Source organism: Azospirillum sp. A29 (genome assembly GCF_042604625.1).
Classification (GTDB): Bacteria; Pseudomonadota; Alphaproteobacteria; order Azospirillales; family Azospirillaceae; genus Azospirillum; species Azospirillum palustre.
The window spans coordinates 453336-506859 of record NZ_CP170466.1 but is presented as its reverse complement, the minus strand read 5'-3'; the positions used below and the strand labels follow the sequence as shown (position 1 = coordinate 506859).

The following is a 53524-nucleotide window of genomic DNA, read 5'->3' as shown; positions in this document are numbered from 1 at the left end:
CCATCACGGCTCTGCAACGCGCCTTCTTGCTGCGCAACTGCGCCGACACGGTGTTCGCCGCCCGCACCCGGCCCTGCCTGCAATTCCAGATCAAGCGTTGCACGGCGCCCTGCGTCGGCCGGGTCAGCCCGGTGGAGTATCAAGCGCAGGTCGATCAGGCGCGCGCCTTCCTGTCGGGCAAGAGCCGCGACATTCAGACGGAGTTCGCCGACCTGATGATGGCCGCCTCGGACGCGATGGATTTCGAGACGGCGGCGCGCTACCGCGACCGCATCCACGCCCTGACGGCGATCCAGGCCCACCAGGACATCAATGTCGAGGGGGTGGTGGAGGATGCCGACGTCATCGCCGCCTATGCCGAGGGCGGGGTGACCTGCATCCAGGTCTTCTTCTTCCGTGGCGGCCGCAACTACGGCAACCGCGCCTACTTCCCCAGCCACGACAAGGCGGCGGAAACCGACGAGGTTCTCGCCGCCTTCATCGCCCAGTTCTACGAGAACAAGGCGGCGCCGCCGTTGGTTCTGGTCAGCCACGCCCTGCCGGAGCTGGAACTGCTGAGCGAGGCACTGGCGGTCCGTGCCGGGCACAAGGTGGAGTTGGCGGAGCCCAAGCGCGGCGAGAAGCGCCGGATCGTCGAGCATGCGCTGACCAACGCGCGCGAGGCGCATGGGCGCCGGCTGGCCGAAAGCTCCAGCCAGGCGCGGTTGCTCGAAGGGGTGGCCGCCGCCTTCGGGATGGATTCGGCGCCGGAGCGGGTGGAGGTCTACGACAACTCCCACATTCAGGGGGCGCACGCCATCGGCGGGATGATCGTCGCCGGTCCGGAGGGCTTCATCAAGAACGCCTACCGCAAGTTCAACATCCGCACGGAGGGTGCGGCCGGCGACGACTTCGCCATGATGCGCGAGGTGCTGACCCGCCGGTTCGGCCGGGCGGTGAAGGAGGATCCGGAACGCAGCCTGGGAAGCTGGCCCGATCTGGTGCTGATCGACGGCGGCCTGGGACAGCTGAATGTCGCGCTGGAGGTGTTCGCGGAACTGGGCATCGATGACGTGACGCTGGTCGGCATCGCCAAGGGGCCGGACCGCGATGCGGGACGCGAGCATTTCTTCATGGAGAACCGCCCGCCCTTCCAGATGGAGCCGCGCGACCCGGTGCTGTATTTCCTGCAACGGCTGCGCGACGAGGCCCACCGCTTCGCCATCGGCACCCACCGGGCCAAGCGGACCAAGGCCATCGGCAAATCGCCCATCGACGAGATCGCCGGCATCGGTCCCGCCCGCAAAAAGGCCCTGCTGCATCATTTCGGCAGCGGCGGTGCCGTGGCGCGCGCCGGGCTTGCCGATCTGGAGGCGGTGGAAGGGATCAATCGGACCGTTGCGAAAAAGATATACGATCACTTCCATCCCGATGGTTAGAATGCAGGCACACGAATTCAGCCGGCTCTCTCACGGGCGCCGTGCGGCGACATCCTCCAGCGGTTCGAGTTCTCCGTCATGCTGACCAGCCTGCCCAACCTGCTGACCCTGTCGCGCATCGCGGTGATCCCGGTGGTGGTCGGGCTGTTCTATGTGCCGGAGGCGTGGGCCGCCTATACCGCCTGCTCGCTCTATGCGGCCGCCTGCATCACCGACTGGTTCGACGGCTATCTGGCGCGCGCCTGGGCGCAGGAAAGCGTGATCGGCAAGTTCCTGGACCCCATCGCCGACAAGCTGCTGGTGGCGGCGACGCTGATCATGCTGGCGGGCTTCCACCGGCTGACCGGCCTGTCGATCCTGCCGGCGGTGGTGATCCTGCTGCGTGAGGTTCTGGTGTCGGGCCTGCGCGAGTATCTGGCCGGCCTCCATGTCGGCGTGCCGGTGACCTGGCTGGCGAAATGGAAGACGACGATCCAGATGATCGCGCTGGGTTTCCTGATCGTCGGCGATTATGGTCCGGCCGAACTGCCGGTGACCTTCATCGGTACGGTCGGCCTGTGGATCGCCGCGGCGCTGACCTTCTACACCGGGTGGGATTACATGCGCGCCGGCTTGACCCACATGATGGCGGAGCAGCCGGCCAAGCCCGGTGCCGCCCGTTCGGCCCGAAGCGCCGGTTGAAAGTTTCCGACATGAAGATTTTCGGACTGACCGGCTGGAGCGGCAGCGGCAAGACCTCGCTGATGGTGCGGCTGATTCCGGCGCTGACGGCGCGTGGCCTGCGGGTCTCGACGGTCAAGCATGCGCACAAGGGCTTCGACATCGACCATCCCGGCAAGGACAGCCACAACCACCGCATGGCCGGCGCCACGGAGGTTCTGGTCAGCTCCCCGCGCCGTTGGGCGTTGATGCACGAACTGCGCGACGCGGAACCGGAACTGACGTTGGACCAGCTGATCGGCAAGATCGCTCCGGTCGATCTGCTGCTGATCGAGGGCTTCAAGCGCGACCGGCACGAGAAGATCGAAGTCTGGCGGGCCGATGTGGACAAGGCGTTGATCGCACCGGACGATCCCACCATCGTCGCGGTGGCGAGCGACAGCGCGGTGCCGGGATGCCCGGTTCCGGTGCTGGACCTGAACGACGCGGATGCGGTTGCTGCCTTCATCGTTGCGCGCTGCGGGTTGGGGTAAGGCCGAGCCTTCACGCGGTCGGACGGTAGTATGGACGGCGCTTCCTCCTCCACCCAGCGGGTGCCCGACCGTGGTGACCATCGGCTCGCCATCTTCGACTTCGACGGGACGCTGGCCGACTCCTTTCCCTGGTTCGTCGGCGTTCTGAACGGTGTTGCCGACCGCTATTGCTTCAACCGTGTGCAGGCCGACGAGGTCGAACTGCTTCGCGGCTATGACGCGCGGCAGATCATGCGGCACCTGCGGGTGCCCAACTGGAAGCTCCCCTTCATCGCCAACCACATGCGCCGGCTGATGGCGAGCGACATCGACGGCATCCGCCTGTTCGACGGCGTGCCCGACATGCTGCGGGCGCTGACCGAGCGGGGGGTGACGGTCGCCGTCGTCAGTTCCAACTCTGTCGAGAATATCCGCCGTATCCTGGGGTCGGAGGCGGCGGGGCTGGTCGCTCATTACGGCTGCGGCTCCTCGCTGTTCGGCAAGGCGGCGAAGTTCCGCAGGATGCTGCGCATCACCGGCGTTCCAGCAGCGCATGCCATCGGGATCGGGGATGAACTGCGCGACATCGAGGCGGCGCGAAAGGTGGGCATGGCCTGTGCCGCGGTCGGCTGGGGCTACACGCGCGGCGATGCGCTGGCGGCGCGGCATCCGGATCGGCTGCTGACCCGGGTGGATGAGATTCCCGGCCTGTTCGGCGGCTGAATGCCACGTCCCGGAAAGCGCGCCTTTTCCCTCTTCGCACCCGATGCCGCAACGGACTAGAGTGGCGGCCATGGTGCAACTCGACAATGACTGCTTCGCCTTCGGCGGACCGATGATGGCGCTGGAGCCGGCGCTGGCGCTGCTGGCCGGACGGGTCGGGCCGGTGACGGCGACCGAAGCCGTGCCGCTGTCCGATGCGCTGGGGCGGGTTCTGGCTGCCGATCTGGTGGCGCCCTTCAATGTGCCGCCGCACGACAACGCCGCTGTGGACGGCTATGCCGTGTTTTTCGACGACCTCGATGCCGATGCCCCCACCACTCTGCCAGTGACGGCGCGGGTGGCTGCCGGGCAATGGCTCGGTCGGCCGGCGGCGCGGGGAGAAGCGGTGCGGATTTTCACCGGCGCGCCAATGCCCTCCTGCATGGACACCGTCTTCATGCAGGAGGATTGCCGCACTGCCGGGACCGGACGCGATGCCACGGTCACCCTGCCGCCCGGCATTCGCCGTGGCGTGAACCGGCGGCTGGCGGGAGAGGATGTGCGCAAGGGCTCGGTCGTGCTTACGGCTGGGCGCCGCCTGCGGCCGGAGGACATCGCGCTCGCCGCCTCTCTCGGCCATGCGGTGCTGGACGTGCGCTGCCGTCTCCGGGTGGCTGTGTTTTCCACCGGCGATGAACTGCGGCAGCCGGGGCAGGCGCTGGAGCCGGGCGCCGTCTATGATGCCAACCGCTTTGCCCTGATCGCGCTGCTGATCCGGCTGGGCTGCGCCGTTACCGACCTCGGCATTCTGCCTGACCGGTTCGAGGCCATCCGCGACGCTCTCGCCGAGGCTGCGGCCGGTCATGATGCGCTCATCACCTCCGGCGGCATGTCCACCGGCGAGGAGGACCACGTCAAGCCGGCGGTCGAGGCGAATGGGCGGCTCGATTTCTGGCGGCTGGCGATCAAGCCGGGACGGCCGGTGGCGCTGGGGCGGGTGCGCGATGCCGTGTTCGTCGGCTTGCCCGGCAATCCGGTTGCCGTGGTGGTGACCTTCCTGCGCATCGCCCGGCCGATCCTGCTGACGCTGATGGGGGCATCCGCTGAGACGCCGAAGCCGATCCCGGTGCGCGCGGGCTTCGCCCACAAGAAGAAGCCCGGCCGGCGCGAGTTCCTGCGCGGGTCGCTGGTGTCGGGCACCAATGGCGCGCTTGAGGCGACCAAATACCCGCGCGACGGGGCCGGCGTGTTGTCGTCGCTGGTGGAGTCCGAGGGCTTGATCGAGTTGCCCGAGGATCTGGCGCGGGTCGAGCCCGGCATGACCGTCGATTTCCTGCCTTTCAAAGAATTCCTGTAGAGGTCGCGTGATGAAGATTCTCTATTTCGCCTGGCTGCGCAGCAAGATCGGCGTGCCGATCGAGACGGTAGACCTGCCGGCGGAGGTCGCCACAGCCGGCGATCTCGTCGAATGGCTGAAGACCCGCAGCCCCCGCCATGCCGAAGCCCTGGCCAACAGCAAGGTGGTCAAGGTGGCGGTGAACCAGGAACATGTGCCCTACGACCACCCGATCTCGCCGACCGACGAGGTGGCGCTGTTCCCGCCGGTGACGGGGGGCTGACGGCATGGCGATCCGCGTCCAGGCCGGGGATTTCGATGTCGGCGCCGAATATGCCGCCTTCACCGCCGGCCGCACCAGCGTCGGCGGGGTGGCGATGTTCGTCGGGCTGGTGCGCGACATCGCCGGCGGTGCTTCCGTCAACGCCATGACGCTGGAGCATTACCCCGGCATGACCGAGAAGCAGCTTGAGGCGATCGAGGAGGAAGCACGCCGCCGCTGGCCGCTGGACGACGTGCTGGTGATCCACCGCCATGGCCGGCTGGAGCCGGGCGACCGCATCGTGATGGTCGCCACCGCGTCGGCCCACCGGGACGCCGCCTTCGAGTCCTGCCGCTTCCTGATGGACTGGCTGAAGACCAAGGCGCCCTTCTGGAAGCTGGAAGCCACGCCGGAGGGCGAGCGCTGGGTCGAGGCCAAGGACAGCGACGACGCAGCGGCGGCACGGTGGGCGAAATAAAGCCTCAGGGGAGGCAGGGCGCGCTCAGGCGTGCCCGGCTTCGCCCGACAGCATGGAGACGCTGACACCCAGCTTGCCGATGGCGCGTTCCCACTTGGCATCCAGGTCGGTATCGAACAGCAGCTTCTCGTCGCAGGGCACGTTCAGCCAGCCATTGGCCTGGAACTCGGCGTCGAGCTGCCCCGGACCCCAGCCGGCATAGCCGAGCAGCAGCAGGTTGCGGCGCGGGCCGCGGTCTTCGGAGATGGCGCGCAGGATGTCGATGGTGGCGGTCAGGGCCACGTCGTCATTCACCACCAGCGTGCCGTCGCGGACATAGTCGGTCGAATGAAGGACGAAGCCGCGGCCCGACTCGACGGGGCCGCCGTAATGCACCGGCAGGTTGTTGACCGGCTGCGAGATGTCCATGTCTAGCTGTTCCAGCAGATCCTCGAACGTGATCGACCCGAACAGCCGGTTGACCACCAGCCCCATTGCGCCGTCTTCATTGTGGGCGCAGACATAGATGACCGTACGCTGGAAACGCGGGTCCTCCATTCCGGGCATGGCGATCAGCAGCTGGCCGGTCAGCGTTTCCGTGGTCTTGGACTCCGGAGACTTGGTCAGGCGCGGCATGGGCGATTATCCTTGTCGTCGGTCCGGTGCGGGAAACCGCGTCCGTCCCTACGTGCGGTTGTGGTTGGCGCTCTGGCGACGCTTTCACCGGAGTGTGACAGCACCGGCCGAGCTTTGTCACCATTATATGGGCTATCATATAGGGTGTCGGGGACGCGGATGCGCCCCTTCCAGGGAAGAGAACAGTGCGCGCGATGAAAAGACATGCCCTCGCCCTCCTGCTGAGTCTGGCCGCGCTGGCCGGTGGCGGCGCCCCCGTTTTTGCGCAGGATGCGGTCGGGGCCTGGACCAAGGCGGGACCGGTGGAGGCGCGGCTGGTGTCGGCGGTGCGCGGCACCGGCGATCTGGCTGCGCTGCCCTTGGGATTGGAACTGCGGCTGGAATCGGGGTGGAAGACCTATTGGCGCTCCCCCGGCGATGCCGGATTCGCGCCGCGCCTGAACTGGAGCCGCTCCGCCAATCTGGGGGAGGCGACACTGTCCTATCCGGCGCCGCACCGCTTCTCGGTTCTGGGATTCGAAACGGCGGGCTATGACACGGCGGTTCTCTTCCCGATCCAGGGCAAGCCGGCGACGCCCGGCAAGCCGGTCGATCTGGCGCTGACCGCCGAACTACTGGTCTGCTCGGAAATCTGCGTGCCGCAGACGCTGGAGCTTGCGCTTGCCCTTCCGGCCGGGCCGGCCGGACCCAGCGATGCCGCCAACGACGTGGCGCGCGCGCAGGCGCTGGTGCCGAAGGGACCGAACGGTCTGCTGCGCGTCGACTCCGTTCAGGGCAAAGGATCCGCTCTCGAAGTCGAGGCGACCGCCGCCGATGGCTTCGTTTCCCCCGATCTGTTCGTGGAGACGGACCCGCCGCTGACCTTCTCCGCCCCCAAGACGGTCTTTTCCGACAATGACCGCCATGTCCGTCTGACCCTGACGGTGACCGATCCGCCGCAGGGCCTCGATCTCGCCGGGCGCGCGATGACGCTGACCCTGGTCGATGGCGACAAGGCGGTCGAAGCACCGGCAACCGCGTCGGCCGGCGGCGCCGCGTCGGTGCCCGGCGGTGTCGGGCTGCTGGCGATGCTGGGGGTGGCCCTGCTGGGCGGCCTGATCCTGAACCTGATGCCCTGCGTGCTGCCGGTGCTGTCGCTGAAGCTGATGTCGGTGGTCAAGCATGGCGGGCAGGCGCCTGCCGCGGTGCGCGCCGGCTTCCTGGCGAGTGCCGCCGGTATCCTGACCTCGTTCCTGTTGATGGCCTCGGTGCTGGTCGGGGTCAAGGCGGCGGGTGGGGCGGTCGGCTGGGGCATCCAGTTCCAGCAGCCGCTGTTCCTGGTCTTCATGGTCGTGCTGGTCACGCTGTTCTCTGCCAACCTGTGGGGCCTGTTCGAGGTGCCGTTGCCACGCGCCCTGGCCGACCGGCTGGGCGGCGACGGGCTGGCCGGGCCGTTCGCCACCGGCATGTTCGCGACCCTGCTGGCGACCCCCTGTTCCGCACCCTTCCTGGGCACGGCGGTGGGATTCGCCCTGTCGAAGGGGCCGGTGGAGATCTACGCGATCTTCGCGACTCTGGGCGTCGGCTTGGCTCTGCCCTATCTGGCGGTCGCGGCATGGCCGCGGGTGGCGGGCTGGCTGCCGCGTCCGGGGCGCTGGATGGCGACGCTTAAGACGGTGCTGGGGTTCGCGATGATGCTGACGGCGCTCTGGCTGCTGTCGGTGCTGACCGCGCAGATCGGCGAGGTGGCCGCGGCCACGGTCGGGCTGATGATGGCGGGGCTGGTGCTGGCGCTGTGGGTCGGGCGGAGCGCGCGGGGGACCGCGCGGACCGCCGGGCCGGCGTTGGCGGGCGTGCTGGCGGTCGCCGCTTTCGCCATGCCGGCGGCGGTCGGTCCGTCGGCCGGGGCGGCGCCGGTGCTTGCCGAGTCCAAGGCGCGCTGGGTGCCCTTTGCCGAAGCGACCATCCGCGAACATGTCGCTGCCGGACGCACGGTGTTCGTCGACGTGACCGCCGACTGGTGCATCACCTGCCAGGCCAACAAGAAGCTGGTGCTGAATCGCGGCGAGGTCGCCCAGCGGATGGACGATCCGACCGTCGTGGCAATGCGCGCCGATTGGACCCGCCCGGACGCGGCGATCGCGAAGTTCCTGTCCGACCATGGCCGCTACGGCATTCCCTTCAACATCGTCTACGGCCCCGGCGCACCGGACGGCCTAGCATTGCCCGAATTGCTGAGCGAGGGCGCGGTGCTGGAGGTATTGAGCAAGGCGGCGGGTAAGCCAGCAGGCAAGGGGGTCTAGCAGGGTCCGGAAAAGGCCTATGGTTGTTGCGGCTATTCTGCGGTAACAGGGCGGCTTCGGGAGAGCCTCCCGCGCCAAGAGGACGATGATGGACGATCAGATCAACTGCCCGCAGTGCAGCTCCGAAAACGCCTACAATGACGGCAGCCTGTGGAACTGCCCCGACTGCGGGCATGAGTGGAACCCCGACACGGCCGCCGCGGCCGTGGATGCCGAAGCCGGGCAGGGCGTGCGCGATGCCAACGGCAACGCGTTGACCGACGGCGATAGCGTCACCGTCATCAAGGACCTGAAGGTCAAGGGATCATCGCTTGTGGTCAAGGGCGGGACCAAGGTGAAGAGCATCCGTCTGGTGGACGGGGCCGACGGCCACAACATCGCCTGCAAGATCGACGGCATCGGCGCGATGAATCTGAAGTCGGAGTTCGTGAAGAAGGCGTGACCCTGGCTGTCGGTCCTAACTGGATTGGGGAGCCAACCACGCCTTGCGGCCATTCTCCGCGGGGGATAGAAGGGATGCAGGGCCGGGCTCCGCAAACGGGAGGCCGGCCGGACCCGAAAACGGGCCGAACCCAAAATCGGGCCAAGCCGAAAAACCGGAAGGGTTAGAGACGATGAGCATCCAGGTTGGCGATACCATCCCGTCCGTCACGCTGAAGTGGCTGACCGACAACGGCATGCAGGAAGTCACCACGGACGAGCTGTTCAAGGGCAAGAAGGTCGTCCTGTTCTCCGTTCCCGGCGCCTTTACCCCGACCTGCTCCGCCAAGCACCTGCCGGGCTTCGTCCAGCAGGCCGACGCGCTGAAGGCCAAGGGCGTGGACAGCATCATCTGCCTCGCCGTCAACGATCCGTTTGTGATGCGCGCCTGGGGTGACAAGGGCAGCGTCGGCGACAAGGTCAAGATGCTGCCGGACGGCAACGCCACCTTCACCACCGCTCTCGGCCTGACCATGGACGGCTCGGCCCACGGCCTGGGCACCCGCGGCCAGCGCTTCGCCCTGGTGGCCGAGGACGGCAAGGTCACCCATGTCGCCGTCGAGGCCCCCGGCAAGTTCGAAGTGTCGTCGGCCGAAGCGGTGCTGGAAAAGGTCTGATCGCGCAAGCGCCCTCTCTCCGGGAGTTTCCGGGGAGAGGGCGCTTGGGTCAGCTCCGTGCCCGCACGTCGGCCACGCCGCGACGCGCCAGTTCGTCGGCGCGTTCGTTTTCGGGGTGGCCGGCGTGGCCGCGGACCCAGTGGAACTCGATCTCGTGCTGCCGCTTTGCCTCTTCCAGGCGCTGCCACAGATCGACGTTCTTCACCGGCTTCCTGTCGGCGGTCATCCAGCCCTTGGCCTTCCAGCCATGGATCCACTTGGTGATGCCGTTCTTCACATATTCGCTGTCGGTGAAGAGACGGACGGTCACCGGCTTCTTGAGGGCCTCCAGCGCCATGATGGCCGCCATCAGCTCCATGCGGTTGTTGGTGGTCGCCGGCTCGCCGCCGTAAAGCTCCTTCTCCACCTCGCCATAGCGCAGGATGGCGCCCCAGCCGCCGGGGCCGGGATTGCCGCTGCAGGCGCCGTCGGTGAAGATGTCGACGGTCTTGCCGCCGGCTTCGGGCGAGGTGGTGCTGTCCGTCATGCCGTCAGGTCCTGCCCGCGTCCGAGTCGTCGAGGAAATAGTCGCCCAGACCGCGGACCGACTGGTGGAAGCGCAGCTTGCGCAGATATTCGATTGGGTCCTTCGGCCGCACGAAGGCGCCCGGCGGATGGTTCAGCCAGTCATAGAGACGGGTCAGCAGGAAACGCACGGCGCTGCCGCGGCAGAGCCAGGGCAGGGCGTCCAGTTCCTCGCGGGACAGCGGCCGGACCTTGCGGTAGTTGGACAGCAGCAGCCGGGCCTTGGTGGCATTGAACGAGCCGTCGATCTCGAAGCACCAGGCGTTGATGCAGATCGCCACGTCATAGACGAGGAAGTCGTTGCAGGCGAAATAGAAGTCGATCAGGCCGGACAGGCTGTCGCCGCGGAAGAAGACATTGTCCGGGAACAGGTCGGCGTGGATGACGCCCGAAGGCAGGCCGACCGGCCAGTTGGCCTCCAGCGCCGCCAGTTCCGCTTCCAGGGTCGCGCGAAGGCCGGGGACGACCTCGTCGGCCCGCTCGGCCGACTTGGCGAACAGGTCCTTCCAGCCGGGCAGGGCCAGCGCGTTCGGCCGCTCCATGCGGAAATCGCCGACCGCCAGATGCAGACGCGCCAGCGCCTCGCCCAGCTGGGCGCAATGCTGCGGCGTGATCCGGCGCGGCCACATGCCGGCCAGGAAGGTGACGATCACTGCCGGGCGGCCGCACAGCTCGCGCAGAGCCACGCCGTCGCGCGCCGCCACCGGCAGCGGGCAGGCGATGCCCTTGTCCGCCAGATGCTCCATCAGGCCGAGGAAGAAGGGCAAATCCTCTTTCCGCGTGCGCTTTTCATAGAGCGTCAGGATGTAGGGTCCGCTCTCGGTCACTAGCAGGAAGTTGGAATTCTCCACCCCCTCCGCGATGCCCTTGCACGACAGCACCGCGCCCAGATCGTACTGGGCGGCGAAGGTGCTGAGATCCTCGTCGGTGACTTCGGTGTATACGGCCATGATGTGCAGCGCCTTACCGGGTTTCCGGCTTGCGGTCAATTTCGGGAGTGATCGGCTCGTAATATTCCGGGCCGAAGCCGGCCAGCTGGCGGCTGGCGGTGTTGAACGGGCGCTTCAGCCCGCCACGGAAATGGCGGCCGACCAGCTCCTGCCACAAGGCGACCGGCTCCGTCCCGCGGTCGGCGCAGAGATGGACGAACCAACGACGGCCGGCGGCGACGTGGCCGATCTCCTCGTCATGGATGGTCTGGAGCAGGTCGGCGCTCTCCGTGTCGCCGAAATCGCGCAGGCGGCGCACGGTCTCCGGCGTCACGTCCAGTCCCCGCGCCTCCAGCACCATCGGCACCACCGCCAGCCGGGCGGCGAGGTCGTGGGCGGTCTCAGTCGCCGCCTGCCACAGCCCGTCATGGGCCGGCAGGTGGCCATAGGAGGCCCCCAGCGCGTTCAGCCGGGTTTCCAGCATCTGGAAATGCCGCGCCTCGTCGTCGGCCACCTGGATCCAGTCGTCGGTAAAGCCCTTCGGCAGGCCGAGAGGCGCGAATCGGGCGACGATGTCCCAGGCGAGATCGATGGCGTTCAGTTCGATGTGCGCCAGCGCATGCAGCAGAGCGATGCGGTTCTGGGCACTGCCGCCGCGCCCGCGCTTGGGCATGTCGCGAGGCAGCTTCAACTCCGGCCGGTCGGGACGGGCAGGGCGGTCGGGCGGCGGTGCCGGCACGTCGGGCGACAGCAGATTGTCGCGCCATGCGGCGGCGTGAAGGCGGGTCAGGCGCACTTTCTCCAGCGGCGCCGCGGTGGTCAGCACCGCGGTCGCCGCTTCACCCAGGCACGATACGGACACCGTCATTTCCAGCCGTAGGCGACGAAGTTCGGATTCAGGATGTCGTCCTTGCCATAGACCAGGGGCGAGCCGTCCGGCTGTTCCACCCGGCCACCGGCGCCGATCAGCACGGCGTGGCCGGCGGCGGTGTCCCACTCGCTGGTCGGTCCAAAGCGCGGGTAGAGATCGGCCTTGCCGCTCGCCACCGTGCAGAACTTCAGCGAGCTGCCGCAGGACACCCGTTCCTTCACCGCATAGTTGCCGAGGAACTCGTCCAGAACCGACCCGCTGCCGTGGGACCGGCTGGCGACGACGGTCAGCCCGTCGGCCGGCGGGTTGCGGACGGAGATCGCGTGGTCGTGGCGGCCTTCCGCGCAATGGACGGCGGTGCCGGGGCCGGCCGCGGCATACAGGTCGCCGGTGGCGGGAGCATAGACGACGCCCAGCACCGGGGCGCCATTCTCGATCAGGGCGATGTTCACGGTGAACTCGCCGTTGCGGGAGATGAACTCCTTGGTGCCGTCGAGCGGATCGACCAGCCAGAACCTGCCGCCGGAAATGTCCGGCTTGTGGCCGGCGGCCATCGCCTCTTCCGCGACAACCGGGACGCCGGGCAACAGGTGGTGCAGCGCCGGAACGATCACCGCCTCCGCCGCATGGTCGGCCTGCGTGACAGGGCTGCCGTCGACCTTGGTGGCGACGTCGATGCCGTCGTTGTAGAAGCGCAGGATGACCTGACCGGCCTCGTGAGCGATGGTGCGGACCGTCGGCAGCAGGCGCGCCACAGCGGCATCGGGCATGGGGTGAACTCCCTATGGTATGAAGAGTCAGCATACCGTGCCCGATGGCGGGCCGGAAGCTCTTGAACGGGTGTGGAACGGAGAAGGCGGATGACGGCCGGATTGCAGTCGGACGGTGAGCGGGGAGAGCGCCGCGGCGCATCGGCCCTATGGCGTGCTATGACCGCGGCCGATCTGGATCGGATTCTCGCCATCGCGGACATCGTGCATCCGGCCTATCCCGAGGAGCGCAGCGTGTTCGAGGAACGGCTGGCGCTCTACCCCGCCGGCTGCCGTGTGGCCGAACGCGACGGCGAGGCCATCGGCTACGGCGTCATGCATCCCGGCAGGCTCGGTGTGCCGCCGCCGCTCGATTCTCCGCTGGGCGGTCTGCCGACGGATGCGGACTGCCTGTATCTTCATGACATCGCGCTGCTGCCGGAGTCGCGCGGCACCGGGCTGGGGGCGGCGGTGCTGGATTATGCGCACGGGCTGGCGGAGCGGGAGGGCTGGCGATGGCTGGCGCTGACCTCCACGCCGGGCGCACGGAGCTATTGGGACCGGGTCGGCTTCACACCCTATGCCGAGGGTGGGCCGGCGCTGGAGGCCAAGCTGGCCAGCTATGGCGGGGGGATGAGCTATATGACGGCGCTGGTTCTGGTGCAGGAGTGAAGCTCAGGCGGCCAGCATCGCCATTTCCGGATCGGTCACCACGGCCTGGAAGGCCGGCTTGGCGAACAGGTAGCCCTGCATCAGGGTGACGCCCAGATCGCGCAGGGCCTTGGCCTCGTCGGCGGTCTCGATGCCCTCGGCGATGGGCGTGATGGCGAGATCCTCGCACACCGACAGGATGGCCTTGACGATGCTGCGCCGGGCCCGCTCGGTGTCGATGTTGCGGGTCAGCTCCATGTCCAGCTTGATGATGTCGGGCTGGAACTCGGCCAGCAGGTTCAGCCCGGAATAGCCGGAGCCGAAATCGTCGATGGCGGTCAGGAAGCCCTGGCGCTTGTATTCGTTGAAGATGCTCTTCAGGTGGTCGTGGTCCACCACCCGCTCGTTCTCCGTCACCTCGAAGATAATGCGGTCGGTGGGGAAGCCGGTGCGGCGGGCGGCGGCCAGCGTGGCGCGGATGCAGGCTTCTGCCTTGTAGACGGCGTTCGGCAGGAAATTGATCGACAGGCGGGCGCCGTTCAACGGCAGGCTCGATGCCAGCTCGATGGCCTTGATGCGGCAGGACTGGTCGAAGGCGTAGCGGGTGGCATCGGTCACCTGTCCCAGGACCCAGCCTGCGCCCTGACCTTCAAGACCGCGCACCAGCGCCTCATGCGCCCAGACACCGCCATTGGCGACGTCGACGATGGGTTGGAACGCCATCGTGAAATCCAGATCGAGACGGTCAGCACATTGTCCGCCACACCCGCCGTCGCCAAACGCCATCGCCCTACCCCTGTCAGTCAATAGATTGCCACCTTCAGGTAAGGAACAATGCCATGGATTTCATCCGACGGAGGTGTGGCAAGTACCGCACCTTTCGACTAGGACTTTCCCTAAGCATTCCGGTAAGGCTCGCTAAACAGCCTACTCCGCAGCCATCCGGGTTTTGGCGCGGCGGATTGCCGCCCACACCGTTTCCGGCGTCGCCGGCATGTCGATGTGGGCGATGCCGAGGTCGGACAGCGCATCGACCACCGCGTTGATGATGGCCGGCGGCGCGCCGATGGCCCCGGCCTCGCCGGCGCCCTTCATGCCCAGCATGTTGGTAGTGCTGGGCACGCTGTTCAGCTTCACCTCGATCGGCGGCATGTCGACCGCCCGCGGCATCTGGTAGTCCATGAAGGAGCCGGACAGAAGCTGCCCGCTGTCGGGATCGAACACCACGCGCTCCTGCAATGCCTGACCCAGCCCCTGGGCGACGCCGCCATGGATTTGGCCGATCACCAGCATCGGGTTGATGACCGTGCCGAAATCGTCGACGACGCTGTAGCGCAGAACCTCGACGATGCCGGTGGCGGGATCGACCTCCACCTCCGCGATGTGGCAGCCGTTGGGGAAGGTGCTCGCCGGCGGGGTCCAGCGCGCCATCTCGGAGAAGGCGATGCCGCTGTGCCCATTGCCATCGCCCTCGGCAGCCTTGGCCGCCACCTCCTTCAGAGAGACCGAGCGGTCGGTGCCGACGATGGTGAAGCGGCCGTCGGCGAACTCCACATCGACCTCCGCGGTTTCCAGCAGGTCTGCGGCTACTGTAGTAGCCGCCTTCACCACCTTGGCCGCCCCCTCCGCCAGCGCCGAGCCGCCGACCGGGACCGAGCGGGAACCGCCGGTACCGGACCCCCAGCTGACGCGGTCGGTGTCGCCCTGCACCACCTCCACATCCTCCGGCGGGACGCCGAGCCGGTCGGCGAGGATCTGCTTGTAGGCGGTTTCATGGCCCTGGCCGTTGGTCTGGGTGCCGATCATCAGCACCACCTTGCCGTCGCCGTTGACCTGGACGGTCGCCTGCTCCGGCCCGCCGCCCGAGCACGCCTCGATATAGGTGGACAGGCCGGCGCCGCGCAGCTTACCGCGGGCCTTCGCCTCCGCCTTGCGGGCGGGCAGGCCGGCCATGTCGGCGAGGATCAGGCCGTCCTCTAGATTCCGGATGAATTCGCCGGTGTCGTAGACCTGCCCCATCGGCGTCGCATAGGGCATGGCGCTGGCCGGGATGAAGTTGCGCCGCCGGATCTCCGCCGGACCGAGGCCGGTGACGCGGCCGGCATGGTCGATCAGCCGCTCCAGCAGATAGGCCGCTTCCGGCCGCCCGGCGCCGCGATAGGCGTCCACCGGCTGGGTGTTGGTGAAGACGCCTTTCACCCGGACATAGACGGCAGGCGTCTTGTAGGAGCCGACAAGCATCGCCGAGCCGGCATCGGTCGGAATGAAGGGGCCGTAGTTGGACAGGTAGGCGCCGAGGTTGGCGACGGTATCGACCCGCAGGCCCAGAAAATGCCCGTCGGCATCGACCGCGAGGCGCGCCTTGCTGACATGATCGCGGCCATGGTCGTCGCTGATGAAGCCCTCAATCCGGTCGGCCGCCCATTTCACCGCGCGGTTCAGACGACGGGCAGCGAACAGGCAGGCGACATATTCAGGGTAGTTGAACAGCTTCATGCCGAATCCGCCGCCGACATCGGTGGTCAGCACGCGGATGCGCGAGTCCGGTTCATTCAGGATCTTGGCGAACTGCTTCTGCAGGCCATGCACGCCCTGGCTGGTGACGTAGATCAGCAGCCGGCCGGGCGCGCCGTCCGCGCCGGATTCGACGCCGGCCACACAGGCGCGGCCCTCCATCGGATTGGCGACGACGCGGTTGTTGATCAGTTCCAGCTCGATCACGCGGTGAGCGCCTGCCAGTGCGGCCTCTACCGCCGCCTCGTCGCCGGTGTCCCAGTCGAAGCAGAGGTTGTTTGGCGCCTCGTCCCACACCAGCGGCCGGCCGGGCTCCAGCGCCTCCAGCGTGCCGGTGACAGACTGGCGGTCCTCGTAATCGACCATCACCAGTTCGGCCGCCTCGCGCGCGGCCTCCAGCGTTTCCGCCACCACCATGGCGACCGGGTCGCCGACATGGCGGGCGAAGCCGCGGGCCAGCGCCGGTCGCGGCGTCTCCACATAGTTCGAGCCGTCGCGCTGCTTCAGCGCCGCCTGGCAGGGGATCATGCCGATCTTCTCGGCGTCGAAATCGGCGACGGTGTAGACCGCCAGCACGCCGGGCTGCGCCAGCGCTTCCGACGCATCGACCGCGCCGATGGCGGCGAAGGCATGGGGCGAGCGGACGAAGGCCGCATAGGCCTGTCCGGGAAGAGACACGTCGTCGGTATAGCGGCCGCCGCCGGTCAACAACCGGGCGTCTTCGGTGCGCGGAACCGCCTGTCCGATGCCGAACTTCATGGGTGAACTCCCGCCTTCCGGTGCGATGCGATTGATCTGCCCCGCGAAGATAGGCCGGCTTGAGCGCCAGGGAAACCCCGGCTGCCGGTATGGGTGACGGTTGTCCGCTGCAAGGATTGTCGGTGGCACGTAGCGATGCCAGGGAATGCGGCTGGTGCCCGGAACCTTCTGGCCCCATATTCCAGGGCATGTGTGGACGAATGCTTCTCACCACCCCGGTCAGCGAGGTCCAGCGACTGTTCGGCGTTCCCGAACGGCTGAACCTGATGCCGCGGTGGAATATCGCCCCGACCCAGGACATTCCCGTCATCCGGCGGGAGGAGGACGGCCGCCATCTGGCGATGGTCCGCTGGGGGCTGGTGCCTCCCTGGGCCGACGATGCCGCCATCGGCGGCCGTATGATCAACGCGCGCGGCGAATCGGTGGCCGACAAGCCGGCCTTCCGTGACGCCTTCCGCAAGCGTCGCTGCCTGGTCCCGCTGGACGGTTTTTATGAATGGACCAGCGTGGGGGAGGGGGCGAAGCCGCGCAAGCAGGGCCACGTCATCCGCCGCCGTGACCGCGGCCTGTTCGCGCTCGCCGGTCTGTGGGAGCGCTGGCGCGGTCCGAAGGGCGCCGCTCCGCTCGATCCGCCGCTGGAGACCGCGACGGTGGTGACGACGGCCACCAATGCCACGCTGTCATTCCTGCACGACCGGATGCCGGTGGTGCTCGATCCCGCCGATTGGGATGCTTGGCTGGACCCGGCCACCCCGCTGCCGGTGCTGGAGGGGCTGATCCGCTCCGCACCGGAGGAGTGGCTGGACGTTGTGCCAGTGGGGCCGAAGGTCAACAGCGTCCGCAATGACGACTGCTCCTGCCTGGACCCGCCGCAGGAAACCGTGCCGACGAAAGCGAAGGACAAGCGGGGCGATGATCAGCCGAGCCTGTTCTAAGGCGACGCCGTTGGTGGCGGCGATGAGGGTGGCAACAGTCATTGCGGCGCTTTTTCTGGCCGGCTCCGCTGTAGCGCAGACCAACCAGTCGGCCAAGAGCCGCGGCCCCATCGCCAACACGCCGGACCAGACGATCAGGGGCTCCGCCATGGCGGTGGAGGGCGATCTGCTGACAATCAACGGGACGGCGGTGCGGCTGATGGGCATCGATGCGCCCGATCCGGGGCAGAAGTGCAAGAACCGCTACGGCCACGAGCTGGACTGCTTCAAGGTCGCCACCGCGGTGCTCGCCAACATGGTGAGGGGCGAGGAGGTGACCTGCACCGTCACCGAACAGGACCGCACCGGCGAGAAGAAGGGTGAATGCCGCGTGCGCGGCGTCGATCTGGGGGCTGCGATGGTGGCGCGCGGCTGGGCCTTTCAATATGCCAGCCTGTCGCCCGCCTATCAGAAGGGTGAGGCCTATGCCCAGAGCAAGCGGCTGGGGCTGTGGGCCGGGCAGGTGGAAAAGCCCTGGCAGTGGCGCAGCAGGCAGATTCGCCAGAACGCCAAGTGACCGGAAGCCAAGCGACCGGTAGGCTTGACCCTGATCGGAGGTTGCTGACCGGGCGATGACCGCCCACACCCCCATTTCCCAGTCGACCCCTCCGCCGGTCGTGGTAGGATCCGGGAAAGACGACGGACGATCATCAAGCAGGTTCCGTGGCCCGATTGGACCGGGCCGGCGCGATTCCAGAGCGGCAACTCCCACCGGGGAGCGGAGTCACGGGTATGCTCGTTTACGAATGCGAACTGTTCGAAGTGGTTCCGGTGCTGCGCCGCTATGCGCGCGCATTGACCGGTGCCACCGATCGTGGCGACGCGCTGGTGACCCGCTGTGTCGAGGCGGCGGTGATGGCACCCACCCGTTTCGGGCTGGACCGCGGCGGCGATAGTGCCCGCCTGTCGATGTACGCCCTGCTGAACCTGCTGTTCGACCGCTCTCCGGAGGAATTCGGGCCGCCCGGCCGACCCTTGCCCTCTCCCCATCCCATCGAACGGGCCCTGGCCGAACTGCCGGAGGCCGACCGTCGCCTGTATCTGCTGACCGCACTGGAGGGTCTGCCCTTGCCGCAGGCGGCGAGGGTTCTGCAATTGAGGACGGGGGAAGCGATTCCGCGGCTGAAATCCGCCCGCGCGCGGGTCCGCAGCACCATGGTGCAGCGGGTGATGGTGGTCGAGGACAACGCCCTGCTGGCGATGGAACTGGGGGCGCTGGTCGCGGAAATGGGCCATGTCGTCTGTGGCACCGCCGGCAACGAGCCGGAGGCGCTGGCCCTGCTGGATGCCGAAAAGCCGACATTGGCCCTGCTTGACGTCCGGCTGGCCGATGGCGGCAGCGGGATCGAGATCGCCCGGCGGCTGAAACGTGTGCGCGACCTGCGCACCATCTTCGTCACCGCATTCGACGATGACATCCTGGCCCGCGACGCCCGCCATCTCGGGCAGATCGTGCGGAAGCCCTTCACCAACGCCGGCATCCAGGCCGCCATTTCCCGTGCCATCTTCATGCCGCAGCCGGTGGCGCTGGCCTGATGCCCGTCACGCGATGAAAAAGGGACCGCCGGTCGTCCGGCGGTCCCTTTTTCATGTCCGGCCTACAGGCAGGCCGGCACTTCTCTGAACCGTCCTTACACCGTCGTGCGGCGGCCGGCGATCATGCGATAGATCGCCAGGATGACGATGGCGCCGACGATGGCGCCGATGAAGCCCGCGCCTTCGCCCGGCCGGTACCAACCGACGGCAGCACCCAGATAGGTGGCGACGAAGGCGCCGGCGATGCCCAGCAGGGTGGTGATGATGAAGCCGCCCGGATCGCGACCCGGCATCAGGAACTTGGCGACGATGCCGGCGAGAAAGCCGATGATGATCGTCCAGAGAATACCCATGGTGATTTCCCTTCCGTTGCGGGACCGTCTTCCCATGCCCAATAACGGGCAAAGAGGGATTTGGTTCTCAACGCCGATGGATCTTTTGGACTGGTACTCTTTCGGTAGGGCGGAGCCCCCCGGCCCTACGCCCTATCCTCCCGGCCGTCTCCCCGAACGAAAACGGCCCCGCAGCGCTCCCCAATCGGGGGCACTGCGGGGCCGCAGTCATTCGCATCGGATCAGCGCAGCGCGCTGATGTTGGCGGCGTACTGTTCCGGTCCGCCGGTGAAGGTGGCGGTGCCGGCCACCAGCACGTCGGCGCCGGCCTCGATGGCCAGACGCGCGGTTTCCGGGTTGATGCCGCCGTCCACCTCCAGGTCGATCTGCTTGCCGAGCGCGTCGATGCGGGCGCGCAGGTCGCGGATCTTCGGAAGCTGGCTCCTGATGAAGCTCTGGCCGCCGAAGCCGGGGTTCACCGTCATCACCAGCACGAGGTCGATGTCCTCCAGCACATGCTGGATCGCGTCCACCGGCGTGGCCGGGTTCAGCGACACGCCGGCCTTCTTGCCCAGCGACTTGATCAGCTGGATGGTGCGGTGAAGATGCGGACCGGCCTCCGGATGGACGGTGATGATGTCGGCACCGGCCTTGGCGAATTCCGGAACGAAGAGATCCACCGGCGAGATCATCAGGTGGATGTCGAAGACCTTGGCGGTATGGGGACGCAACGCCTTCACCACGCCCGGCCCGATGGTCAGGTTCGGCACGAAATGGCCGTCCATCACGTCGATGTGGATATAGTCGGCGCCGGCGGCATCGACCGCGCGGACCTCCTCGCCCAGCCGGGCGAAATCGGCGGAGAGAATCGAGGGGGAAATCTTGACGGCGCGCATGGGGCTTTCCTGGTGCGGGAGGTGGCTTGGACCGGGTCCGATCAGGCGAACTTCCTATCACGGCGTAGCGAGGCAAGTCATGACATGATGTGAGCGCCCGATCTGCGCGCGCAGGTTCGGCGTCTGAGAGACCGATCCAGCGTCGGCCGGGCCGTTTGAGCTTTACCGCAATTGCGAAGCGTTGTATCCAATTGAATATAGATGAAAGGTCAAATCCGGCAGGAGGTGGCGATGGTTGGGTTGTATGGGTCTCTGGGGGGCGGCCGGTTCAGGTCGGCACTGTCGGCGGTCGTCCTCGGCGTCGGGCTGACGCTCACGGCACCGGCGGCGATGGCGCAGGATGTGCTGGTGCTGGCGGCGGCCTCCACCAAGAACGCGGTGGAAAAGCTGGCTTCGCAGTTCAAGGCGAAGACCGGGGCCACCGTGACCTCCTCCTTCGCCGCTTCGTCGGCACTGGCCAAGCAGATCGAAAATGGCGCTCCGGCTGACATCTTCATCTCGGCCGATCTCGGCTGGATGGACTATCTCCAGCAACGCAACCTGATCAAGACCGACAGCCGGGTGAACCTGCTCGGCAACGAGCTGGTGGTTGTGGTGCCGAAGGGATCGACGTTGAAGCCCGACCTGTCCAAGGGCGGCAAGCTGGCGGACCAGCTGGGCGATGGGCGGCTCGCCACCGGCGACCCATCGAACGTCCCGGTCGGGAAGTACGCCAAGGCCGCGCTGGAAAAGCTGGACCAGTGGGCGGCGGTCGAACCGAAGCTGGCGCGGGCCGATAGCGTGCGCGCGGCCCTGGTTCTGGTCAGCCGCGGCGAGGTGCCGGTCGGCATCGTCTATCGCACCGACGCCGCCGTCGATCCGGGGGTGGAGGTCGCCGCAGCCTTCCCGCCCGACAGCTATCCGCCGATCACCTATCCGGCGGCGCTGGTTGCGTCCTCGAACAATCCGGCTGCCGCGTCGTTCCTCGACTTCATGAAGTCGCCGGACGGCATGGCGGTCTGGAAGGAATTCGGCTTCGTCCCGGCGCCCAAAGCACCGTAAGCTCTGCGGCATGGAAATCCTGACGCCGATGGAAACCACCGCGTTGCTGCTGAGCCTGCGTGTCGCGGGTGTCGCCATCGCGCTGGGATTGCCGCTCGCCGTGCTCGCCGCCTGGGTACTCGGCCGCTATTCCTTTCCGGGCAAGACGCTGTTCGACGGGCTGGTCCATCTGCCGCTGGTCCTGCCGCCGGTGGTCACCGGCTATATCCTGCTGGTGACCATGGGGACGAAGGGGGTGGTCGGCGGCTGGCTGTACCAGACCTTCGGGATCAAGCTGATCTTCACCGCCGAAGGGGCATCGCTGGCGGTGGCGGTGACCTCGTTCCCGCTGATGGTGCGGGCGATCCGCCTGTCGGTGGAGGCCATCGACGGCGGGCTGGAGGCGGCGGCGCGCACGCTGGGTGCCGGGCCGGTCGACCGCTTCTTCACCATTCTGCTGCCCTTGATGGCTCCCGGACTGCTGTCCGGCGCCATCGTGGCCTTCGCCGCGGCGATGGGCGAGTTCGGAGCGGTGATCACCTTCGTCTCCAACATCCCCGGCAAGACGCAGACCCTGCCGCTGGCGATCTATGCCGCGACGCAGGAACCCGGCGGCGATGCGGTGGCGGCAAGGCTGGCGGCAATCTCCTTCACCGTGGCATTGCTGGCGCTGATGCTGTCCGAATTCCTGGCGAACCGGGTTCGCCGCCTGATCGGGCAGATCTGACATGCTCGATCTGCAAATTCGCCAGAAGCTGGGCGCCTTCACACTCGACATCGCCTTCACCGCCGAGGAACGCGGCGTGACGGCGCTGTTCGGCCGTTCCGGGTCCGGCAAGACCTCGGTCATCAATGCGATTGCCGGGCTGACCCGGCCGGACGAGGGGCATATCCGCGTTGGCGACGCCGTGTTCTTCGACAGCGCCCGGCGCATCGACGTGCCGGTGGAGAAGCGGCGCATCGGCTACGTCTTCCAGGATTCGCGACTGTTTCCGCACATGACTGTCCGCAGCAACCTCGAATATGGCCTGCGCCGTGTGCCGGAAGCGGAGCGACGCATCGCCTTCGGCCCGGTGGTGGATTTGCTGGGGCTCGGCCATCTGCTGGACCGCCGTCCGCGCGGCCTGTCCGGCGGCGAGAGGCAGCGTGTCGCCTTCGGCCGCGCCCTGCTGGCGCAGCCGCGCCTTCTGCTGATGGACGAGCCGATGGCCTCGCTCGACGCCGCTCGCAAGGCGGAGATCATGCCATACATCGAGCGGCTGCGTGACGAGATGAACATTCCCATCGTCATGGTCAGCCACGCGCTGGACGAGGTGGTGCGGCTCGCCACCACCATGGTGCTGATCGGGGAGGGCAGGGTGCGTGCGTCGGGGCCGGTCGGAACGGTGATGGGCCGGCTGGACCTGTCGGCGGTGACCGGTGCGCAGCATGCCGGCGCCGTGCTGGATCTGACGGTCGAGACCCATATCCCGGAAGACGGTCTGTCGGTGCTGGCCTTCGACGGTGGACGGCTGACCGTGCCCCAGATCGACCGCCCGCCCGGCTCTGCGGTGCGGTTGCACATCCATGCCCGCGACGTGATCGTCGCGTTGCAGCCGCTGGCCGGCGTCAGTCTGCGCAACGCGCTGGCCGCGACGGTGATCGAGTTGGCAGAGGCCGGGCCATCCTCCGCCGACGTGCGGCTGGCGGTGGGCGGTTCTTTCCTGATCGCGCGCATCACCCGTGCGGCAGTGCGCGAATTGGGACTGCTGCCCGGCCGCGAGGTGGTGGCGCTGGTAAAGGGCGTTGCCTTCGAACCGGACAGCGGCGGTGCCGTATCGGACCGGCACGGGCGGGTGGTGGACGTCTAAGCGGGACGGCCCCTCATCCCGCGGAAGGGAGAGGGGCCGCTACTCGCCGCTTTTACTGCCCGCCCGAGGGGGTGGCGGATCCGCCGGTGCTGGCACCGCCACCGGCCGACCCGCCGGCGGTCGATCCGCCCGGAACGGTTTGGGTGGCACCGGTGGTCTCGTTCATCGAGTTGCCGGAGGTGCCGCCCTGGACGGGCACGCCGGTCGAAGGCGGCGGGACGGTGGTGGACCCGCTGCTCGACCCGCTGCTGGTCGTCGGGCTGGTCTGGTTGGACGCGTTGGAATTCTGGGCGTTGTGATCATCGCAGGCGGCCAGACCCAGAAGCAGGGCGGGCAGGGCCACGATCAGAAACTTGCTGCGCATGAGTGTTGCTCCTCAGCCAGTGGGCGGCGCCATCGACGGGACCTGCGGTGCGAGTACGAAGCGGACTCGGTACGGCCCCGGCGGCACCGTATGCGTCCAAACACGCCACCGGCGGTTTCATTCCATCGACCTTGGTGCTATGCCGGGTGGGTGCCTGTTCCGATGAACGGGTTTCCGGCCACCGGATGCTTACGGCGACTGATGGGAACTTTACGGGAACATCGTCGCGATTTGTGGTCGGCGCGTGACAGATACCCATTACTGGGTTGCGCAAAGAACACGAACCTTTTGCGACTTGGCTTTTCCATCTTTTTCGTTTGACCGGCGGAAAGTCGCTGTGATTCCATCATGGCACCATGACGATGATCGCCGATCTCACCGACACGCTCGCCCGCGCCGCCAAAAGCGCGATCCGCCAAGCAATCATGCCGGCGCTGTGCGCCTGCGTGGTCGCCTACTTCGCCTACTACGCGGTCCACGGCGACCGCGGGCTGGTGGCGATGAAGCAGATCCAGGGGGAGATCGCCCAGGCCGAAGGGGTCCTCAACCAGCTCCGCACCGAACGGGAGGATATGGAACGCCGCGCGCAGTTGCTGCGCGGCGACGGCCTCGACCGCGACATGCTGGAGGAGCGGGCGCGCCTGATGCTGAATTTCTCGAGCACGCGCGACGTCATCGTCAAGCTGCCGAAACTGGCTGAGCAGGACGGGGCCGGCCAGCAGAAGTAAGGGGATTTCAGCCGATTAACCGTTTCGCGGTTAATCTGAAATAGCGCTGCAAAAACAGACATTTGCGCGCCTCCTGAAGCTCGTGTAGTGTGCGCGCCATATTCGCTTCCGGTGCGGGCTCCCGTATGCCCGCAACGCGCGGCGGCAAAAGGTTCTGTCAATGACCTTTGCCGCTTGAACCCTGGGGAGGAATCATGGCCGCGTCCCGACGCCGTTCCACCAAGGCGCTGACCGACACCGCGCCCGCTCAAGCCGTCTCTTCCGAAGAGCTTCTTCATTATTATCGCGAGATGCTGCTGATCCGCCGCTTCGAAGAGAAGGCGGGCCAGCTGTATGGCATGGGTCTGATCGGCGGCTTCTGCCACCTCTACATCGGCCAGGAAGCCGTTGTGGTCGGCGTGCAGGCCGCCCTGAAGGATGGCGACAGCGTCATCACCAGCTACCGCGATCATGGCCACATGCTGGCCTGCGGCATGGACGCCAAGGGCGTGATGGCCGAGCTGACCGGCCGCATTGGGGGATACTCCAAGGGCAAGGGCGGCTCGATGCACATGTTCAGCCAGGAGAAGAACTTCTTCGGCGGCCATGGCATCGTCGGTGGGCAGGTCCCGCTCGGCACGGGTCTGGCCTTCGCGCACAAGTACAGCAACGACGGCGGCGTGGCTGCCGTGTATTGCGGCGACGGCGCGATCAACCAGGGTCAGGTCTACGAGAGCTTCAACATGGCGGCGCTGTGGAAGCTGCCTGTGCTCTTCATCATCGAGAACAACAAATACGCGATGGGCACCTCGCAGGAGCGCGCCTCTGCCGGCGAGCTGCACCAGCGCGGCGCGGCCTACGGCATCCCCGGCTATCAGGTCAACGGCATGGACGTGCTGGAGGTCAAGGCCGCGGCGGACCAGTGGGTGCCGCACATCCGCGGGGGCAACGGCCCCGTCATTCTCGAGATGAAGACCTACCGCTACCGCGGCCACTCGATGTCCGACCCGGCCAAGTACCGGACGAAGGAAGAGGTCGAGAAGATGCGGTCGGAATCCGATCCCATCGATCAGCTGAAGTCGAAGATCCTGGCCGGCAACCACGCCGATGAGGACAAGCTGAAGGAGATCGATCGCGAGGTGAAGGCGATCGTCACCGAATCGGCTGAATTCGCCCAGCAGAGCCCGGAGCCCGATCCGTCGGAGCTGTGGACCGACATTCTCGTCTGATCCTGACGTCAACGATAAGCGGGAGCGGCGCCTTGTGGGACGGGAAACCGGATTCCCCGCGCCGCCGGAGGTTGAGGAATGCCGATCGAAGTGCTGATGCCGGCCCTGTCGCCCACGATGACAGAGGGCAAACTGGCGAAATGGTTGAAGAAGGAAGGTGACTCGGTGAAGTCCGGCGATGTCCTCGCCGAGATCGAAACCGACAAGGCGACCATGGAGGTCGAGGCGGTCGATGAAGGCCGCGTCGGCAAGATCCTGATCGCCGAAGGCACCGACAACGTCGCCGTGAACACCCCCATCGCCGTCCTGCTGGAAGAGGGCGAGGACGAGAGCGCGCTGAGCAAGGGCGGCAACGCCCCGACCGCCGCCGCTCCGGCCGCTGCCGCTCCCGCCCCGGCGGCGGAAGCCGCTCCGGCTCCGGCTCCGGCACCCACGGTGCCGGCGGCTCCGGTCGCGGCGCCCGCGTCGGACGAGGACAGGTTCATGGCCAAGACCGTCAAGAAGACGGTCCGCGAAGCTCTGCGCGACGCGATGGCCGAGGAAATGCGCCGTGACGACAAGGTCTTCGTCATGGGTGAGGAGGTCGCGCAGTACCAGGGCGCCTACAAGGTGACCCAGGGCCTGCTGCAGGAATTCGGCGAGCGTCGCGTCATCGACACGCCGATCACCGAGATCGGCTTCGCCGGTCTTGGTGTCGGCGCCGCCTTCAAGGGCTTGAAGCCGGTCGTCGAGTTCATGACCTTCAACTTCGCCATGCAGGCGATCGACCACATCATCAACTCGGCCGCCAAGACGCTGTATATGTCGGGCGGTCAGATGAGCAACTCGATCGTGTTCCGCGGCCCCAACGGCGCCGCCGCCCGCGTCGGTGCCCAGCACTCGCAGTGCTACGCCTCGTGGTACGCCCATTGCCCGGGCCTGAAGGTCGTGTCGCCCTGGTCGGCGGCCGATGCCAAGGGTCTGCTGAAGGCGGCGATCCGTGACGCCAACCCGATCGTCTTCCTCGAGAACGAGATCCTCTACGGCCAGAGCTTCGAGGTTCCGGAGGACGAGGACTTCGTTCTGCCGATCGGCAAGGCCAAGGTCGAGCGCGCCGGCAAGGACGTGACGATCACCGCCTTCTCGATCATGGTTGGCCATGCCCTGGCCGCCGCCGAGATCCTGGCCAAGGAAGGCATCGACGCGGAGGTCATCAACCTGCGCACGATCCGTCCGCTCGACACCGAGACCATCGTCAACAGCGTCAAGAAGACCAACCGCCTCGTCTCCGTCGAGGAGGGCTGGCCCTTCGCCGGCATCGGTTCGGAAATGTGTGCGCTGATGATGGAGCAGGCGTTCGACTATCTCGACGCGCCGGTGGCCCGCGTGGCCGGCCTGGATGTGCCGATGCCCTACGCCGCCAACCTAGAAAAGCTGGCGTTGCCGCAGGTCGATCACATCGTCAAGGCCGCCAAGCAAGCCTGCTACCGTTGAGAGGAGGGCTGATAGGATGACCGTTCAGATTCTGATGCCCGCCCTCTCGCCCACGATGACCGAGGGCAACCTCGCCAAGTGGCTGAAGAAGGAAGGCGACACGGTGAAGTCCGGCGACGTGCTCGCCGAGATCGAAACCGACAAGGCCACCATGGAAGTCGAAGCGGTCGATGAAGGCCGCATCGGCAAGATCCTGATCCCGGCCGGCAGCCAGGGCGTGGCGGTGAACACCCCCATCGCCATCCTGCTGGAAGAGGGCGAGGACGATAGCGCGCTGGCGTCGGCCGGTTCTGCCCCGGCCCCGGCCCCGGCAGCCGCTGCTCCGGCCGCCGCCCCGGCGCCCACGGCAGCCCCGGCTGCCGCCGCTGCTCCGGCTCCGGCCGCTCCCGCTCCGGCGGCAGCTGGCGAGCGCGTGTTCGCCAGCCCGCTGGCCCGCCGCATCGCCGAGCAGGCCGGCGTCGACCTGAAGACCGTCAAGGGCACCGGCCCGCACGGCCGCATCGTCAAGGCTGACGTCGAGGCCGCCAAGGCCGCCGGCCCGGCCAAGGCCGCTGCCGCCCCGGCTCCGGCCGCCGCTCCGGCTCCCGCCGCTGCACCGGCCCCGGCTCCCAAGGCCGAGGGTGTGGATGCCAAGGCGCTCGCCGACAAGCTGGGCATGGCCTACACCGCCGTGCCGAACAGCGGCATGCGCAAGACCATCGCCAAGCGTCTCGGCGAGGTAAAGCGCACGGTCCCCGACTACTTCCTGACGGTGGATGTCGAGATCGACGCGCTGATGAAGGTCCGTGCCGAGCTGAATGGCCGGTCCGACGCCTACAAGCTGTCGGTGAACGACTTCATCATCCGCGCCGTGGCGCTGGCGCTGAAGAAGGTCCCGGCGCTGAACGCCGCCTGGACCGACGAGGCGATGCTGCAGTTCCAGCATGCCGACATCTCGGTCGCCGTCGCCACCCCGACCGGGCTGATCACCCCGATCGTCAAGAAGGCGGAGACCAAGGGTCTGGCCGACATCTCCAACGAGATGAAGGTGCTGGCCAAGAAGGCGCGCGACAACGCGCTGAAGCCGGAAGAGTATCAGGGCGGCACCATCTCCATCTCCAACCTGGGCATGATGGGGATCAAGCAGTTCCAGGCGATCATCAACCCGCCGCAGGCCTGCATCCTGGCGGTCGGCGCCAGCGAGCAGCGCCCGGTTGTCAAGGACGGCGCTTTGGCCATCGCCACGGTGATGAGCCTGACCGGCACCTTCGATCACCGCGTGGCCGATGGCGCCGTCGGTGCGGAATTCCTTGGAGCGGTGAAGAAGCTGCTCGAGGATCCGCTCTCGATGCTGCTCTGACGGTTAGAGGACCGGCTCCATGTCGAAAAGCCTTGCCCCGCTTCGCGCCGAGATCGACGCCATCGACGACGAGATCGTCGCATTGCTGGGCAAGCGCCTGTCCGTCGTCCACCGCGTCGCAGCGGTGAAGATGGCGGAGAACCTGCCGGCCGTCCTGCCCGACCGCGTCGAAGCGGTCAAACGGCGGGCGGCCGAGGCGGGTTTGGCGTACGGCCTGGATCCGGACTTCATGGCTACCCTGTACCAGACGATCATCGACGAGGCGTGCCGGGTCGAGGAAGGCATCTTTGCCGCCGGCCGCGAGGATGCGCCTCGCTCCTGAATGGGGAGAACACCCTTGGCCGACATCAATTACGACGTCATCGTCATCGGCGGCGGACCGGGCGGTTACGTGGCGGCGATCCGCGCCGCGCAGCTGGGCCTGCACACCGCGGTCATCGAGCGTGAAAACCTGGGCGGCATCTGCCTGAACTGGGGCTGCATCCCGACCAAGGCGCTGCTGCGCTCGGCCGAGGTGCTGCATCTCGCCAAGCACGCGTCCGACTATGGTCTGGTCATCCAGAACCCGTCCTTCGACCTCGACAAGGTCGTCGCCCGTTCGCGCAAGGTCGCGGGCCAGCTCAACGGCGGCGTCAAGCACCTGCTGAAGAAGAACAAGGTCGCGGTGATAGAAGGCTCCGCCAAGCTGCTCGGCAAGGGGCAGGTGGCGGTTTCCAAGGGCGAGGCCCCGGTCGGCACCTTCGGCGCCAAGCACATCATCATCGCCACCGGCGCCCGTGCCCGCACGCTGCCGGGCCTGGAGGATGACGGCAAGCTGGTCTGGACCTACCGCAAGGCGATGACCCCGGATGCCATGCCGAAGTCGCTGCTGGTCATCGGCTCCGGCGCCATCGGCATCGAGTTCGCCAGCTTCTACAATGCGCTCGGCGCCAAGGTCACCGTGGTCGAGGTGATGGACCGCATCCTTCCGGTAGAGGATGAGGAAATCTCGGGCTTGGCCCGGAAAGCCTTCGAAAAGCAGGGCATGCGCATCATCACCGGCGGCAAGGCCGGCAACCTGCGCAAGGCCGCCGACAGCGTGACCGTGGCCGTCGAGGCCGGCGGCAAGACCGAGGACATCACGGTCGACCGCGTAATCGTCGCCGTCGGCATCAGCCCGAACACCGAGAACCTCGGGCTGGAGAACACGAAGGTCAAGACCGACCGCGGCCACATCCAGACCAACGGCATGTGCGAGACCGACGAGCCGGGCGTCTACGCCATCGGCGACGTGACCGGCGCCCCCTGGCTCGCCCACAAGGCCAGCCACGAGGGTGTCATCGTGGCCGAGCACATCGCTGGCAAGCATCCGCATGCGCTGAACGTTCGCAACATCCCGGGCTGCACCTATTCGCACCCGCAGATCGCGTCGGTCGGCCTGACGGAGAAGAAGGCGAAGGAAGCCGGCTACGAGATCAAGGTCGGCCGTTTCCCGTTCGTCGGCAACGGCAAGGCCATCGCGCTCGGCGAGCCGGAAGGCCTGATCAAGACCATCTTCGACGCCAAGACCGGCGAGATGCTGGGCGCCCACATGATCGGTGCGGAAGTGACCGAGCTGATCCAGGGTTACGGCATCGCCAAGTCGTCGGAGCTTACCGAGGCCGAGCTGATGCACACGGTGTTCCCGCATCCGACCCTGTCGGAGATGATGCATGAGTCGGTCCTTGATGCCTATGGCCGGGCGATCCACTTTTAACTAGGATCTTCCACTAGGATTTCCTGGGGTGACGTTTTCCCAAACCGGACGGAGCGATGGACCGCAGCAGCGCCGCCTATGACGAGGATTTCTACGCCTGGACGCAAGCCCAGGCGCAGGAGCTTCGCCGTGCCGGCGCCGAGCGGAATAACGCCCCGGTCGACTGGGAGAACGTCGCCGAGGAGATCGAGAGCATCGGCCGCAGCCAGAAGTCCGAGATCGACCATCGCCTTGGCGTCCTGCTGGTCCATTTGTTGAAGTGGATGTTCTGTCCCGACCTTCGGGAGCGGTGCGAGCGTGGCTGGCGGCTGACCGTCAGGGAGCAGCGCAAGAAGCTGATCCGCGAGATCAAGGACAGCCCAAGCCTTCGGCCCTACACCGCCGACGTTTTTGCCGATATATACTCGGATGCCCGCCTGCGGGCAGCCGTCGAGGCGGATACCCCTGACGGCCATTTCCCGGTCGAGCCGCCTTTCACGCTTGACCAAGCGCTCGATCCGGCCTATCCGGCCGAACTGTTTCCGCCGGAATGGCGGGTTTGACATCCTCATCGCACCTATTGTCGGGGCCGGGGCATCGCGTCGGCCATCGGGAGCTTTAGACCATGACCCTCGTCGATCAGACCGAGAAGCTGCGCCACCCCGAAAAGGCCCATAAGCCCGACAACCCCATCCAGCGCAAACCGGCCTGGATCCGGGTCAAGGCGCCGATGAGCCAGGAATACAACGAGACCCGCCAGCTGATGCGCGGGCTGAAGCTGAACACGGTGTGCGAAGAGGCCGCCTGCCCGAACATCGGGGAGTGCTGGAAGCAGAAGCACGCCACCTTCATGATCCTGGGCTCCATCTGCACGCGCGGCTGTGCCTTCTGCAACGTGGAGACCGGGCGTCCGGATCTGCTCGACCCGCATGAGCCGGAGAAAGTCGCGGAGGCCGTCGGTCAGCTGAAGCTGTCCCATGTCGTCATCACCTCGGTCGACCGCGACGATCTGGCCGACGGTGGTGCCGAGCATTTCGCCCGCACCATCCGCGCCATCCGCGTCGCGTCGCCAACGACCACCATCGAAATCCTGACCCCCGACTTCCAGAAGAAGAAGGGCGCGGTCGAGGTGGTGGTGGAGGCCAAGCCCGACGTCTTCAACCACAATCTGGAAACCGCGCCGCGCCTCTACCCGACGATCCGTCCCGGCGCGCGCTACTTCGCCTCGCTGCAACTGCTGGCGCGGGTGAAGGAACTGGATCCGACGATCTTCACCAAGTCCGGCCTGATGGTCGGCCTGGGCGAGACCAAGGAGGAGATCGGGCAGGTGATGGACGATCTTCGCTCCGCCGATGTGGACTTTCTGACGATTGGGCAGTATCTCCAGCCCACGCCCAAGCATGCGGCGGTGGATCGCTTCGTGACTCCTGAGGAGTTCGACGGTTATTCCACTGTTGGCCGCGGCAAGGGATTCCTGCTGGTGGCCTCGTCGCCGCTGACGCGCTCGTCCTACCATGCGGGTGCGGATTTCGAGAAGCTGCGCGAAGCCCGGCTGCGCAAGCTGGGGGTCGCCGCCGCCTGATCCAGGCGGTTCAATAAGAAAGGACACGGTACGGGCATGCCGACGCACGCGGAGAAGAAGGTTCTTCCCTACACGCCCCAGCAGATGTACGACCTGGTCGCGGACGTGGAGAAGTATCCGGAGTTTCTGCCCTGGTGCCTCGCGGCCCGCATCCGCAAGCGCGAAGACAACGTGATGTTCGCGGACCTGATCATCGGTTTCAAAATGGTCCGCGAACGCTTCACCTCACGGGTGGAGTTGCACGAGCCCGACTGCCGGATCAACGTGCAGTACACCGACGGGCCGTTCCAGTATCTGAACAATCACTGGATCTTCAACGAGCATCCCGGCGGCTGCTGTGTCGACTTCTTCGTCGATTTCGAGTTCCGCTCGAAGATGCTGCAGAAGATCATGGGCCTGCTGTTCAATGAGGCTGTCCGCCGCATGGTGCAGGCCTTCGAAACGCGTGCGGCCCAGCTTTACGGGCCGGGCCGGGCGACGCAGCCAGCCTGACGCCGGCCGCGGACGATTGAGGCGGGTGGCCGGTCAGCTCTTGTCCGACCACAGCTCCCCGCCGCTCGCCCAATCGCTCTTCTTCACGTCCTGAAAGATGATGTCCACCGCGGACGGCGAGCAGCCGAGGACCTTCACGGTCGCCTCGGTCAACGCCTTGGCGTATTCGCGCTTCTGTTCGACGGTGCGTCCTTCGAACAGCTGGATGTTGATGGTCGGCATCTGGTCTTTTTCCTTCGTGGTGAAGAGCTTGTCGGCGATTTTTCAGCGCAGGCTTCCGGTCGGCCGGGCGAGCCGCAGCCGCTCCAGCGCCGCCTGGACCGTTGCCATCCGCACAGCGTCGCGGTCGCCGGGGAAGGTGTATTCCTTGGCCTTGGCAGCCCCGCCGCGCACGGCGGTGGCGACATAGACCCGGCCCACCGGCTTGGTTTCCGTGGCCCCGCCGGGGCCGGCGATTCCCGTCACCGCCACCGTCACGTCGGCCCGCGACTTTGCCAGCGCGCCGACCGCCATGGCGACTGCCACCTCCGGGCTGACGGCACCATGGGCATGCAGCAGGCTGGCGGGCACGGCCAGCACCTCGGTCTTGGCGATGTTGGTGTAGGTGACGAAGCCGCGGTCGACCACCTTGGACGAGCCGGCTATGTCGGTCAGGGCGCCGGCGATCAGGCCGCCGGTGCAGGATTCGGCCGTAGCCAGCATGAAGCCGGCGAGGCCGTATTCGGCAAGCGTCTGAGCGGCGAGGTCGCGGATGATCTCGGGAAACATGACGGCCTCTCCCGGTTCGTATCGTTCGCCGGGATGTTAGCCCGGAAGTCGGACGGTCGCCACAGCCTGTGCCGCAATACCCTCGCGCCGGCCGGTGAAGCCCAGTTGTTCAGTGGTGGTCGCCTTCACGCTGACACGCCCGACCTCGATGCCCAGAATCTGGGCAATGCGGTCCGCCATGGCGGCGCGGTGGGGGCCGACCTTCGGCCGCTCGCAGATGATGGTCAGGTCGGCATGGGCAATGACGCCGCCGCGCTCCGCCACCAGATCGGCGGCATGGCGCAGGAACCTGGCGCTGTCGGCCCCGCGCCAACGCGGATCGGTCGGCGGAAAGTGGCTGCCGATGTCGCCGGCAGCCAGCGCCCCGAGAATGGCGTCGGTCAGGGCATGCAATCCGACATCCGCGTCGGAGTGGCCTTCCAGCCCATGGCTGTGGGGGACGCGCAGGCCGCAGAGCGTCACGAAGTCGCCATCGGTGAAGCGGTGGACATCGAAACCGCTGCCGGTCCGCACGTCCCACAGGCTGCTCATGATCGCGCGGGTGGCGCGGGTCAGGTCGTCGGGGGTGGTCACCTTGAAATTGTCCTCCTTGGACGGCACCAGCGCCACGGTCAGCCCGGCACGCTCCGCCACCGCGGCATCGTCGGTCAGCGACAGGCCCACGGCGGACCGGTGGGCTTCGAGAATATCGGGGAAGCGGAAGCCCTGCGGTGTCTGCGCCCGCCACAGCCCGTCGCGGTCGACCGTGCCGGTGATGGCGTTCCCGCTGCCGCGCTTCAGCGTATCGGCCACCGGCACCGCCGCGATGGCGCCCGGCGTGCTGTCCAGTGCCGCGATCACCGCAGCGATGGTGTCCGCATCGATCAGGGGGCGGGCTGCGTCGTGGATCAGCACGAGATCGGGTGCGCCATCGGCGGCCAAGGCCTCCAACCCATTGCGGACCGAGTCCTGACGGCTGGCGCCGCCGGCAACCGGGTGGGGCAGGGCAAGTCCGGACAGGGCGGCGTCATAGGCATCGCGCCATGTCGGGTCGATCACCACGCGCACGCCGGTGACCTGAGGATGGCCCCGGAAAGCCTCCACCGTCCGTCGCAGCACCGGCTTGCCGGCGAGGTCGAGATATTGTTTCGGCCGCTCGGCCCCGAATCGCTGTCCGGACCCTCCGGCCACGATCAAAGCAATACAGGTGGGGGCGATGCAGGTGGGCATAAGGCAAACCGTAAGATATGATAGCCACTTGACGGAAACGTCGCGGAGCCTAGCCTGTCGCCGTGGTTCCGCCAAGTGCCGAGCCTTGCCGCCGAGATGCTCCGGACAATGTCAGGGAGCCGGCCGGCACGCTCCGGCAGCATGATGGCGGAAAGACGGGAGTGCATTCGGGTCCATGTCGCAGAACATCTTTTTGAGCCTGACGGCGCTGGTGGCCCTGGTGCCTGCCGCCCTCTACCCCTACCGGCGTATCGCGGGGCAGGGCGTGGAGGGGCGCGGCTGGGCTTTCTGGGGCGCGTTGCTGCTCGCAGCCGCCGGGCCCGGCATGTGGGCGATCCTACAGGTTGCCGGCCAATGGCAGACCGGATTCTCGACGGCGCTGTGGGTGACGACGGCCGCCTGCATGGCGCTGTTCATCGGGCTGAGCCTGTTCCATGCCACCGCCTGGAGGCTGGCGCCGCTGCTGCTGCCCTATCTGCTGGTGGTCTGCCTGCTGGCGACCCTGACCGAGGATGCGCCGGCGCCGATCCTGCGCGGCAATGCGCCGGGCGTGTGGATCGACCTGCACATCGCCGTGTCGGTCTTCACCTATGCCCTGCTGACGCTCAGCGCCGTGTCGTCCTTTGCCGCGGTGATCCAGACCCGGGCGCTGAAGTCCAAGCGGCCAACCCCGCTCAGCCGCTTCCTGCCGCCGGTGGCGGAGAGTGAGCGGCTGCAACTGCGCCTGCTGATCGCGTCCGAAGTGGTGCTGGGTGCCGGGCTCGCCACCGGCATGGCCGTGCTCTATTTCGAGCAGGGGCTGCTGTTCCGCACCGACCATAAGAGCCTGCTGTCGCTCGCGACCTTCATCGTGATCGGAATCCTGCTGCTTGCCGAATACCGGACCGGGGTGCGCGGACGGACGGCGGCGCGCACCATGCTGATCGTCTATCTCCTGGCGACACTTGCCTATCCCGGTGTCAAGTTCGTCTCGAACGTGCTGATCGGGCAGTGGACCTGGAGCTGAGCCGGAAATCGGCGCAAGCCGGTGGAAGATCATGGGTTTAGGAGGGGGCTTGAGCGCGGCGGCCGGGCTTCGTCCTTGCGCACGACTGTCGCCACGTGATAACTTGCCCAAATTGACGGCACTTTGTTGATTTGCCCATCAATCGGGCAGGTGAGAATGACCATACAAATCGGACCCATCACGCTCGCCGGACCGGTGATCCTGGCGCCCATGTCGGGTGTCTCCGACCTGCCGTTCCGCCGTCTGGTGAAGCGCGCGGGCTGCGGCCTCGTCGTGTCTGAGATGATTGCCAGCCAGGCGATGATCCGCGAGAACCGCCAGACCCTGCGCATGGTGGAAACCGAGCCGGAAGAGTTTCCGATGGCGGTCCAGCTCGCCGGCTGTGAGCCCGAGGTGATGGCCGAGGCGGCGAAGCTGAACGAGGACCGCGGCGCCGCGGTCGTCGACATCAATTTCGGCTGCCCGGTCAAGAAGGTGGTGAACGGCCATGCCGGCTCCTCCCTGATGCGGGACGAGGCACTGGCCGGCCGCATCCTGGAGGCGGTGGTGAAGGCCGTCAGCATTCCGGTGACTCTGAAGATGCGGCTGGGCTGGGACGAGACCAACCGGAACGCCCCCAACCTCGCCCGCATCGCCGAGCAGTGCGGCATCAGGATGGTGACGGTCCATGGCCGCACCCGCATGCAGTTCTACACCGGCACCGCCGACTGGACCTATGTGCGCCATGTGAAGGAGGCGGTGAAAATCCCCATTGTCGTCAATGGCGACATCGCCAGCTTCGAGGCGGTGGACCGTGCGCTCGCCGAATCCGGCGCCGACGGCGTGATGATCGGACGCGGCAGCTATGGCCGCCCCTGGTTCCCGTCGCAGGTCATGCACTACCTGCGCACCGGCGAGAAGCTGCCCGACCCGACGCTGCCCGAGCAGATGGATACGCTGCTGGAGCATTTCGACAGCATGCTGAGCCATTACGGCACGGACGGCGGCATCAAGGTCGCCCGCAAGCATGTCTCCTGGTACTCGACCGGTCTGCGCGGCTCCAACGAGTTCCGGCAGGAGGTCAACCAGCTGGGCGACCCGAACGCGGTGCGCGAGCGCATCCGTGCCTTCTATGTACCGGCAATCGAAAGGATGGCCGCCTGATGGATCCCGTACCGATGACCGCTCCGGGCCAGCGTGGCCGCAACCGGTCGGGTGCCGCCAGAGCGCCGCGGCTGGACTCGCTGGTGGTGCTGAACAGCCTGCCCGATCCGGTGCTGGTGGTGGACGGCAACGGCGACATCCGCTTCGTCAATCTGGAAGGGCAGGAGTTCTTCGACCTGTCCGCCAACGCCATGGAAGGCATGCCGCTGCCCGATCTGCTGCCGCCCGACAGCCCGGTGATGGGCCTGATCGAACAGGTGCGCCGGGGCAGCCGCCGGGTGTCGCAGGACGGTGTCATCATCGACACGCCCCGCATTGGCCCGCACCATGTAACGGTGCAGGTGGCGACCATGGGCGACCCGCCCGACCATGTGGTGCTGACCATCCATGAACGGTCACTCGCCCGCAAGATCGACCATTCGCTGACTCACCGCCACGCTGCGCGCTCCGTCACCGCCATGGCGGCGATGCTGGCGCACGAGGTGAAGAACCCGCTGTCCGGTATCCGTGGCGCCGCCCAGCTGCTGGAGGAGAACGCCAACGACCAGGACCGGGTGCTGACCCGCCTGATCTGCGACGAGGCCGACCGCATCGTGGCGCTGGTCAACCGGATGGAGGTGTTCTCCGACGAACGGCCGCTCGAACGCGCGGCTGTGAACATCCACACCGTTCTGGAACATGTGCGGAAAGTGGCCCAGAGCGGCTTTGCCCGAAAAATACGCTTTGTCGAGCGTTACGACCCGTCATTGCCTTCTGTTTATGGCAATCGCGACCAACTTGTGCAGGTTTTCCTGAATCTGGTTAAAAATGCGGCAGAGGCTGCACCGGAATTGGGCGGCGAGATCACACTGACGACCTCCTATCAGCACGGTGTGCGCATGGCGCTGCCCGGCGGGGACGTGCGTCGGCACCTGCCCCTGTTGGTGACGGTTCAGGATAACGGCGACGGTATTCCGGAAGATCTTCAGTCCAACCTCTTCGATCCGTTCGTGACCAGCAAAGTGAACGGGACTGGCCTTGGTCTTGCATTGGTGGCGAAACTGATAGGCGACCATGGCGGAACCATCGAGTTCGACAGCCAGCCTCGCCGTACCGTCTTCAAGGTGTCGCTGCCGATGTACGATGATTCGAAATACGACGAACCGAAGCTTTCCGGAGACTCGAAGATTTCTGACGCTGGCTTGCAGTCCAAGGGCGGCCGGGGGACTCGTTGATGAGCGCAGCGACCATTCTCATCGCGGATGACGACCGCGCCATCCGCACCGTCCTGACGCAGGCCCTGGCCCGGCTGGGGCACGAGGTCCGCACCACCGGCAACGCTGCGACGCTGTGGCGCTGGGTGGCCGACGGGCAGGGGGATCTGGTCATCACCGACGTGGTGATGCCGGACGAAAACGGCCTGGACCTGATCCCGCGCATCAAGAAGCTGCGGCCAGAAATGCGCGTCATCGTGATGAGCGCGCAGAACACGCTGATCACCGCGGTGAAAGCGGCGGAGCGTGGGGCCTTCGAATATCTGCCCAAGCCGTTCGACCTGAAGGAACTGGTTTCCGTCGTCGAACGCGCGCTGAACACCAATACCCCGCCGGCCGCCATGCCGGGCGGCGACGTGGAGGGCGAGGAACAGCTGCCGCTGATCGGCCGCTCGCCCGCCATGCAGGAAATCTACCGGGTGCTGGCCCGCCTGATGGGCACCGACCTGACGGTGATGATCACCGGCGAGTCCGGCACCGGCAAGGAACTGGTGGCCCGTGCGCTGCACGATTACGGCAAGCGGCGCAACGGCGCCTTCGTCGCCATCAACATGGCCGCCATTCCGCGCGAACTGATCGAATCCGAACTGTTCGGCCACGAGAAGGGCGCTTTCACCGGCGCCACCAACCGGTCGACCGGCCGGTTCGAGCAGGCGCAGGGCGGCACGCTGTTCCTGGACGAAATCGGCGACATGCCGCTCGACGCCCAGACCCGGCTGCTGCGCGTGCTGCAGGAAGGCGAATACACCACCGTCGGCGGGCGCACCGCGATCAAGACCGACGTACGCATCATCGCGGCAACCCACCGCGACCTGCGCACCCTGATCCGCCAAGGACTGTTCCGTGAGGATTTGTTCTACCGCCTGTGCGTGGTGCCGATCCGCCTGCCTCCGCTGCGCGAGCGGACGGAAGACATCCCGCTGCTGGTCCGCCATTTCCTGAATATCGGCATCAGCCAGGGGCTCCCGGCCAAGAGCATCGATCAGGCGGCGATGGACCGGTTGAAGCGCTATCGCTGGCCCGGCAACGTCCGTGAACTGGAAAATCTCGTTCGCCGTCTGGCCGCCCTCTATTCGCAGGAGGTGATCGGCCTGGACGTGGTGGAGGCGGAACTCGCCGACGCCACACCGGCCGCCCAGCCGGTGGAGGAGCCGCAGAGCGAGGGCCTGTCCTCGGCCGTCGAGCGCCACCTGAAAGACTATTTCGCCGCCCACAAGGACGGCATGCCGTCCAACGGGCTGTATGACCGGGTGCTGCGCGAAATCGAACGGCCACTGATCTCGCTCAGCCTGTCGGCGACCCGCGGCAACCAGATCAAGGCGGCACAGCTGCTCGGCCTGAACCGGAACACGTTGCGCAAGAAGATCCGCGACCTCGACATTCAGGTGATGCGCGGCATCAAATAGCCGCATCCGGCAGCATGTGCAGGGAGGCCCGCCGCTGCGGTCGATCCGTGCCAAAATTGTGACACAGCCCGGCCAGGGGCGGCGGGCAAACCGCAGCCCCTCGCCCACTTAGCGCCTTCTGCACCTCCTCTGACGCCTTCCGGCGTAGACTGTGCTGTCCGAAAGGCAGATTCGTTGAGGCTTGGCAGGGCCGCAACAGAGGTGTATCTTTCCGGCAACAGATTAGCGCCGGACCATGCCACCGAACTCCAACATCGCAGCAGCCGGCCACAGGCCGGTCTGGCAGAAAATTCTCCAATGGTCCAGGCGGGTCGGCCTGGGCAAGCGGCTGGCCTTTGCCCTGTCGCTGGCGGCGTTGGCCGCCGGGTTCGCCACCTATGCGGCAATGACGGAAAGCGCGCCGTTCGGTCAGGCCAACCCGCGAACCGTCACGCTTCTGCTGACGCTCGACCTTGCGATCCTGCTGACGCTGGGCGTGCTGATCGCCCGGCGCATCGTCGCCATCCTGATCGGGCGACGGCGCGGGCTGGCCGGGTCGCGGCTGCACACCCGTCTGGTTCTGGTGTTCAGCGTGCTGGCGGTGGCGCCGGCCATCATCATGACCGTCTTTTCCACCCTGTTCTTCTATGTCGGGGTGCAGAGCTGGTTCAGCGACCGCGTCCGCACGGCGGTGAATGAATCCCTGGTCGTCGCCAGCGCCTATCTGCACGAACACCAGCAGAACATCCGCGCCGACGCCCTGGCGATGGCCAACGACCTGTCGCAGGAGGCGCGCTTCTCCAGCGACCCCGAGCGGTTCGAACAGGTCGTCGCCACCCAGGCGATGCTGCGCACCCTGTCGGAAGCCATCGTCTTCAACGGCACCACCGGAGCCATCGTCGCGCGGGCCGGCTATACCTTCACCCTGGAATTCGAGCCGATCCCCGAAGACAAGATCCAGCAGGCCCGCACCGGCGAGGTCGCGCTGATCGTCAAGGAATCCGACGACCGCGTCCGCGCCCTGGTCAGCCTGGACCGGGTATCGGACACCTTCCTCTATGTCGGCCGCATGGTGGAGCCGCGGGTGCTTCAGCACATGGCCTCGGCCGAGGGGGCGGTGAAGGAATATACGGCGCTGGAGAACTCGCGCGGCAGCCTGCAGGTCACCTTCACGCTGATCTTCCTGGTGGTGGCGATGCTGCTGCTGCTGGCGGCTGTGTGGGCTGGATTGAACTTCGCCACCCGGCTGGTCCGCCCGATCAGCGCGCTGATCGGGGCCGCCGAACGGGTGCGTGCCGGCGACCTGACCGTCCGCGTGTCGGAGCCGCCGGGCGAGGACGAGTTCGTCCTGCTGTCCCGCGCCTTCAACCGCATGACCACCGAAATCGAGGGCCAGCGGCGGGAACTGCTGTCGACCAACCGGCTGCTGGACGAGCGGCGCCGCTTCACCGAGACGGTGCTGTCCGGCGTGTCGGCCGGTGTGCTGGGTGTCGATGCCGACGGCATCATCAACCTGCCGAACCTGTCCGCCGCCCGCCTGCTGGGCGAGGAGGATCCGGAGCGGATGATCGGCATGTCGCTGGTCGAGCTGCTGCCAGATATCGGCGACCTGCTGGAAAACGCGCCGAAGAAGCCCGGCCGCGTGGTGCAGGACCAGATCCAGATCCGGCGTCCGGGCAAGACGACGCTGACCCTGCTGGTCCGCATCGCAGCGGAGATGCGCGACGGCACCGTGCGCGGCTATGTCGTCACTTTCGACGACATCACCGAACTGGTGTCGGCGCAGCGCAAGGCGGCCTGGGCCGACGTGGCGCGCCGCATCGCGCACGAGATCAAGAACCCGCTGACGCCGATCCAGCTGTCGGCCGAACGGCTGCGCCGCAAATATCTGAAGGAGATCTCCAGCGATACGGAGGTCTTCACCATGTGCACCGACACCATCGTCCGGCAGGTCGACGACATCCGCCGCATGGTGGACGAATTCTCCGCCTTCGCGCGGATGCCGCAGCCGGTGATGAAGCCGGTCAACATCAACGATCTGGTCCGGCAAGCGGTGTTCCTGCAATCGAGCGCCCATTCCGGCAAGATCCGCTTCGACACGCGGCTGCCGTCGGGACCGCTGACGGTGGCCTGCGACAGCCGGCAGATCTCCCAGGCGCTGACCAACCTGCTCCAGAACGCCGCCGACGCCATCGAGGGGCGCACGCTGCCGGCCGACGGCGCGGATCTGCCGCCCGGCGAGGTGGCGATTGCGGTGGAGGACGACGGCGAGAAGGTCGTCGTCACCGTTCAGGACAACGGCAAGGGCCTGCCCGGCGGCGAACAGCGCGACCGGCTGACCGAACCCTATGTGACGACGCGGGCCAAGGGCACCGGGCTGGGGCTCGCCATCGTCAAGAAGATCATGGAGGACCATGGCGGCGTGCTGACGCTTGAGGACCGCGAAGGCGGACCCGGGGCGCGCGTGACCCTGGTCATTCCACACCCGGTTACGGTCGCGAACGACGCGGGCGGCCGTGACGACAGGCCGGCGGAGACCGGCGGAGAGATGAGGCACGAAGCCCATGGCGCATGACATTCTGATCGTCGATGACGAAGCCGATATCCGGATGCTGATTGCCGGCATCCTGAACGACGAAGGCATCAAGACGCGCGAAGCCGCCGACGCCGATCAGGCCTTCGCCCAGGTGGCGGCGCGCCGGCCGAGCCTCGTCGTGCTCGACATCTGGCTCCAGGGCAGCCGGCTGGACGGTCTGCAAATCCTGGAACAGCTGATGCGGGATCATGCCAACCTGCCGGTCATCATGATCTCCGGCCACGGCAACATCGAAACCGCGGTCCAGGCGATCAAGGTCGGTGCCTACGACTTCATCGAGAAGCCGTTCAAGGCCGACCGGCTGCTGCTGATGGTGGACCGTGCCATCGAGGCGGCGCGGCTGAAGCGCGAGAACCAGGAATTGAAGCTGCGCGCCGGCGGCGACGCGGAACTGATCGGCAAATCATCGGCCGTCAACCAGGTACGCCAATCCATCGACAAGGTGGCGCCCACCGGTAGCCGCGTCCTGATCTCAGGCCCGCCCGGTGCCGGCAAGGAGGTGGTCGCCCGGCTGATCCATGCCCGCTCCCGCCGGGCCGGCGGTCCCTTCGTCGGGCTGAACTGCGCCACCATGCGGCCGGAACGGCTGGAGATGGAACTGTTCGGCACCGAGGCCGGCGTCGATGGTCCTGGCCGTAAGATCGGCACCTTCGAGCAGGCCCATGGCGGCACTCTGCTGCTGGACGAAGTCGCCGACATGCCGTTGGAGACCCAGGGCAAGATCGTCCGCGCCCTTCAGGAGCAGGTGTTCGAGCGCGTCGGCGGCGGACAGCGGGTCGAGGTGGACGTGCGCGTCATCGCCACCTCCAACCGCGACCTCCAGGCGGAAATCGAGCAGGGGCGCTTCCGCCAGGATCTGTTCTACCGCCTGTCGGTGGTGCCGATCCGCGTGCCATCGCTGGCCGAGCGGCGCGAGGACATCCCGGTGCTGGCCCGCCATTTCATGCAGCGGTCCGCCGAAGCGTCCGGCCTGCCGACCCGCGAGTTCGGCGAGGACGCCATGGCCGCCCTCCAGGCCTATGACTGGCCGGGCAACGTGCGCCAGCTGCGCAACGTCGTGGACTGGCTGCTGATCATGGCCCATGGTGACCCCAAGGAGCCGATCCGCGCCGACACCCTGCCGCCGGAGATCGGCGCCATCACGCCGACGGTCCTGAAGTGGGACAAGGGCGGCGAGATCATGGGGTTGCCGTTGCGCGAAGCCCGCGAGGTGTTCGAGCGCGAATATCTCCTGGCCCAGGTCACCCGTTTCGGCGGCAACATCTCCCGCACCGCGTCCTTCGTCGGCATGGAACGCTCCGCCCTTCACCGCAAGCTGAAGTCGCTGGGCGTCCATGGCAGTGAGAAGGGGAAGATGTTCCTCGAGTGATCGGTGCAATCGCTCGACCGCAATCACTTCTCAGTCCGTCCGTCATTCCCGCGAAGGCGGAAATCCAGCGTTTGTACGGAAGTGGCTGTGGGTCAGCCTGGATCCCCGCCTTCGCGGGGATGACCTCCGCGTGAGGGAGTCGGCTTTGTGCCGATCATGTTCACGCCTGCCGGAGTATCTCCTTGTCCTCCCCCATCGCCCTGCCGCGCGCCGTCATCTATGACTGGGACAACACCCTGGTCAGCAACTGGGACACGGTTCGCGAGGCGCTGAACCATGCGCTGGTGTCCTTCGGCCTTACCCCCTGGAGTGCCGAAGAGGCGCGCGAGCGGATCAAGGCATCGCTGCGCGACAGCTTCCCGCGCATTTTCGGCGAGCGCTGGACCGAGGCGCGCGACCTGTTCTACGCCTATTTCGCCGCCCACCATCTGGACGGGCTGAAGCCGCTGCCGGGTGCCGAGACGCTGCTGCGCCATTTCCACGAGCAGGGCGTCTATCAGGCCGTCGTCTCCAACAAGAACGGCAAGTTCCTGCGGGCTGAGGCCGATACGCTGGGTTGGACCCGGTATTTCGGCAAGCTGGTCGGCGCCCAGGATGCCGAGTTCGACAAGCCGCACATCGCCCCCGTGCGGATGGCGCTGGAGCCGGCGGGGATCGCGCCGGGGGGGAATGTCTGGTTTCTCGGCGATGCCGACATCGATATGGAATGCGCCCATGGCGCCGGTCTCGTTCCGGTGCTAATAGGGCTGGGCGAGGGGAGTGGCTTCGACCGGTTCCCGCCCGCCCATCGCCACACCGACTGTACGGCGCTTCACCGCGTCCTGTATGGCTTGGTGGACGGCAATGGTGATACCATATCCCTGCAAACGGCTGTCGAGACGGTACCAACGCGGACCACACCTACACCGTGAAACGGGGAGCGGACCGCCTAGCAAAGGGGTCCCAAGAACATTGAAGAAGGGGGCATGAAAAATGTCTGAAAAAAGCCAGAACGTGCAGGACGTGTTTCTCAATCACGTCCGTAAGAATAAGACTCCCGTAACCGTCTTTCTCGTGAACGGCGTGAAACTCCAGGGCATTATTACTTGGTTCGACAACTTCTCGGTACTTCTGCGGCGCGACGCGCATTCCCAGCTCGTCTACAAGCACGCAATCTCGACGGTCATGCCGGCCCATCCCATTCAACTTTTCGAGCCGCCCAAGGAAGGTGAAAGCGTCTGATCCCTTGACCAATGGTAACGGCGCGGCCCCTGAAGGCGCCGCGCGGGCCATCGTGGTCCACCCCGTCCTCCGCAGTGAGGCGGACGGGGACATGCGCCCTCCCGAATCGCGGCTTGAGGAGGCGGTCGGTCTTGCCCAGGCCATTCAGCTGGACGTCGTCCATGCGGAATGCGCCAAGGTGAGCCGGCCGCAACCGTCGACCCTGCTCGGCTCCGGCACGGTGGAGCATCTGGCACAGGTGGTGGAAGAGGCCGAGGCGACGCTCGTCATCCTCGACCACGCCCTGTCGCCGGTGCAGCAGCGCAACCTCGAGCGGTCGCTGAAGGCGAAGGTCATCGACCGCACCGGCCTGATCCTGGAGATCTTCGGCGCCCGCGCCCGGACGCGCGAAGGCATGCTCCAGGTCGAGCTGGCTTCCCTGACCTACCAGAAATCCCGGCTGGTGCGCTCCTGGACCCACCTGGAACGGCAGCGCGGCGGCTTCGGCTTCCTCGGCGGCCCCGGCGAATCGCAGCTTGAGCTTGACCGCCGCCTGATCGGCGACCGGATCATCAAGATCAAGAAGGAACTGGAGGAGGTGCGGCGCACCCGCGGCCTTCACCGCAAGGCACGTGCGAAGGTGCCTTATCCGGTGGTGGCGTTGGTCGGCTACACCAACGCCGGCAAATCGACGCTGTTCAACCGGCTGGCGAATGCCGATGTCTTCGCCCAGAACCTGCTGTTCGCCACGCTCGATCCCACCATGCGGCAGGTGACCCTGCCGTCGGGGCGCAAGGTAATCCTGTCGGACACGGTCGGCTTCATCTCCGACCTGCCGCACGGCCTCGTCGCCGCCTTCCGCGCCACGCTGGAGGAGGTGGACGCCGCCGACATCATCCTGCATGTCCGAGACATCGCCCACATCGACAGCGAGGCCCAGAAGGCCGACGTCCATGAGGTTCTGTCCGACATGGAGATCGACCCGGAGTCGGACGACCGGGTGATCGAGGTGCTGAACAAGATCGACGCGCTGGACGAGGAAAGCCGCGCGGCGATCCTGGCCCAGACGGGGCGCAACCCACGTGCCGTGGCGGTCTCCGCCCTGTCCGGCGAGGGGATCGACAACCTCGACCGCCTGCTGGACCAGCGGATGAACGTCAACCGGCAGGTCGTCGACCTCTCGGTCGGCCTTGGCGACGGGGCGGCGCTCGCCTGGCTCTACGCCAGAGGCGAGGTGCTGGACCGGCGCGACGACGAGGAACATGCGCATCTGCATGTCTCCATCGACCCCGTCGATCTCGCCCGGTTCGAAAAGCGGTTCCAGCCTGACAGTCAGCCTGAGCCGCAACCTTAGGCGGTGCAGCCGGCGATACTGGCTAAACGGAAAGGGGTGCAGACAGACTATGACCTGTTGCACCCCACTCCGGTCTTAAGACGAATGCGGCGTGGTTATTTCCCCGTTGGGGTCCGATGATGGGAAAGGAGCGGTCGTGCTCCCCCTTGAGGAGGACTGCCAATGCGGTTGCAAACCGATCCGTCGTGCTTCTCGATTACGGCATTTCTCGCCGATCAGGTAGCTCTCGTCGCCCGTCAGGAGAATCTGCCACCGGGCGCAGCCCTGCTGCGCCTGCAGGAGCTTTCGCGCACGCCGGAGGGCCGTGCCACCCTGATGCGTCTGATCCAGGCTGCCGGCGAGCGGGAGCCGAATGCCGACGAGGCCGCGAAGATTTCGGCGATTTGCCGTGAACTGGCCGCCTGGGGCTATGGCGGTTTCACTGGCGGGCCCCGCCATGAGCCTCGCCACGATCAGCGCGCCGCGGCATGACGGTGATTTGACACATGCTTGAGGGATGACGGCGCCTGCGATGGCAGGTCATAATGAGCCGTTCGCCATCGCCGCGGTCCCGAATTGCTCCGTCCCCCTTCCCGAACCATCCTGACCGGTGCCGGCCGTCTGATGCCGGCGCTGCCGCTGTTGCTGGCATTCGTCCAGCCTCTGGCGGCGGAGCCGCTGCGACCGGGAACGCCGCTGCCGCCCGGCTATGTGGAAGAACCGGAGACCCCACCCGAGGACCCGCTTCCTCCGCCGCCGAAGCCGCTGTCGGTGGCGCCCGACGAGCCGCAGGTCATCGCTCCCGATGCTGCCGGGCTGCTGAAGGACTGCAAGCAGCAGACCTTCACCGACTGCTTCCGCCTGTGGCAACCCCCGCCGCCTCCACCGCCGCCGCCGGAACCTGCGAAGGACACCGCTGCGGCGCCTCCGCCTCTGCCACCACCCGACCCCAAGGCGCCACGCCAACCGGCGCAGGGCGGTCCTGCGCCGCCGCCGCCAGCCGATGCGGCCAAGGAAGCCGCCGCGGCCGCGGCCGACCGCGCCACCTTCGATGCGCTGTCGAAAGCGCTGAAGGACAGTGGGCTGGACGGCAAGGTGCTGCTGACCGATCCGAAGGGCGGCGATCCCCTGTTGAAGCTGGACAGCGTGCCCGGCAGCAAGCCGGCGGCGAAGCGCTGACCCTCTCCGAACTCAAGCCGCAAAGGGCCTACCGACCATGACGGGTTTTCCTCTCCGCGACATCGACCGCGTCGCGGATCTGATCCGCTCCGTCGCCCGGACGGAGATCATGCCCTATTTCCAGAAGCTCGACGCCGCCGGCATCCGGCAGAAGACCGGCCCGACCGATCTCGTCACGCTGGCCGACGAGGCGGCGGAGCGGGCTTTGACCCCGGCGCTGTCGGCGTTGCTGCCGGGCAGCCGCGTCGTCGGGGAGGAGGCCGCATCCGAGGACGAGCGCGTGCTCGACCGCATCCATGGCGACGATCCGGTCTGGATCATAGACCCGGTCGACGGCACGATCAACTTCGCCCAGGGACGGCCGATGTTCGCGGTGATCGTCGCGCTTGCCTGCAAGGGGGAGACGGTCGCCGGCTGGATCCACGATCCGGTCGATGGCCGGATGGCGACGGCGGTGAAGGGGCAGGGTGCCCGGCTCGACGGTCGCCGTGTCCATGTCGCGCCGGCCGTGCCGCTGCCGCAGATGGTCGGTGCGCTGTCCACGCGCTTTTGCAGCGCGGAGATGGGGCGCCAGTTGGAAGAGCGCAGCGTCGGGCTGGCGGACCGCGTGTGCCTGTCGAGCGCCGCCCAGGAGTATCTGCGCCTGCTGGAGGGGCGGGCGCATTACTCGCTCTATCACCGGCTGATGCCGTGGGACCATGCGGCCGGCGTCCTGCTGCATGCGGAGGCCGGCGGCTATTCGGCGCTGATCGACGGGACGCCCTACCGGCCGGGGTTGCTGAACGGTAGCCTTCTGCTGGCACCCGACCGCGAAAGCTGGCAGGCGCTGCACGGACAGCTGTTCGGCTGAGTGCGTGTTGGGTGCAGGAGGGCGACAGCCCTCCCGCGCCCCTTCAATGCGCCAGCAGCGCCGGCAGGGCCAGCCCGTCCAGCACCGTGCGGGTCGCCCCGCCCAGCACCAGTTCACGCAGGCGGGAGTGGCCGTAGGCGCCCATCACCAGCAGGTCGGCGCCCTGGTCGGTGCAGCAGGACAGGATCATGTCGCCGACCTCGCCGCCGGACGCGATGACCGACTGCGGACGGGCGGCGATGCCGTGGCGGTGCAGCCAATCGACAAGGGTGGCGGCTTCTCTGCTCTGTTGCCCGAGCGGTTCCACGGTCAGCACGGTGACGGACTCCGCCGCCTCCAGGAAGGGCATGGCGGCGCGGACCGCGCGCGTCGATTCGCGTGTGTTCTTCCAGGCGATCAGCACATGGCGGCCGATGGGGGCGGCAGCCGGCTGCCTCGGCGGCAGGACCAGGACCGGCGTGGCGGTTTCCAGCGGCAAACGGTCTGGGATGTGGTGCAGCGACACCCGCTCGCCTGCCCGCACCGCCGCGGATTGCGCGACGACGATCAGGTCGGCATAGGCGGCGCGCTCCGCCAGCAGATCGACATGGTCGCCCTCTTCGACCGTCCAGTCGTAGGGCAGCCCGTCAAGCGACTTGCGGACCTCCTGCTCGATCCGCTCGGCATTCTCGTGGGCGATTGCGGTCGCCTCCGCCATGAAGCCATAGGAGGCGGCGCGGCCGGTGGCGCCCGCCGGCATCGACACCGGGGTGGCGATGTAGAGCGCCTGGATATGGGCGGAGAAACGCTTGGCCAAGGCCGCGGCCACTGCCAGACGGCTGGCGTGGGCGTCGTCGTTGGCCATGTGCAGCAGGATGGTCTTGATCGGCATGCCCTCGCGTCTCCCAACATTATGATCGGTCCACCATCAGCCGGCGGAGCGGTTTCCCTCTAGGTAACGCTCCGCCGGGGTCGATGGCAATGTCGGTGGATGGCAGGGACCGTGGGAGACCGTTACTTCACCACCACCGCATACTGGTCGACCGGCGCCACCGCCTTGATCAGACCGCGGGCCTTCAGGAACTCGGCGAAGCGGGTGTAGCGCTCGGCATCCAGCGCGGCCGGGCTGTGGGCGAAGCGCGGCAGCGTGTCGGCCCAGGCGCGGCGGTTCAGCTCGTCGTTCAGTTCGGGCCGGCCCTTGACGAAGGCGGCCTGCGACTCTTCCGGATGGTTCAGGATGTAGAGCGTCGCCCGCTCCACCGCCGCCAGGAAGCGCTTGAAGCGCGGATCGTTCGCCTTGTCCTTGCGGGCCACCAGAATCAGTTCGTCATAGGGCGGAACGCCCTCTTCCTCCGGATAGAAGGCGCGGCCAGGGTGCTTCTCGATCTCCATCTGGTTCAGTTCGAAATTGCGGAAGGCGCCGACCACCGCATCGACCTGGCCCGACAGCAGCGACGGCGAGAGGGAGAAGTTGACGTTCACCAGCTCGACGTCCTTCAGGCTCAGCCCCTGCTTCTCCAGCATGGCGCCCAGCAGCGCATCCTCGAAGCCGGCAATGGAGTAGCCGACCTTGCGGCCCTTCAGATCCTTCAGCGTCTTCACCGGCCCGTCGCGCAGCACGACGACGGAGTTCAGCGGCGTGGACACCAGCGTGCCGATGCGGACCAGCGGCAGTTCCTCCGCCACCTGCAGGATCAGCTGCGGCTGGTAGGACACGGCGATGTCGGTGCCGCCGGCCGCCACCAGCTTCGGCGGGTCGTTGGGGTCGGCCGGGGCGGTCAGGGTGACCTCAAGCCCGGCATCCTTGAAGAAACCCTTCTCCTGCGCCACCACCAGCGGGGCGTGGTCCGGGTTGACGAACCAGTCCAGCATCACGGACAGCTTGTCCTGGGCCAGGGCGGGAAGCGAGGTCATCAGGCCGGCGGCGATCAGGCCGGCTGTGAAAAGATGCTTCATCGGTTGTCTCTCCCCCTTCAAGGGTTGGCGTCTTCGGCAGGTTGGGTATCGGGTTGCCAGGGCAGGGCGCGGCGGGCCAGCGCATCGACGGCGGCGTACAGCGTGACGGCGAAAAGTCCCAGCACCAGCACGGCGGCGAACAGAAGATCGATCTGCATGCGGGCATTGGCGTGCAGCATCAAGTAGCCAAGGCCGGAGGACGACCCCACCCATTCGCCGATCACCGCCCCGATGGGCGCCACCGCGGCAGCCACCCGCACGCCGGACCAGAAGGCGGGCAGGGCGGCCGGCAGGCGGATGCTCCACAGGATCGCGGCGGGCGAGGCGCCCATGGTGCGGGCAAGGTCGAGCCAACCGGGATCGGTGCGCCGCAGCCCGTCGAACAGCGCGGTCGTCACCGGGAAATAGATGACCAGCACCGCCATGGCGATCTTGGACGCCATGCCATAGCCGAGCCACAGCACCAGCAGCGGCGCCAGTGCGAAGACGGGGATGGCCTGACTGACCAGAAGCAACGGCATCAGCCAGCGCCGCGCCGTCCGGAACCGCGCGAGCAGCAAAGCGCTGACCCCGCCCAGCGCCACGCCGGCCACCAGCCCGATCAGAATCTCGGCCAGCGTGGTCAGGCCATGGGTCAACAGCAGAGGGGCCTGCCGCTGCATGGCGTCCGCCACCGCCAGCGGACCGGGCAACAGGTAGCGCGGCAGCGCGGTGGCCCAGACCAGCGCCTGCCAGCCGGCGACCAGCACCAGCAGGGTGATCGCGCCGCGCAGCAGCGCCTTCATTCCGCCAGCCTCCGCAACAGCTCGGCCTGATGCGCCAGCAGGTCCGGATCGTCGACGCGGCGCGGCACCGGGCCGGAGGGCTCCAGCGCCGGCCCCATGACGGCCGGCCGGCCAGTCATCACATGCAGGCGGTCACCGATGCGCAGCGCCTCCAGCGGGTCGTGGGTGACCATGAGGACGGTGCGGCCGGCCAGCGTCTCCGCCGCCGTTTCCTGCAAGCGCAGCCGGGTGATGGCGTCGAGCGCGGAGAAGGGCTCGTCCATCAGGACCAGGGGCTTGTCCTCCATCAGGGTGCGGGCCAGCGCCACGCGCTGCTTCTGCCCGCCGGACAGGGCGGCGGGACGGTCGCGCTCGCGCCCCGCCAAGCCGACGCGGTCCAGCAGCGCGCGGGCCTGCTCCACCCGCGCCGGATCGGGACGGCGGTGGCGCAGCCGGTCGCCGAGCAGGACATTGTCGAGGACGGTTAACCAGGGCAGCAGCAGGTCCTGCTGCGCCATGTAGGCGATCCGGCCGGCCAGCGGCTGCCGGTCGCCGGTGACCACCTCGGTCGGCGGCTCCGGCTCAGCCAAACCGGCGAGGATGCGCAGGAGCGTGGTCTTGCCGACGCCGCTCGGCCCCAGCAGGCAGGTGGTCCGCCCGGCCGGCAGCTCCAGCGTCAGGTCGGAGAACAGCAGCGTGCCGCCATAGGTCAGCCGCGCGCGCGAGATGGTCACCGAAAGCGGCGTCATCGCAGGCACGCGGGCATGCATCGTGGAGTGGCGGAGATGGAGAGGGTGCGGTTCCGCATCACTGATCCCTACGCCGGCATGAACCGGATCAGGTTCCAGGGGTCGTCCTGCAACAGGACCTCTCAGCCGCCCATCGGCTCCCCCCAGTGAAGGCGGCGACTATAGGCGCGGACGATCCGTGACCGCAAGCATTGCCGGATACAGGTTCCGGGATATGGAAGCGCGCGGCTTGACCGCACCGCCGCGGCACTTAGTTTCTGACGGGCATCGAGGAGTGCCCGTCCTGACCACGCCCTTCCGCACACCGCTGTTCATCGGCGGGGAAATCTACCGCGGCTCGACCTATGGGCCGAAGCATCCGCTGGCGATTCCGCGCGTGTCGACCGCCATCGACCTCAGCCGCGCCATGGGCTGGCTGCCGGACGAGGTCTATCTCGACACCCATGTGGCGAGCGAACGCGAACTGGCGCGCTTCCATACCGCCGACTACATCGCCGCGCTTAAGCGGGCGGAGGCCGAGCAGCGCGTCGACGAGGCGACCGCCACCCGCCATAATCTGGGCAAGCTGGAAAATCCCGTCTTCGCCGAAATGTACCGGCGACCGGCCCACAGCAGCGGATCGGCGTTGCAGGCGGCCAGGATTCTCGGCGACCGGCCCGCCGGTCTTGTCTATGCGCCGGCTGCCGGGACGCATCATGCGCGGCGCGACCGGGCCAGCGGCTTCTGCTATTTCAACGCGCCGGTTCTCGGCATTCTGGAATTGCTGGACCATGGGCTGGAGCGGATTCTCTATGTCGATCTCGACGCCCATCATGGCGACGGGGTGGAAGAGGCCTTTGCCGACGACGACCGGGTGCTGACCCTGTCCATCCATGAGGATGGGCGCTGGCCCTACACCGGCAAGGTGGAGGACCGCGCCGGCGGCATGGCCCGCAACCTGCCGGTGCCGCCGGGCTTCAACGACAGTGAGATGGAGCATGTGATGGAGGCGGCGGTCCTGCCGCTGGCCCGTGCCTTCCGTCCGCAGGCGATGGTGATCCAGACCGGCGCCGATGCCTTGGCCGAGGATCCGTTGAGCCGGCTGGAACTGTCCAACCGCGCGCTGTGGGATGCCGTGGCGGCGCTGCTTCCCCTGGCACCGCGGGTTCTGGTGGTCGGTGGCGGAGGCTATAACCCCTGGTCGGTCGGGCGTTGCTGGGCCGGGATCTGGGCGGTGATGAACGGTATCGATCCCGCCGTGCGGCCGACGGCGGAGGCGGAGGCGGTGCTGCGCGCCCTGACCTGGAACCGCGCCGCCGGCCGCAATCCGCCGGACCATTGGTTCACCACGCTCGGCGACGAGCGGCGTCCCGGACCGGTGCGGGATGCGGTGAAGCGGGTGGCGGAGATTGCCATGTCCTAAAGGATGGCGCTGTCCTGACCCGCAGCCGAGAGACTCATTCCGACGAATTTCGAACCAACCCGTGACGATTCGTTGACGGGGTCGGATTGTTCGTTGATTCTCTCTTCCACTGCGCCGGTGCAGCTTCCGTGTCGGGTGATGCGGGCTTCGGCGGGATTTGCGGGCAGGATTCGCGGTAGGAGGACGGGCGGGCGGATGTCGAACACGACGCTGTTCCTGATCGCCATCGTCATCATCATGCTGGCTGCCGTCCCGGTCGCCATGATGCTGAAGGATTTCCTGCCGAACATCATGGAAAAGAGCAGCGGTCTGGATCAGGTCGAGAACCGCATCTACGTCCTGCATGCGGAGGCGCAGGAGCTGCAAAACCGGGTGAACCATCTGGTCCAGCGCCGGAACAGCCAGTCTTCCGACCGCAACCGGCTGGAAAGCGATATCCGCAAGGCGGAAAAGCAGGTCCGGGATCTGTCCGACCAGCCGCCGATGTTCGTGCATGAGGTCGGCGACCCGCAGGCCGGACTGATGAAATTCGTCGCGACGGTGACGCAGGAAAAGGCGTCTGCCGCCGCCCGCGCCGCCGGTGAACGGGCGCAGGTCAACCCCATCTGGCGATGCACGAACGTGGCCGAGGTCTGGGCGTCCAGCTTCGACGAGGCCAAGCAGATGTGCGATGTGGCCTTTCCGTTCAAAATGGGTTTCCAGAAGACGTTCATGCGCGGCGATGCGCGGGCCGGGGGCAAGGCCGCCGGCAAGGGCGTGCCGACGCCGCCCGCCACCGCCCGGGCGAAGGCGGGCGGCGTCACATGATGATCAACTTCATCATCGTCCTGGCCATCGTCGCCATCGGTGCCTGGCTCGGCAACATCCTGATGAGCGTCGAGCAGAGGGTGTCGCAGGCGCGCCAGCGCGTCCGCGGTGTCCGCAACAACCTCGACAAGCTGGATGCCACCATCCACCGCCTGCATCGGGAGGAGGAGACCCTCCACGCCGAGATCGAGGAACTGACCCGGGAGATGGTGGAGCTGCGCAAAAAGCAGACGGAGGTGCAGCAACGCCTGACCGAAGCGCAGTCGAAGCGTCGTCCGCAGATCCTGATCCTGACCGACCGGCGCAATCCCGGCGACAAGGAATGGCTGGTCACCGTGGTGAACCAGCAGATCGGTGAGATCGATGCCGCGCACCCTCTGGCCGTCGAATGGGCACGGGGGCGCCAGTATCTCGTCTGGGCGGAGTCGGACCGCGAGGCCGGCGAACGTGCCAACCGCCGCTTCAGTGCCCGGCCCGGCTATCAGGTGCGGTCGGTGGCCCCGGTGAAGGAAGATCTCTACAGCGCCAGCCCGGCCCAAAGCGCAGCGTAGAAGAGCACCCCGCAGATATTGAAAAGCCCCTCTTCCACCTGGGAAGAAGGGCTTTTCGTGAAGGTCCGTCTCAGCGCGTTCCCAGGCTTCAGCGCGCCTTGGCGGTGGCCGGGGTCTG

59 protein-coding genes and 1 riboswitch (2 of these 60 only partly in view) are annotated in these 53524 nt (G+C 67.0%); of the genes, 41 read left to right on the top strand and 18 right to left on the bottom strand.

Going from position 1 to position 53524, the window contains the following annotated elements:
* From uvrC to moaE, 7 genes are all read left to right on the top strand, one after another.
* Nucleotides 1-1418, top strand: the 3' portion of a protein-coding gene (gene uvrC / locus ABNQ38_RS17215) for an excinuclease ABC subunit UvrC (protein ID WP_377809453.1). It extends 649 nt beyond the left edge of the window; only the last 1418 of its 2067 coding nucleotides appear in the window; the start codon falls outside the window, past its left edge; it ends in the stop codon at nt 1416-1418.
* Nucleotides 1419-1496: 78 nt separating this feature from the next.
* Nucleotides 1497-2099, top strand: a complete 603-nt coding sequence (gene pgsA / locus ABNQ38_RS17210) for a CDP-diacylglycerol--glycerol-3-phosphate 3-phosphatidyltransferase (RefSeq protein WP_109049932.1) — start codon at nt 1497-1499, stop codon at nt 2097-2099.
* 11 nt (nt 2100-2110) lie between these two features.
* A complete protein-coding gene (gene mobB / locus ABNQ38_RS17205; protein WP_109049931.1) occupies nt 2111-2611 on the top strand; it encodes a molybdopterin-guanine dinucleotide biosynthesis protein B in 501 nt (166 codons plus the stop codon).
* 30 nt (nt 2612-2641) lie between these two features.
* Nucleotides 2642-3313 carry an HAD hydrolase-like protein gene (locus ABNQ38_RS17200; RefSeq protein WP_377809452.1) on the top strand — a complete coding sequence of 224 codons (672 nt, stop codon included), beginning with the start codon at nt 2642-2644 and terminating at the stop codon, nt 3311-3313.
* Between the two features lie 70 nt (nt 3314-3383).
* Nucleotides 3384-4649, top strand: a complete 1266-nt coding sequence (glp, locus tag ABNQ38_RS17195; RefSeq protein ID WP_377809451.1) for a gephyrin-like molybdotransferase Glp — start codon at nt 3384-3386, stop codon at nt 4647-4649.
* Nucleotides 4650-4659: 10 nt separating this feature from the next.
* Nucleotides 4660-4911 (top strand): molybdopterin converting factor subunit 1, encoded by a 252-nt coding sequence (moaD, locus tag ABNQ38_RS17190; RefSeq protein ID WP_377809450.1) that lies wholly within the window; start codon nt 4660-4662, stop codon nt 4909-4911.
* A 4-nt stretch (nt 4912-4915) separates the two neighbouring features.
* Nucleotides 4916-5368 (top strand): molybdopterin synthase catalytic subunit MoaE, encoded by a 453-nt coding sequence (gene moaE, locus ABNQ38_RS17185; protein ID WP_377809449.1) that lies wholly within the window; start codon nt 4916-4918, stop codon nt 5366-5368.
* A 24-nt stretch (nt 5369-5392) separates the two neighbouring features.
* Here moaE and ABNQ38_RS17180 read toward each other — a convergent pair whose 3' ends face one another.
* On the bottom strand, nt 5393-5983 hold the full coding sequence (locus tag ABNQ38_RS17180; protein WP_109049926.1) for a YqgE/AlgH family protein: 591 nt from the start codon (nt 5981-5983) through the stop codon (nt 5393-5395).
* Between the two features lie 194 nt (nt 5984-6177).
* Here ABNQ38_RS17180 and ABNQ38_RS17175 point away from each other — a divergent pair, with 194 nt between their 5' ends.
* The 3 genes from ABNQ38_RS17175 to ABNQ38_RS17165 all read left to right on the top strand — a co-directional run bounded on the left by ABNQ38_RS17175 (nt 6178) and on the right by ABNQ38_RS17165 (nt 9362).
* Nucleotides 6178-8265, top strand: coding sequence for a protein-disulfide reductase DsbD family protein (locus ABNQ38_RS17175; protein ID WP_377809448.1), 2088 nt, complete (start codon nt 6178-6180; stop codon nt 8263-8265).
* Nucleotides 8266-8353: 88 nt separating this feature from the next.
* Nucleotides 8354-8707: a zinc ribbon domain-containing protein YjdM gene (locus tag ABNQ38_RS17170; protein ID WP_377810091.1), complete on the top strand. Its 354-nt coding sequence runs from the start codon at nt 8354-8356 to the stop codon at nt 8705-8707.
* Between the two features lie 172 nt (nt 8708-8879).
* Nucleotides 8880-9362, top strand: a complete 483-nt coding sequence (locus ABNQ38_RS17165) for a peroxiredoxin (protein WP_109049924.1) — start codon at nt 8880-8882, stop codon at nt 9360-9362.
* A gap of 49 nt (nt 9363-9411) precedes the next feature.
* Here the strand turns inward: ABNQ38_RS17165 and rnhA are convergent, their stop codons facing one another.
* From rnhA to cysQ, 4 genes are read right to left on the bottom strand one after another with little or no spacing between them, the layout of a single operon-like run.
* Nucleotides 9412-9888, bottom strand: coding sequence for a ribonuclease HI (gene rnhA, locus ABNQ38_RS17160; RefSeq protein WP_377809447.1), 477 nt, complete (start codon nt 9886-9888; stop codon nt 9412-9414).
* 4 nt (nt 9889-9892) lie between these two features.
* Nucleotides 9893-10876 (bottom strand): homoserine kinase, encoded by a 984-nt coding sequence (locus ABNQ38_RS17155; protein ID WP_377809446.1) that lies wholly within the window; start codon nt 10874-10876, stop codon nt 9893-9895.
* Between the two features lie 13 nt (nt 10877-10889).
* The gene (locus ABNQ38_RS17150; RefSeq protein WP_377809445.1) at nt 10890-11723 is read right to left on the bottom strand and encodes a ferritin-like domain-containing protein; all 834 of its coding nucleotides are present in this window, start codon (nt 11721-11723) and stop codon (nt 10890-10892) included.
* Nucleotides 11720-12496, bottom strand: a complete 777-nt coding sequence (gene cysQ, locus ABNQ38_RS17145; protein WP_377809444.1) for a 3'(2'),5'-bisphosphate nucleotidase CysQ — start codon at nt 12494-12496, stop codon at nt 11720-11722. The genes ABNQ38_RS17150 and cysQ overlap by 4 nt, the downstream gene beginning before the upstream one ends.
* 90 nt (nt 12497-12586) lie before the next feature.
* Between cysQ and ABNQ38_RS17140 the strand changes: the two genes are divergently transcribed.
* Nucleotides 12587-13147, top strand: coding sequence for a GNAT family N-acetyltransferase (locus tag ABNQ38_RS17140; RefSeq protein ID WP_377809443.1), 561 nt, complete (start codon nt 12587-12589; stop codon nt 13145-13147).
* A gap of 3 nt (nt 13148-13150) precedes the next feature.
* On the opposite strand, the gene ABNQ38_RS17135 is transcribed toward ABNQ38_RS17140, so the two are convergent.
* Both ABNQ38_RS17135 and ABNQ38_RS17130 read right to left on the bottom strand, forming a co-directional pair.
* Nucleotides 13151-13849, bottom strand: a complete 699-nt coding sequence (locus ABNQ38_RS17135; protein WP_377809442.1) for an EAL domain-containing protein — start codon at nt 13847-13849, stop codon at nt 13151-13153.
* 204 nt (nt 13850-14053) lie between these two features.
* On the bottom strand, nt 14054-16399 hold the full coding sequence (locus tag ABNQ38_RS17130) for a xanthine dehydrogenase family protein molybdopterin-binding subunit (RefSeq protein ID WP_377809441.1): 2346 nt from the start codon (nt 16397-16399) through the stop codon (nt 14054-14056).
* A 200-nt stretch (nt 16400-16599) separates the two neighbouring features.
* Between ABNQ38_RS17130 and ABNQ38_RS17125 the strand changes: the two genes are divergently transcribed.
* From ABNQ38_RS17125 to ABNQ38_RS17115, 3 genes are all read left to right on the top strand, one after another.
* The gene (locus ABNQ38_RS17125; protein ID WP_377809440.1) at nt 16600-17334 is read left to right on the top strand and encodes an SOS response-associated peptidase; all 735 of its coding nucleotides are present in this window, start codon (nt 16600-16602) and stop codon (nt 17332-17334) included.
* Between the two features lie 22 nt (nt 17335-17356).
* Nucleotides 17357-17890 carry a thermonuclease family protein gene (locus ABNQ38_RS17120; RefSeq protein ID WP_377809439.1) on the top strand — a complete coding sequence of 178 codons (534 nt, stop codon included), beginning with the start codon at nt 17357-17359 and terminating at the stop codon, nt 17888-17890.
* A gap of 215 nt (nt 17891-18105) precedes the next feature.
* Nucleotides 18106-18909, top strand: coding sequence for a response regulator (locus ABNQ38_RS17115; RefSeq protein ID WP_377809438.1), 804 nt, complete (start codon nt 18106-18108; stop codon nt 18907-18909).
* Nucleotides 18910-19004: 95 nt separating this feature from the next.
* Here the strand turns inward: ABNQ38_RS17115 and ABNQ38_RS17110 are convergent, their stop codons facing one another.
* Nucleotides 19005-19262 carry a GlsB/YeaQ/YmgE family stress response membrane protein gene (locus ABNQ38_RS17110; RefSeq protein WP_098739889.1) on the bottom strand — a complete coding sequence of 86 codons (258 nt, stop codon included), beginning with the start codon at nt 19260-19262 and terminating at the stop codon, nt 19005-19007.
* A 221-nt stretch (nt 19263-19483) separates the two neighbouring features.
* Nucleotides 19484-20137 carry a ribulose-phosphate 3-epimerase gene (rpe, locus tag ABNQ38_RS17105; protein ID WP_377809437.1) on the bottom strand — a complete coding sequence of 218 codons (654 nt, stop codon included), beginning with the start codon at nt 20135-20137 and terminating at the stop codon, nt 19484-19486.
* Nucleotides 20138-20368: 231 nt separating this feature from the next.
* Here rpe and modA point away from each other — a divergent pair, with 231 nt between their 5' ends.
* The 3 genes from modA to modC are packed head-to-tail and all read left to right on the top strand — an operon-like array spanning nt 20369 to nt 23007.
* A complete protein-coding gene (gene modA / locus ABNQ38_RS17100; protein ID WP_377809436.1) occupies nt 20369-21178 on the top strand; it encodes a molybdate ABC transporter substrate-binding protein in 810 nt (269 codons plus the stop codon).
* A 10-nt stretch (nt 21179-21188) separates the two neighbouring features.
* Nucleotides 21189-21884 carry a molybdate ABC transporter permease subunit gene (modB, locus tag ABNQ38_RS17095; RefSeq protein WP_377809435.1) on the top strand — a complete coding sequence of 232 codons (696 nt, stop codon included), beginning with the start codon at nt 21189-21191 and terminating at the stop codon, nt 21882-21884.
* Nucleotide 21885: 1 nt separating this feature from the next.
* The gene (gene modC / locus ABNQ38_RS17090; RefSeq protein WP_377809434.1) at nt 21886-23007 is read left to right on the top strand and encodes a molybdenum ABC transporter ATP-binding protein; all 1122 of its coding nucleotides are present in this window, start codon (nt 21886-21888) and stop codon (nt 23005-23007) included.
* A 52-nt stretch (nt 23008-23059) separates the two neighbouring features.
* Here the strand turns inward: modC and ABNQ38_RS17085 are convergent, their stop codons facing one another.
* Nucleotides 23060-23371, bottom strand: a complete 312-nt coding sequence (locus tag ABNQ38_RS17085; RefSeq protein WP_109096343.1) for a hypothetical protein — start codon at nt 23369-23371, stop codon at nt 23060-23062.
* A gap of 362 nt (nt 23372-23733) precedes the next feature.
* Here ABNQ38_RS17085 and ABNQ38_RS17080 point away from each other — a divergent pair, with 362 nt between their 5' ends.
* The 9 genes from ABNQ38_RS17080 (at nt 23734) to ABNQ38_RS17040 (ending at nt 31907) form a co-directional block, all read left to right on the top strand.
* Nucleotides 23734-24099, top strand: a complete 366-nt coding sequence (locus ABNQ38_RS17080; protein WP_377809433.1) for a septum formation initiator family protein — start codon at nt 23734-23736, stop codon at nt 24097-24099.
* A 194-nt stretch (nt 24100-24293) separates the two neighbouring features.
* On the top strand, nt 24294-25307 hold the full coding sequence (gene pdhA, locus ABNQ38_RS17075; protein WP_377809432.1) for a pyruvate dehydrogenase (acetyl-transferring) E1 component subunit alpha: 1014 nt from the start codon (nt 24294-24296) through the stop codon (nt 25305-25307).
* A 78-nt stretch (nt 25308-25385) separates the two neighbouring features.
* On the top strand, nt 25386-26780 hold the full coding sequence (locus ABNQ38_RS17070; RefSeq protein ID WP_377809431.1) for a pyruvate dehydrogenase complex E1 component subunit beta: 1395 nt from the start codon (nt 25386-25388) through the stop codon (nt 26778-26780).
* A 16-nt stretch (nt 26781-26796) separates the two neighbouring features.
* Nucleotides 26797-28119 (top strand): pyruvate dehydrogenase complex dihydrolipoamide acetyltransferase, encoded by a 1323-nt coding sequence (locus tag ABNQ38_RS17065; protein ID WP_377809430.1) that lies wholly within the window; start codon nt 26797-26799, stop codon nt 28117-28119.
* Between the two features lie 19 nt (nt 28120-28138).
* Entirely contained in the window at nt 28139-28441 is a 303-nt protein-coding gene (locus ABNQ38_RS17060) for a chorismate mutase (RefSeq protein WP_063634466.1), read from the top strand.
* A 15-nt stretch (nt 28442-28456) separates the two neighbouring features.
* Nucleotides 28457-29854, top strand: coding sequence for a dihydrolipoyl dehydrogenase (gene lpdA / locus ABNQ38_RS17055; RefSeq protein WP_109049904.1), 1398 nt, complete (start codon nt 28457-28459; stop codon nt 29852-29854).
* Between the two features lie 56 nt (nt 29855-29910).
* Nucleotides 29911-30396, top strand: coding sequence for a DUF29 domain-containing protein (locus tag ABNQ38_RS17050; protein WP_377809429.1), 486 nt, complete (start codon nt 29911-29913; stop codon nt 30394-30396).
* Between the two features lie 62 nt (nt 30397-30458).
* A complete protein-coding gene (gene lipA / locus ABNQ38_RS17045; protein WP_377809428.1) occupies nt 30459-31415 on the top strand; it encodes a lipoyl synthase in 957 nt (318 codons plus the stop codon).
* A gap of 36 nt (nt 31416-31451) precedes the next feature.
* Nucleotides 31452-31907, top strand: a complete 456-nt coding sequence (locus ABNQ38_RS17040) for a type II toxin-antitoxin system RatA family toxin (protein ID WP_109049901.1) — start codon at nt 31452-31454, stop codon at nt 31905-31907.
* A 33-nt stretch (nt 31908-31940) separates the two neighbouring features.
* Here ABNQ38_RS17040 and ABNQ38_RS17035 read toward each other — a convergent pair whose 3' ends face one another.
* From ABNQ38_RS17035 to ABNQ38_RS17025, 3 genes are read right to left on the bottom strand one after another with little or no spacing between them, the layout of a single operon-like run.
* A complete protein-coding gene (locus ABNQ38_RS17035; protein WP_377810090.1) occupies nt 31941-32168 on the bottom strand; it encodes a 4-oxalocrotonate tautomerase in 228 nt (75 codons plus the stop codon).
* A gap of 3 nt (nt 32169-32171) precedes the next feature.
* Nucleotides 32172-32675, bottom strand: coding sequence for a CinA family protein (locus tag ABNQ38_RS17030; RefSeq protein WP_109049900.1), 504 nt, complete (start codon nt 32673-32675; stop codon nt 32172-32174).
* Between the two features lie 36 nt (nt 32676-32711).
* Nucleotides 32712-33884 (bottom strand): bifunctional 2-C-methyl-D-erythritol 4-phosphate cytidylyltransferase/2-C-methyl-D-erythritol 2,4-cyclodiphosphate synthase, encoded by a 1173-nt coding sequence (locus tag ABNQ38_RS17025; protein WP_377809427.1) that lies wholly within the window; start codon nt 33882-33884, stop codon nt 32712-32714.
* Nucleotides 33885-34059: 175 nt separating this feature from the next.
* On the opposite strand from ABNQ38_RS17025, the gene ABNQ38_RS17020 reads away from it, so the two are divergent.
* From ABNQ38_RS17020 to ABNQ38_RS16965, 12 genes are all read left to right on the top strand, one after another.
* On the top strand, nt 34060-34890 hold the full coding sequence (locus ABNQ38_RS17020; RefSeq protein WP_376959227.1) for an inner membrane protein YpjD: 831 nt from the start codon (nt 34060-34062) through the stop codon (nt 34888-34890).
* Nucleotides 34891-35046: 156 nt separating this feature from the next.
* Entirely contained in the window at nt 35047-36033 is a 987-nt protein-coding gene (gene dusB / locus ABNQ38_RS17015; RefSeq protein ID WP_377809426.1) for a tRNA dihydrouridine synthase DusB, read from the top strand.
* Nucleotides 36033-37247, top strand: coding sequence for a nitrogen regulation protein NR(II) (locus tag ABNQ38_RS17010; protein ID WP_377809425.1), 1215 nt, complete (start codon nt 36033-36035; stop codon nt 37245-37247). Before dusB ends, ABNQ38_RS17010 begins: the two co-directional genes overlap by 1 nt.
* Nucleotides 37247-38692: a nitrogen regulation protein NR(I) gene (gene ntrC, locus ABNQ38_RS17005; RefSeq protein ID WP_377809424.1), complete on the top strand. Its 1446-nt coding sequence runs from the start codon at nt 37247-37249 to the stop codon at nt 38690-38692. The genes ABNQ38_RS17010 and ntrC overlap by 1 nt, the downstream gene beginning before the upstream one ends.
* Nucleotides 38693-38927: 235 nt before the next feature.
* Nucleotides 38928-41246: an ATP-binding protein gene (locus ABNQ38_RS17000; RefSeq protein WP_377809423.1), complete on the top strand. Its 2319-nt coding sequence runs from the start codon at nt 38928-38930 to the stop codon at nt 41244-41246.
* Nucleotides 41236-42636, top strand: a complete 1401-nt coding sequence (locus ABNQ38_RS16995) for a sigma-54 dependent transcriptional regulator (protein WP_098739871.1) — start codon at nt 41236-41238, stop codon at nt 42634-42636. The genes ABNQ38_RS17000 and ABNQ38_RS16995 overlap by 11 nt, the downstream gene beginning before the upstream one ends.
* A gap of 182 nt (nt 42637-42818) precedes the next feature.
* Nucleotides 42819-43547: an HAD family hydrolase gene (locus ABNQ38_RS16990; protein ID WP_377809422.1), complete on the top strand. Its 729-nt coding sequence runs from the start codon at nt 42819-42821 to the stop codon at nt 43545-43547.
* A gap of 61 nt (nt 43548-43608) precedes the next feature.
* Nucleotides 43609-43857: an RNA chaperone Hfq gene (gene hfq, locus ABNQ38_RS16985; RefSeq protein ID WP_012974114.1), complete on the top strand. Its 249-nt coding sequence runs from the start codon at nt 43609-43611 to the stop codon at nt 43855-43857.
* Between the two features lie 91 nt (nt 43858-43948).
* Complete coding sequence (gene hflX / locus ABNQ38_RS16980) at nt 43949-45190, top strand: GTPase HflX (RefSeq protein ID WP_377809421.1); 1242 nt, start codon at nt 43949-43951, stop codon at nt 45188-45190.
* A gap of 162 nt (nt 45191-45352) precedes the next feature.
* On the top strand, nt 45353-45661 hold the full coding sequence (locus ABNQ38_RS16975) for a hypothetical protein (protein ID WP_377809420.1): 309 nt from the start codon (nt 45353-45355) through the stop codon (nt 45659-45661).
* A gap of 132 nt (nt 45662-45793) precedes the next feature.
* Nucleotides 45794-46348 (top strand): hypothetical protein, encoded by a 555-nt coding sequence (locus tag ABNQ38_RS16970; RefSeq protein ID WP_377809419.1) that lies wholly within the window; start codon nt 45794-45796, stop codon nt 46346-46348.
* A 37-nt stretch (nt 46349-46385) separates the two neighbouring features.
* Nucleotides 46386-47198 carry an inositol monophosphatase family protein gene (locus tag ABNQ38_RS16965; protein ID WP_377809418.1) on the top strand — a complete coding sequence of 271 codons (813 nt, stop codon included), beginning with the start codon at nt 46386-46388 and terminating at the stop codon, nt 47196-47198.
* A gap of 43 nt (nt 47199-47241) precedes the next feature.
* Here the strand turns inward: ABNQ38_RS16965 and ABNQ38_RS16960 are convergent, their stop codons facing one another.
* The 4 genes from ABNQ38_RS16960 to ABNQ38_RS16945 form a co-directional block, all read right to left on the bottom strand.
* Nucleotides 47242-48069, bottom strand: coding sequence for a universal stress protein (locus ABNQ38_RS16960; protein ID WP_377809417.1), 828 nt, complete (start codon nt 48067-48069; stop codon nt 47242-47244).
* A gap of 122 nt (nt 48070-48191) precedes the next feature.
* Nucleotides 48192-49133 (bottom strand): ABC transporter substrate-binding protein, encoded by a 942-nt coding sequence (locus tag ABNQ38_RS16955; protein ID WP_377809416.1) that lies wholly within the window; start codon nt 49131-49133, stop codon nt 48192-48194.
* A 17-nt stretch (nt 49134-49150) separates the two neighbouring features.
* A complete protein-coding gene (locus tag ABNQ38_RS16950; protein ID WP_377809415.1) occupies nt 49151-49918 on the bottom strand; it encodes an ABC transporter permease in 768 nt (255 codons plus the stop codon).
* Entirely contained in the window at nt 49915-50646 is a 732-nt protein-coding gene (locus ABNQ38_RS16945; RefSeq protein ID WP_377809414.1) for an ABC transporter ATP-binding protein, read from the bottom strand. Before ABNQ38_RS16945 ends, ABNQ38_RS16950 begins: the two co-directional genes overlap by 4 nt.
* A gap of 47 nt (nt 50647-50693) precedes the next feature.
* A riboswitch (TPP riboswitch) is annotated at nt 50694-50800 on the bottom strand.
* Nucleotides 50801-50875: 75 nt separating this feature from the next.
* Here ABNQ38_RS16945 and ABNQ38_RS16940 point away from each other — a divergent pair.
* The 3 genes from ABNQ38_RS16940 (at nt 50876) to ABNQ38_RS16930 (ending at nt 53406) form a co-directional block, all read left to right on the top strand.
* Nucleotides 50876-52048 carry an acetoin utilization protein AcuC gene (locus ABNQ38_RS16940; protein WP_377810137.1) on the top strand — a complete coding sequence of 391 codons (1173 nt, stop codon included), beginning with the start codon at nt 50876-50878 and terminating at the stop codon, nt 52046-52048.
* A 195-nt stretch (nt 52049-52243) separates the two neighbouring features.
* Nucleotides 52244-52855: a hypothetical protein gene (locus tag ABNQ38_RS16935; protein WP_377809413.1), complete on the top strand. Its 612-nt coding sequence runs from the start codon at nt 52244-52246 to the stop codon at nt 52853-52855.
* Nucleotides 52852-53406, top strand: a complete 555-nt coding sequence (locus tag ABNQ38_RS16930; RefSeq protein WP_377809412.1) for a hypothetical protein — start codon at nt 52852-52854, stop codon at nt 53404-53406. The genes ABNQ38_RS16935 and ABNQ38_RS16930 overlap by 4 nt, the downstream gene beginning before the upstream one ends.
* Nucleotides 53407-53494: 88 nt before the next feature.
* Here the strand turns inward: ABNQ38_RS16930 and ABNQ38_RS16925 are convergent, their stop codons facing one another.
* Nucleotides 53495-53524, bottom strand: the final stretch of a protein-coding gene (locus ABNQ38_RS16925) for a hypothetical protein (RefSeq protein ID WP_377809411.1). The gene runs 759 nt beyond the window's last position; 30 of the gene's 789 nt are visible here — the last part of the coding sequence; its start codon lies off the right edge, out of view; it ends in the stop codon at nt 53495-53497.

Bases quoted from the DNA above. Each gene is read 5' to 3' on its own strand.
- cysQ (WP_377809444.1), bottom strand. From the start codon at position 12,496: ATGCCCGATGCCGCTGTGGCGCGCCTGCTGCCGACGGTCCGCACCATC.
- ABNQ38_RS17140 (WP_377809443.1), top strand. From the start codon at position 12,587: ATGACGGCCGGATTGCAGTCGGACGGTGAGCGGGGAGAGCGCCGCGGC.
- hfq (WP_012974114.1), top strand. From the start codon at position 43,609: ATGTCTGAAAAAAGCCAGAACGTGCAGGACGTGTTTCTCAATCACGTC.
- ABNQ38_RS17115 (WP_377809438.1), top strand. From the start codon at position 18,106: ATGCTCGTTTACGAATGCGAACTGTTCGAAGTGGTTCCGGTGCTGCGC.
- ntrC (WP_377809424.1), top strand. From the start codon at position 37,247: ATGAGCGCAGCGACCATTCTCATCGCGGATGACGACCGCGCCATCCGC.
- ABNQ38_RS17200 (WP_377809452.1), top strand. From the start codon at position 2,642: ATGGACGGCGCTTCCTCCTCCACCCAGCGGGTGCCCGACCGTGGTGAC.
- modC (WP_377809434.1), top strand. From the start codon at position 21,886: ATGCTCGATCTGCAAATTCGCCAGAAGCTGGGCGCCTTCACACTCGAC.
- ABNQ38_RS17010 (WP_377809425.1), top strand. From the start codon at position 36,033: ATGGATCCCGTACCGATGACCGCTCCGGGCCAGCGTGGCCGCAACCGG.
- ABNQ38_RS16975 (WP_377809420.1), top strand. From the start codon at position 45,353: ATGCGGTTGCAAACCGATCCGTCGTGCTTCTCGATTACGGCATTTCTC.
- modB (WP_377809435.1), top strand. From the start codon at position 21,189: ATGGAAATCCTGACGCCGATGGAAACCACCGCGTTGCTGCTGAGCCTG.
- rpe (WP_377809437.1), bottom strand. From the start codon at position 20,137: ATGCGCGCCGTCAAGATTTCCCCCTCGATTCTCTCCGCCGATTTCGCC.
- hflX (WP_377809421.1), top strand. From the start codon at position 43,949: ATGCGCCCTCCCGAATCGCGGCTTGAGGAGGCGGTCGGTCTTGCCCAG.
- ABNQ38_RS17170 (WP_377810091.1), top strand. From the start codon at position 8,354: ATGGACGATCAGATCAACTGCCCGCAGTGCAGCTCCGAAAACGCCTAC.
- ABNQ38_RS17030 (WP_109049900.1), bottom strand. From the start codon at position 32,675: ATGTTTCCCGAGATCATCCGCGACCTCGCCGCTCAGACGCTTGCCGAA.
- modA (WP_377809436.1), top strand. From the start codon at position 20,369: ATGGTTGGGTTGTATGGGTCTCTGGGGGGCGGCCGGTTCAGGTCGGCA.
- ABNQ38_RS17060 (WP_063634466.1), top strand. From the start codon at position 28,139: ATGTCGAAAAGCCTTGCCCCGCTTCGCGCCGAGATCGACGCCATCGAC.
- mobB (WP_109049931.1), top strand. From the start codon at position 2,111: ATGAAGATTTTCGGACTGACCGGCTGGAGCGGCAGCGGCAAGACCTCG.
- ABNQ38_RS17130 (WP_377809441.1), bottom strand. From the start codon at position 16,399: ATGAAGTTCGGCATCGGACAGGCGGTTCCGCGCACCGAAGACGCCCGG.
- ABNQ38_RS17120 (WP_377809439.1), top strand. From the start codon at position 17,357: ATGAGGGTGGCAACAGTCATTGCGGCGCTTTTTCTGGCCGGCTCCGCT.
- ABNQ38_RS17155 (WP_377809446.1), bottom strand. From the start codon at position 10,876: ATGGCCGTATACACCGAAGTCACCGACGAGGATCTCAGCACCTTCGCC.
- ABNQ38_RS16995 (WP_098739871.1), top strand. From the start codon at position 41,236: ATGGCGCATGACATTCTGATCGTCGATGACGAAGCCGATATCCGGATG.
- pgsA (WP_109049932.1), top strand. From the start codon at position 1,497: ATGCTGACCAGCCTGCCCAACCTGCTGACCCTGTCGCGCATCGCGGTG.
- ABNQ38_RS17180 (WP_109049926.1), bottom strand. From the start codon at position 5,983: ATGCCGCGCCTGACCAAGTCTCCGGAGTCCAAGACCACGGAAACGCTG.
- dusB (WP_377809426.1), top strand. From the start codon at position 35,047: ATGACCATACAAATCGGACCCATCACGCTCGCCGGACCGGTGATCCTG.
- ABNQ38_RS17000 (WP_377809423.1), top strand. From the start codon at position 38,928: ATGCCACCGAACTCCAACATCGCAGCAGCCGGCCACAGGCCGGTCTGG.
- lipA (WP_377809428.1), top strand. From the start codon at position 30,459: ATGACCCTCGTCGATCAGACCGAGAAGCTGCGCCACCCCGAAAAGGCC.
- ABNQ38_RS17070 (WP_377809431.1), top strand. From the start codon at position 25,386: ATGCCGATCGAAGTGCTGATGCCGGCCCTGTCGCCCACGATGACAGAG.
- ABNQ38_RS16935 (WP_377809413.1), top strand. From the start codon at position 52,244: ATGTCGAACACGACGCTGTTCCTGATCGCCATCGTCATCATCATGCTG.
- pdhA (WP_377809432.1), top strand. From the start codon at position 24,294: ATGGCCGCGTCCCGACGCCGTTCCACCAAGGCGCTGACCGACACCGCG.
- glp (WP_377809451.1), top strand. From the start codon at position 3,384: ATGGTGCAACTCGACAATGACTGCTTCGCCTTCGGCGGACCGATGATG.
- ABNQ38_RS17080 (WP_377809433.1), top strand. From the start codon at position 23,734: ATGATCGCCGATCTCACCGACACGCTCGCCCGCGCCGCCAAAAGCGCG.
- ABNQ38_RS16955 (WP_377809416.1), bottom strand. From the start codon at position 49,133: ATGAAGCATCTTTTCACAGCCGGCCTGATCGCCGCCGGCCTGATGACC.
- ABNQ38_RS17085 (WP_109096343.1), bottom strand. From the start codon at position 23,371: ATGCGCAGCAAGTTTCTGATCGTGGCCCTGCCCGCCCTGCTTCTGGGT.
- ABNQ38_RS17040 (WP_109049901.1), top strand. From the start codon at position 31,452: ATGCCGACGCACGCGGAGAAGAAGGTTCTTCCCTACACGCCCCAGCAG.
- ABNQ38_RS16945 (WP_377809414.1), bottom strand. From the start codon at position 50,646: ATGACGCCGCTTTCGGTGACCATCTCGCGCGCGCGGCTGACCTATGGC.
- moaE (WP_377809449.1), top strand. From the start codon at position 4,916: ATGGCGATCCGCGTCCAGGCCGGGGATTTCGATGTCGGCGCCGAATAT.
- ABNQ38_RS16950 (WP_377809415.1), bottom strand. From the start codon at position 49,918: ATGAAGGCGCTGCTGCGCGGCGCGATCACCCTGCTGGTGCTGGTCGCC.
- rnhA (WP_377809447.1), bottom strand. From the start codon at position 9,888: ATGACGGACAGCACCACCTCGCCCGAAGCCGGCGGCAAGACCGTCGAC.
- ABNQ38_RS16970 (WP_377809419.1), top strand. From the start codon at position 45,794: ATGCCGGCGCTGCCGCTGTTGCTGGCATTCGTCCAGCCTCTGGCGGCG.
- moaD (WP_377809450.1), top strand. From the start codon at position 4,660: ATGAAGATTCTCTATTTCGCCTGGCTGCGCAGCAAGATCGGCGTGCCG.
- ABNQ38_RS16930 (WP_377809412.1), top strand. From the start codon at position 52,852: ATGATGATCAACTTCATCATCGTCCTGGCCATCGTCGCCATCGGTGCC.
- ABNQ38_RS16960 (WP_377809417.1), bottom strand. From the start codon at position 48,069: ATGCCGATCAAGACCATCCTGCTGCACATGGCCAACGACGACGCCCAC.
- ABNQ38_RS17175 (WP_377809448.1), top strand. From the start codon at position 6,178: ATGAAAAGACATGCCCTCGCCCTCCTGCTGAGTCTGGCCGCGCTGGCC.
- ABNQ38_RS17050 (WP_377809429.1), top strand. From the start codon at position 29,911: ATGGACCGCAGCAGCGCCGCCTATGACGAGGATTTCTACGCCTGGACG.
- ABNQ38_RS17150 (WP_377809445.1), bottom strand. From the start codon at position 11,723: ATGACGGTGTCCGTATCGTGCCTGGGTGAAGCGGCGACCGCGGTGCTG.
- ABNQ38_RS16965 (WP_377809418.1), top strand. From the start codon at position 46,386: ATGACGGGTTTTCCTCTCCGCGACATCGACCGCGTCGCGGATCTGATC.
- ABNQ38_RS17025 (WP_377809427.1), bottom strand. From the start codon at position 33,884: ATGCCCACCTGCATCGCCCCCACCTGTATTGCTTTGATCGTGGCCGGA.
- ABNQ38_RS17165 (WP_109049924.1), top strand. From the start codon at position 8,880: ATGAGCATCCAGGTTGGCGATACCATCCCGTCCGTCACGCTGAAGTGG.
- ABNQ38_RS17020 (WP_376959227.1), top strand. From the start codon at position 34,060: ATGTCGCAGAACATCTTTTTGAGCCTGACGGCGCTGGTGGCCCTGGTG.
- ABNQ38_RS17135 (WP_377809442.1), bottom strand. From the start codon at position 13,849: ATGGCGTTCCAACCCATCGTCGACGTCGCCAATGGCGGTGTCTGGGCG.
- ABNQ38_RS17065 (WP_377809430.1), top strand. From the start codon at position 26,797: ATGACCGTTCAGATTCTGATGCCCGCCCTCTCGCCCACGATGACCGAG.
- ABNQ38_RS17125 (WP_377809440.1), top strand. From the start codon at position 16,600: ATGCTTCTCACCACCCCGGTCAGCGAGGTCCAGCGACTGTTCGGCGTT.
- ABNQ38_RS17110 (WP_098739889.1), bottom strand. From the start codon at position 19,262: ATGGGTATTCTCTGGACGATCATCATCGGCTTTCTCGCCGGCATCGTC.